Source organism: Streptomyces winkii, assembly GCF_032248595.1.
GTDB classification, from domain to species: Bacteria; Actinomycetota; Actinomycetes; order Streptomycetales; family Streptomycetaceae; genus Streptomyces; species Streptomyces winkii.
This window is the reverse complement of sequence record NZ_JASTTH010000001.1, coordinates 1-57,298: the sequence shown is the minus strand read 5'-3', so window position 1 is coordinate 57,298 and position 57,298 is coordinate 1. Positions and strand designations below refer to the sequence as shown.

The window sequence follows — 57,298 nt, the reverse complement described above, 5'->3', positions numbered from 1 at the left end:
GGCGACTTCTGGCCGACGAGGCGTTCGGCGAGGGTGCGGTAGTGGGCGTCGAAGCGTCCGGCGGCTCCGTCGCGCAGCAGCGCGCGCACCTCGTGGTCGGGGAGGCCGTCCTCGTTGCGCTCCAGCATCGGCACGTTGAGGACGAACAGCCGGTCCTGCTGAGCGCTCCGCCACCGCGTCCAGGGTTCGAGGAAGTCCGGCTTGCCCTCGATGTTGGACCACAGGTCGCCCGGCAGATACGTGTGACCGACCTTCAGTTCCGTACCGCCGAGCCAGCTTTGGAACCGGTCGATCCGGCTCACGCCGTCCGCTCCGGAGCGGAGGAACGCGCCGAGCGGAGCCAGCGGCGCGGCGGCGGAGAGCGTCGAGGCGTCCGCCTCCGGCCGTCCGGCACCGGGGCCGGGTGTGGGGGTGCTGTCGCTCGAAGCAACGCGCCGGATGAACGATTCCGTCCGGAAATCCGGCAGATCGACCGGCAGGACGCTGCAGGAGGCCAGGAGACCGGCGGCCACGACGACGCCGCAGACCCCTTTGTATCCACGGCGGTTGGGGCTCCGCATCGTTCCTCCTGATCTGCCGTCGGCCTTCGCGGCCGCGAAACACGCATTTCAGACCTCACCGTCCAGGACGGCGCGGTGCGGTCTGATAGCCCAATGGGGATATTTTCTCCCTGTTCGTCCCGTTCATGACGCAAGGACATACCCATGCCGCCGTTCGACACGGAAGTCCCCGTCCTCCTGCTCCGGCTCGACCCGAATCCGTTCCACCACGGAACGCTCGGCGCGATCCGGTCCCTCGGGCGTACGGGGATCGAGGTGCACGTCGCCGTGGCGGCAGCAGGACCGGTGGACCGCTCCCGGTTCGTACACCGCACGCATTCGCTTCCGGCGGGCGCCACTTCGGACGCGGAGTTCGAAGAGGCGCTGTGCCGGGTGTCGGACGTCATCGGCAGACCGGCCGTTCTCATCGCGCTCGACGACCGCGGAGCCATCGCGGTCGCGGCGCTCTCCGAGCGGCTCCGGGGGCGCTATCTGCTCCCGGACGCGGATCCCGGCATGCCGGGGCGCGTCGCCGACAAGGCCGAACTCGCCGCTCTGTGCGGGGAGGCCGGCGTCGCACACCCCCGTACCGTCTCACCGGACAGCGCCGCGGACGCGGCCCGCGAGGCGGCGCTCCTCGGCCTGCCCGTCGTGGCGAAGTGGAGCCGGCCGTGGCTTCTCCCGAAGGGCATGCGCAGCACCACGCTCCTGCGAACCCCGGCCGACGCCTGCGAACTGTACGAGCGCAGCGCGCAGGCCGGGAGCCCGCTCCTGCTCCAGCAGCGGCTGACGGGCGGCCGCGGCACCGACTGGTTCTTCCACGGCTACGCGGACGGGGACGGGAACTTCCTCGTGGGCGGCGCGGGACGCAAGGAGCGCTCCTGGCCACCGCGTACGGGTCTTACGGCCGTCGGCACCTGGCTCACCAACCACGAGGTCACGGACGCCGCGGCCCGCCTCGCCACGCACGTCGGCTACCGCGGCATCCTCGACCTCGACTTCCGGCTCGACCCGGCCACCGGCACCTACCACCTGCTCGACTTCAACCCCCGCCCCGGCGCGCAGTTCCGGCTCTTCACCGACGAGCGCGGACTGGACGTCGTACGGGCACAGCACCTGCATCTGACGGGGCGCGCGGTGCCCGCGCAGTGCGGCGGGCCGGGGCGGGTCTTCGTCGCGGAGAACTACGCCCTGCTCTCGGCGATCGTGGCCGGGCCGTCGAGCGCGCTGGCAGTGCGGGAGCGCTCCGAGCGGCGGCGGGAGCGGCGGGCCGAGCACGGTGGGCGGCCGCGCGAGCGGGGCTTCCGCGCGGTCGAGCGTGCCTGGTTCGCGGCCGACGACCTGCGGCCCTTCTTCGCCATGGCCGGCGCCTGGTTCGTCCGGGGCGCGTTCAAGATCTGGCGGCGCGTCAGGTCCCTCAGTTCGGCCGGGTCCTTCCGGTCCGTCAGGGCAGCGCAGCCGGCCGCGGCGCCGGTGCTGCCGTCCGCACCGCATTTCCGCACCACTCGTGATGAGCGATCAGTGAAAGATCAGAGAGAAGGAAACGCATGTACGACCTCGTAGTGGTGGGCGCAGGCCCCTACGGCCTCTCCATCGCCTCGCACGCCGCGGCCGCCGGACTCAACCTGCGCGTGCTGGGCCGCCCGATGGCCTCCTGGCGGGACAACATGCCCAAGGGCATGTTCCTCAAGTCCGAGCCGTGGTCCTCCAACCTCTCCGACCCGGCCGGCACGCACACGCTGGCCGCGTACTGCGCCGCGCGCGGCATCACCGTCGAGCACGGACGGCCGCTGCCGATCGGCACGTTCACCGAGTACGGGCAGTGGTTCGGCAGCCGGGCCGCGCCCGCGGCGGACGAGCAGACGGTGACGTCCGTCGTCCCGTGCGCACGCGGATTCCGCGTCGAGACGGCCGAGGGCGAGGTGCTGGTGACGCGCACCGTCGTCCTCGCCGTCGGCGTGATGCCGTTCGTGCACAAGCCCGGACCGCTGCGGAAGCTCCCCGCCGGGGTCATCTCGCACAGCAGCCACCACCGGGAGCTGAGCCGCTTCAGGAACAAGGACGTGACGGTGGTCGGCGCCGGACAGGCCGCGCTGGAGTCGGCGGCGCTGCTCGCCGAGGAGGGCGCGCACGTACGGGTCGTCGCTCGCGCCGACCGCATCAACTGGAACTCGCCGCCGCAGCCCCTCCAGCGCTCCCTGCTCAAGGCGCTGCGCGACCCGCACTGCGGGCTGGGCACGGGCTGGCCGAGCTGGGTCTACTCCGAGATGCCGTGGGCGGTGCGGAAGTTGCCCGCGGGACTGCGGCAGCACATCGCGCGTACGGCGCTGGGGCCGGCCGGCGCCTGGTGGCTGCGCGACCGGTTCGAGTTCGCCGTGCCGGTGCTGCTCAGCAGCCGGCTCAGCGCGGCGGAGCTGGTGGGCGACCAGGTGCGGCTGCGCCTGGAGTCCACCGACGGCGTCGTGCGCACGGTCGAGACGGACCATGTCGTGGCCGCGACGGGCTTCGCGCCGCGGCTCGCACGGCTGTCGATGCTGGACGAATCGGTGCGCGGCATCCTGCACCGCGTCGGCACGAGCGACGCTCCCGAACTGAACGCCAGGTTCGAGTCGTCACACCCGGGGCTCTTCTTCGCCGGGCTGCTCGCGACGCCGTCGTTCGGGCCCTCGATGCGCTTCGTGTACGGGGCGACCTTCGCCGCGAACCGTGTCGTGCAGGGTGTGCAGCGGCGGCTGGCCGAGCCGCGGCTCGCGACGGTGCCGCACGCCGCGCGCTCCCGTACCGTCGAACAGCACCGTCTGGACGGGCAGTTGGCGGGGCACGGCCCCGGGCAGGGCGGCGGCCGGGCGACCGGGCAGGGTCACGGGCGTGGAACCGGGCAGGGGCCGGGCCGGGGGCGTGCGCCCGTGCGGCGCTGACCCCGCATCACGAGCGCGACTCAACAATCGCGACTCACAAACCAGCGACTCACAAACCGACGACTCACAACCCGGCGACCCACAACCCGCACCTACGAACCGCGCAGCGCGCCGGCGGCCACCCGCAGATCGGAGACGAGGCCCTCACGTACGGCCTCCCGGTCCCGGTCGTCGGCGCGCAGCACCGCGGAGGGGTGGATCGTCGCCACCACTCGCTCGCTGCGTCCGTGCACGTCCTGCTCGATCAGGGCGCCGCGCTGCTTCGTCACGCGGAACGACGATCCGAACAACGCCTTGCCCGCCGTCGCACCGAGCACGACGATCACCTCCGGTGCGACCAGGGCGAGTTCGGCCGCGAGCCACGGGCCGCAGGCCGTCATCTCGCGCAGGTTCGGCGCCTTGTGGATGCGCCTCTTGCCGCGCCCGCCGGAGGCGTACTCCCACTTGAAGTGCTTGACCGCGTTGGTCACGTACGACTGCGCCGGATCGATCCCGGCCTCCTCAAGCGCCCGGTCGAGGACTCTGCCGGCCGGTCCGACGAAGGGCTCGCCGCGCCTGTCCTCCTGGTCGCCGGGCTGCTCGCCGAGGAGCAGCACTCGGGCTCCGGAGTCGCCCTCGCCGAACACGGTCTGCGTCGCGTCCCGGTGCAGGGGGCAGCCGCGGCACCGCGCGGCCGCCCTGCGCAGATCGTCGAGGCCCGCCTTGCCGCGCCTCCCCTCGGCGGGCAGGAACGGCTCGGCGGTGTAGTCGTCCTCGGGGCCGGTGCGCTCGGGGCGCTTGCGGGGTGGTGGGGGCATGCGGCCGCGGGTACCCGTCGGCGAACACCCCAGACGGGGCCGATGGGCCGACGGGGCACCGCAGGCCTCCACCGCGCGACGGGCCTCAGATGCGCATCGGCTGGGGCGACTCGCGCCGCTCCGGGTCCGGACCGTCGTACTCGCGAATGATCTCGTAGCGGGTGTTGCGCTCGACCGGCCTGAACCCGGCGTCGCGGATCAGGTCGAGCAGATCCTCGCGGGTGAGCTTGTCGGGGGTGCCGTAGTTGTCCGCGTCGTGAGTGATCTTGTATTCGACGACGGAGCCGTCCATGTCGTCCGCTCCGTGCTGGAGCGCGAGCTGAGCGGTCTGGACGCCGTGCATGACCCAGAAGACCTTCACGTGCGGCACGTTGTCGAACAGCAGGCGCGAGACCGCGAACGTCTTCAGCGCCTCCGCTCCCGAGGCCATCGTGGTGCGCGCCTGGAGCGTGTTGCGGACCTTGCCGTCCTGCATGTCGACGAAGTCGTGCTGGTAGCGCAGCGGGATGAAGACCTGGAACCCGCCGGTCTCGTCCTGGAGTTCACGCAGCCGCAGCACGTGGTCGACCCGGTGCCGGCGCTCCTCGATGTGCCCGTACAGCATCGTGCAGGGCGTCTTGAGGCCCTTCTGGTGGGCGAGGCGGTGGATGCGCGACCAGTCCTCCCAGTGAGTGGCGTGGTCGACGATGTGCTGCCGGACCTCCCAGTCGAAGATCTCGGCGCCGCCGCCGGTCAGCGACTCCAGACCGGACTCGATGAGGATGTCGAGGATCTCGCTCGCGTCCATCCCGGAGATCGTCTCGAAGTGATGGATCTCGGTGGCGGTGAACGCCTTGAGCGAGACGGTCTCGGGCAGCGCCTCCTTGAGGGCGCTGAGCGAACGCGGGTAGTAGCGCCAAGGGAGCGTCGGATGGAGGCCGTTGACGATGTGCAGCTCGGTGAGGTTCTCGCCCTCCATCGCCTTGGCGAGCTTCACGGCCTCCTCGATGCGCATCGTGTAGGCGTCCTTCTCCCCCGGCTTGCGCTGGAAGGAGCAGTACGCGCACGAGGCGGTGCACACGTTCGTCATGTTGAGATGGCGGTTGACGTTGAAGTGAACGACGTCGCCGTTCTTGCGAGTTCGCACCTCGTGGGCGAGGCCGCCGAGCCAGGCCAGATCGTCGCAGTCGTAGAGGGCGATGCCGTCCTCGCGCGTCAGCCGTACACCTGCGCGGACCTTCTCCTCCAGCTCGCGCTTGAGCCCAGAGTCCATGCCTCGCCCTCCTAAGATTTCTGCTTCGAGCGCCTTTCGGAGCCTACTCCCCGCATCCGGGACCCTCGGGACCGGTCGCGGGCGGACCTGCGGGACGGCTACCCGTCAGGCCTCGTGCGGCAGTTCGCCGACCCGGTTCTCCCACTTGGTGGAGAGCACGACCGTCGTACGCGTACGGGAGACGCCCTTGGTGCCGGAGAGCCGGCGGATGAGGGTCTCCAGCGCGTCCACGTCCGAGGCGCGGGCCTTGAGCATGAACGAGTCGTCGCCTGCGATGAACCAGCAGTCCTCGACCTCGCTCAGCTCGCTCAGCCGCCCCGCCACGTCCTCGTGGTCGGTGGCGTCGGTGAGCTGGATGCCGATGAGGGCGGTGACGCCCAGGCCCAGCGAGGGCGCGTCGACCGTCGCGCGGTAGCCGGTGATCACTCCGGCGGTCTCGAGGCGGTTGATGCGGTCGGTGACGCTCGGCCCGGAGAGGCCGACGAGCCGGCCCAGCTCGGCGTAGGAGGCCCTGCCGTTCTCACGCAGCGCCTGAATGAGCTGCCTGTCCACCGCGTCCATGGCTCCTGGTGCCTCCGTTGCCGATCTTGGGGTCTCCCCGCCGTAGGCAGGGGAAGGGTCCCTGCCCGGAGGCAGGGCTGAGTCTCCCGCCGAGACAGGGGAACCGTGGGCTCCGCGAATCTCCGGTAACGAATCTAAGGCATGGGGGCGGCTCGCCCTCAGACACCTCTCCTCAAGGGCGCCCGGTCACCGACGGGTCGGCCGCGCGAGGCCACGCGTAGGCTCGGTGGCGTGAGCGCTACGACCGGAACCAGCACGCCGCGCAGGCCCTGGATCGTCGGCGTCTCCGGCGCCTCGGGCACGCCGTACGCTGCCGCGGTGCTGCGTGCGCTGCTGCACGCCGGGGAGGCTGTCGACCTCGTCGTGAGCCGTGCCGCGCGGCTGACGATCCTCGACGAGACCGGGCACCCGTTCCGCGACGCGCACGCGCAGGAGGATCTGCACCGCTGGCTCTCCTCCGGAGCCGACGGCACTCCCGACGCCTTCGACCCGGACGTCTCGGCCGTGCGGCACTGGCCCGCCGGGGACCTCGCCGCGGGGCCGTCCTCCGGCTCGTATCCGGCGCGGGGGATGATCGTCGTCCCGGCGAGCACCGCGTGCGTGGCCGGGGTCGCGCTCGGCCTCTCCAAGGACCTGCTGCAACGGGCCGCGTCGGTGACGCTCAAGGAGCGGCGGCCGCTCGTCGTCGCCGTACGGGAGACACCGCTGCACGGGCAGACGCTCAGGCATCTCGTCACGCTCGACGACGCCGGCGCGGTGGTGCTCCCCGCGTCGCCCGCCTTCTACGCGGGCGGCAGCAGTGTGCAGCATCTCGTCGACTTCGTGGCGGGCCGTGCGCTGGACGCGGCGGGCGTGCCGCACAAGCTCTACCGGCGCTGGGAGGGCGAGTTGGGGGGCATGACCGCCGGGCCGTAGGTAAGCGGGGCGCGCGGGACGGGAGTTCCGGGTTCGCGGGAGATTCGCGAAAGGGTGTTCCGGCTCGCGGTTCTTGTGCCGCTTCGGCCGGTCCCGCGCCTTCGACTGGCGTCGTAGGCCCGTTGTGCGATTGGGTCGGCCCATGCGTTTCTTCCGTCGGCCGTCTGACTTCTGGCAGCCCGTGCCCCCGAGGGCGGTGCGGATCGCCGTCTCCGCCGTGACGTGTGCCGCGGTGCTCGCCGCCGCCGTGTCCGCGTGCAGTTCGACGGAGCGCCTCACGACCGGAATGAAGGTGCGCAACGCGGTAGTGAAGCTCGGCGACCAGCCCGCCGCCACCGTCATCGCGTCCGTGGACGGATCGCCGCGCCAGGCCCGCGAGTTCCTCAAGCAGGCCGAGCGGGACGGGAAGAAGCACGAGGCCTCGAAGCAGGCCGCGGAGAGGCTCGCGCGCGCCGAGCTGACCTTGTCGGCCGGGACGGGCGACGAGGAGGAGGAGACACCGCTGAAGGAGATGCCGGAGTCCGACGCCGCGAACGTCGCGGCCGCGCTGAACTTCGGCGGCAAGGACGTCGCGGCTGTCAAGTCCGTCGACGACAAGCTGTATCTGCGCGTCAGCCTGAAGGCCCTGGTCGAGCACACCTTGGGCAAGGGGGACGCGCACGAGAAGGCGTCGGAAATCGTCGGCCTCGCGGACGAACTCCCGGACACGCTGGGAGCGGCCACGGACGCGCTCGACGGCGAGTGGGTGCAGGCCGACCCGGACGCCTTCGACGACTTCGCGCGGGCGGCCGAGACGCTCGCGGAACGGCAGCTCGAAGAGGACCGCGAGAAGCGCGAAGAGAAGGAAGCGAAGAAGGACGAGCAGAAGAAGTCCGAGAAGTCGGGGAAGTCGGGGAAGGACGAGAAAGACAAGAAGGGCGAGGGCGGCAAGGACGACAAGGACGACGGAAAGTCCTCGAAGTCCGCAGACCGGAACGTATCGAATACATCGGGCGAAATGGCCCGGCAGGCCCGCGAGATCCGGGACGCGGTCACCATCGGCTCCGCCCTCGACGGCCAGTCGCAGCGCGAGTTCCTCAGCGAGGTGCAGGAGCTGCTGCGCGAGCACGCCGAGTTCGACGCGAAGGGCGAGCACGGCGGCGCGGAGCACGTACGCATGACACTGCCCGGACACGACGCGGCGAAGGACCTGGTCGCCGCGCTGCGGACGCTGGGCGCGGAGATCGACCCCTCGCGCGTGCCCGACGGCGACATCGCGGCCGATCTCTCGATCCGGCGCGGCCAGCTCACCTCGCTCACGCTCGACCTGGGCCAGTTCACCCGGGGCGACGCCCACCTGCCGCTGCGCCTGGAGTTCAGCGGCGGCGACGCCGTCGCCGTGACGGCGCCCGGCGGTACGAAGAAGATCGAGCCGCAGGACCTGATGGCCACGTGGGTCTATGGCGCTCTGGGCACGGAGAAGTTCTGACGCCATCCTGGAGATCCTGGCGTGCGGAACCAGGTGTGCCCTCTGCCGCGTTGTCAAGGTCGGAGGAGGCATCGGTTCCACTCACTGTCTCTCAGGGGGAGACTCGATGGCGTACGGATCAGGCTCTGACATCAACAGCACGAGCAGCGACAGGGCTCCACGGCGCGCGGGCGCCTGGCCCGCCGCCAAGCTGATCCTGCTCTGGACGGCTCTGCTGTGGGTGCTGGAGTTCTTCGACCAGGCGACGAACAACTCGCTGGACACCTTCGGCATCGTGCCCCGCAAGCAGGGCGAGCTCGTCGACGTGATCCCCGCGGCGTTCATGCACTTCGGCTTCGGCCACCTCATCGCGAATACGCTGCCGCTGCTGGTCCTGGGCTTCCTCGCGGCGCTGCGCGGCACCGGGCGCTTCCTGGTCGTCGCGTTCACGATCATCGTCGTCAGCGGGGTCGGTGTGTGGCTCGTCGCACCCGACGGCAGCAATACGGCGGGCGCGTCCGGCCTGATCTTCGGGCTCTTCGGATATCTCCTGGTGCGCGGCTTCGTGGACCGGCGCATCACGGATGTGGCGCTCGGCGGAGTCGTCGCCGTGCTCTACGGCTCGATCCTGTGGGGCGTGCTGCCCACCGCGAGCGGCATCTCGTGGCAGGGCCACCTCTTCGGGCTGATCGGCGGCGTGATGGCGGCCTTCATGACCTCCCCCGCCCGTACGGCGGGAGGCGGCAAGCCCGCCTGGCACTGAGCGCTCAGGCGTCTCAGACGCTCAGCCCGCGCACCGACAGGTCCAGCAGCGCGCACACGAACAGCGCGATGCCGATGAACCCGTTGACCGTGAAGAAGGCGCGGTTGAGCCGGGACAGATCGCCTGGCCTGACGATCGAGTGCTCGTAGACGAATGCGCCCGCGACGATCAGCAGGCCCAGCCAGTAGAAGACGCCCGCGCCGGTGAGCAGCCCGAACCACGCCAGCAGCGCCACCGTGACGACGTGGCTGCCGCGCGACCCGTACAGGGCCGCCGCGATGCCGAACCGCGCCGGCACGGAGCGCACCCCGTGCGCACGGTCCGCCGCGACGTCCTGGCAGCCGAAGATCAGGTCGAACCCGCCGATCCACACGCCGACGGCCAGCCCCAGCACCACCGCCTCCCACGACCAGGCGCCCGTCACCGCGATCCAGGCGCCGATGGGGCCGATCGCCTGGGCGACGCCGAGGATGGCGTGCGGAAAGTCCGTGAAGCGCTTCCCGTACGGATAGACCACCATCGGCACGACGGCGGCCGGCGCGAGCGCGAGACACAGCGGATTGAGCAGGGCGCACGCCCCGAGGAAGACCGCGACCGCGACGAGAGCGCCCGCCCAGGCCGAGCGCACGGAGAGCGCACCGGTGACGAGTTCGCGTCCGGCCGTGCGCGGATTGCGGGCGTCGATCTCGCGGTCGATGATCCGGTTTGCCGCCATGGCGAAGGTGCGCATCCCGACCATCGCGACGGTGACGAGCAGCAACTCCCGCCACCGGACGGCGCCGCCCTCGCGGAACATCGCCGTCAGCGCCGCGATGTAGGCGAACGGCAGCGCGAAGACGGAGTGCTCGATCATCACCAGGCGCAGGAACGCCCGTACGCCGCCGCGCGTGCCCGGCAGATCCCCCTCGGCGGCCTCGCCCGTCGCGGCGCCGCCGCTCACAGGCCGTACTCCTTCCAGCGCTCCGTGACGAGCCGTGCCACGTCGGGGTCGGACTCGATCTCGTGCGGCCATCCGCCGTCGCGGGTGTAGCCCTCCTCGGGCAGCTTCGCGGTCGCGTCGACGCCGGCCTTGCCGCCCCAGAACTGCTGGTACGAGGCGTGGTCGAGGTGGTCGACCGGCCCCTCGACGACCGTCAGGTCGCGGGAGTAGTCGACGTTCCCCAGCGCCCGCCACGCCACCTCGTGCAGATCGCGCACGTCGCACCCGGCGTCCACGACGACGATCAGCTTCTCCAGCGAGAGCATGTGCGCGCCCCAGATCGCATGCATGACCTTCTGCGCGTGCTTGGGGTACTTCTTCTCGATCGAGACGATCATGCAGTTGTGGAAGCCGCCGGACTCGGGCAGGTGGTAGTCCACGATGTCCGGCACGATGATCTTCAGCAGCGGCAGGAAGAAGCGCTCCGTGGCGCGCCCCAGCGGCCCGTCCTCCGTCGGCGGCCGGCCCACGACGATCGACTGGAACACGGGCCGCTTGCGCATCGTCACGCAGTCGATCGTCAGCGCCGGGAACTCCTCCTGCGGCGTGTAGAAGCCCGTGTGGTCGCCGAACGGGCCCTCGGGAAGCGTCTTTCCGGGCTCCAGCCGGCCCTCCAGCACCACCTCCGCGTTCGCGGGCACTTGCAGCGGCACCGTCTTGCAGTCGGTCATCTCCACGCGCTTGCCCTGCGTGAAGCCCGCGAAGAGGTACTCGTCGATGTCGCCGGGAAGCGGCGCCGTCGAGGCGTACGTCACAGCGGGCGGGCAGCCGAAGGCGATGGCGACGGGCAGTTCCTCGCCGCGCCTCGCGGCCACCTGGTAGTGGTTCCGGCTGTCCTTGTGGATCTGCCAGTGCATTCCGATCGTCCGCCGGTCGTGCCGCTGGAGCCGGTAGAGGCCGAGATTGCGGACGCCCGTCTCGGGGTGCTTCGTGTGCGTCAGACCGAGGTTGAAGAAGGAGCCGCCGTCCTCGGGCCAGGTGAACAGCGCGGGCAGCGTCTCCAGGTCGACGTCGTCGCCGTGCAGCACCACTTCCTGTACGGGCGCGTCCTTCACCTTCTTCGGCGGTACGTGCGCCATCGCGCCGAGCTTCCCGAACGCCTCCCGCATCCCGACGAAGCCCTGCGGCAGTTCGGGCTTGAGCAGGCCGCCGATCTTCTCGCTGATCTCGTCGTACGACGTGAGGCCGAGCGCCTTGAGCAGCCGGCGGTCCGTACCGAAGACGTTCATGGCGAGGGGCAGGGAGGAGCCCTTGACGTTCTCGAAGAGCAGCGCGGGGCCGCCGGACTTCTGCACCCGGTCGACGATCTCCCCGATCTCGAGGTACGGATCGACTTCGGCCTTGATCCGTTTCAGGTCCCGGTCGCGCTCCAGCGCCCGCAACAGCGAGCGGAGATCGTCGTATGCCATGCGCCCCAGTATCGGCCATGGGTCCCCGCGCTTCACGGGCCGCCCCCGGGGCCTCCCGGACACCGTTACGCTGGCTTACGTACGTACGGCGGAAGCACCGCGGTACGTACGGCGATACGCACACGAACGAAGCCGAACACGAACCGCGGCACCAGCCGCAACAGCAACCGCACGACTGCACCGAACCGCACTTCCGGCCCGCCGTGCCGAGTCAGCTCGCCTAGGGGGCGTCCCACATGCTCAGGTATCTGCCGTTCCTTCTCGTCCTGGCGGTGTGGATCTACGCCTTCATCGACTGTCTCAACACCCCTGAACAGGAAGTGCGGAAGCTGCCGAAGGTGGTGTGGGTGATCATCATCCTGCTCTTCGGGCAGGTGCTGCTCGGCCCGGTCGCATGGTTCGCCGTCGGACGGCCGCGCAGGAACGCCCCGTACGGCGCGACGCGTCCCGACGAGCGCCGCTGGGTCGCCCCGGACGACAACCCGGATTTCCTCAAGTCCCTCAACGGCAATGCGCAGCCCGGCGGTTCGCGTGCCGACGAGGTGACGGCCGAGGAGCAGAACGGCGCGGGCTCCGGCGACCTCCGCTCCGAGGGCACCGCATCGGGATCGGCCCCGGGCACGGAGAGCGCCGCGGACGCCGAGCCGGAGCCGCGCCCCGGTGCCGAGCCGCAGGAGGCCGAACTGCGCCGCCGCGAGGAGGAGTCGAGGCAGCGCGACGACGGCGCGGGCGGCCCGGACGAGACCCCGCCGAAGGGCTGAGCCACCCCGGCGGGGCGAGAAGGCCCTGGGCGGCAGCCCCGCGAGGGGTCGCTCAGCTCGACGGGCCCGGCGGCGCGGCTCAGCCGACGCCGGCGTACGAGTGCTTGCCGTTGAAGAAGATGTTCACGCCGTAGTAGTTGAACAGGAAGCACGCGAAGGCGATCAGCGCCAGATAGGCGGCCTTGCGGCCCTTCCAGCCCGCGGTCGCGCGCGCGTGCAGATAGCACGCGTAGGCGACCCACGTGATGAACGACCAGACCTCCTTGGGGTCCCAGCCCCAGTAGCGTCCCCATGCGTCGCCCGCCCAGATGGCGCCCGCGACGATGGTGAACGTCCAGAAGGGGAAGACGGCGGCGTTGATGCGGTAGGCGAACTTGTCGAGAGACGAGGACGACGGCAGCCGCTCCATCACGGACGTGGCGAAGCCGCCCGGGGTGCCGCCGCCCAGCAGCTTGGTCTCGTACCGGTCGCGGAAGAGGTAGAGCGCCGTCGAGACGAACCCGAGGTAGAACAGCGCACCGCAGGTGATCGCCAGCGACACATGGATCCACAGCCAGTACGAGTGCAGCGCCGGCACGAGCTGCTGGCTCTCGGTGTAGAGCACCGTCACGGCGAGCCCGAGGTCGAGCAGCACCGTGGTCACGAGCGGCAGCCCGATCCAGCGGACGTTCTTCTTCGCGACGAGGAAGGCGAGATAGGCGCCGACGGCGACCATGGAGAACGCCGTCGAGAACTCGTACATGTTGCCCCAGGGGGCGCGCTGCACGGACAGCGAGCGGGCGAGCACTCCGGCGACGTGCAGCAGGAACGCGAGCGTCGTGAGCGAGACCGCGATCCGGCCGTACAGATCGCCCTGCTCGTCGCCGGCCGCTGCCCCGGGGCCGTCCGGCAGTTCGCCGCGGCGGCCCGCGGACGAGCGCACGACGACCTTCGGGCGCGGACGGTCCAGCACGGACGTCGAGCCGCCGGCCGCGGCGGACTTGGCGGGCGCGGCCCCGGCGGACGCCGCGGGCTCGGGGGCCTCGCCGTCCTCCGCGCGTCCGGGGCTGAGCGCGGCGGCCGTGCGGGCCACCTTGCTGCGGCTGCCGAAGACCCACTCGGCGATGTGCGCGACGAACGCGAGTGCGTAGACGGCCATGGCCGAATAGATCAGGTAGTTGCTGATCTCGGCGAGATTCTCGTTCGTTCCGGCGGCGGCGATGTTCACTTGCGTTCTCCTCGTGGCGAGGTTCCGGCGCTGGCCCCGCTGTCCTCGGTGTCGTCGGTGTCCTGGCTGTCCTGGCCGTCCTGACTGTCCTGGCCCTTGTCGTCGGTCCGGAGCGCGTTCCCGCGCTCACCGGGCCCGTCGTCGTCCTCGGCGCGGTCCCCGTCCCCGTCCTCGTCCCGGTTCTCGTCCTCGACGGGCGGCGCCTCGCTCTGCACGGCGTACGCCAAGTCGCCCAGCTCCTCCGGGAGCCGGGCCGACTCGCTGCGCCCAAGCCCCGCCATCTCCACGACCGTTCGGCCGTCCGGGCCCGCGACCGCGCGCACCCACACGCGGCGCCGCTGGATGAACAGCGATCCCGCGAGACCCCCGATCGCGGCGAGCGCGCCGCCGAGTGCCCAGCCGCTGCCCACCTGGTGGACGACCTGGAACTGGGCCCACTGCCGCACGCCTTCGAACTTCAGCTCACCGCCGCCGTTCGGCAGTCTCATCGTCTCGCCGGGAAGGATCTTCTTCGCCAGCGGGCCGCCACCCGGCTTCTTGAACTGCTTCATGCGCTTGGTGTCGAGCTGGTACACGCTCTGCGCCGCGCCGTAGTCCAGCCCGAGGTCGCCGTGGTAGGCGGTGAGGAAGAGCACGGGGTACTTCAGGGACGGCGACTGCGAGAACATCGTGCGCGCGCCCGAGCCGCCGAAGGTCGGCACGAAGAAGCCCTGGAAGCCGAGTTGGTCCTTGCGGCCCTTCGCGTCCCGGTAGTCGGTGACCTTCACGACTCCGGACGAGGTGAGGTTGCCGTCCTGCGGCAGGAAGGCGACGGGGCCGCGGTAGGCGGTCCGGCCCTCGCCGTCCTTGACGGAGACGACGGGCGCGTAGCCGTTGCCGTTCAGGAAGATCTTCGAGTCGCCGATCTCCAGCGGGTGGTTGACCTTGATCGAGCCCTGCTTCTCGGTGCCGTCCGCGCCCTGCCAGTACGAGACGTCCGCCCGGTAGTCGCGTGCGGTGCCCTTCTGCGGGCCCGACTCCTCGTAAGTGGCGTGGAAGTCCTTCAGGTTGAAGCCGAAGGAGTCGAGGTCGTCCGGCTCGAAGAGGGAGCCCGACTTGAAGTCGTCGTACTGGGTGAGGGTGTTGGAGAACCCGTCGCCCTTGATGATCAGCTTGCCGCCGTCGGACTTCCACAGCTGCCCCGCGGCGAAGGCCAGCAGCAGCACGATCAGCGCGATGTGGAAGAGGAGGTTTCCGGCCTCCCGCAGATAGCCCTTCTCGGAGGCGACGGCGTCGCCGTGGCGGTCCGCACGGAAGCGCCGGCCGCGCAGCAACCTGTGGGCGCCGCCCAGCACTTGGTCCGGGGAGGCGTCGGTGTGCCAGGTCGTGTACGCGGGCATCCGGTCCAGGCGGCGCGGGGCGCGCGGCGGCCTGCCGCGCAGCTGGCCCACGAACTGCCAGGTGCGCGGGACGATGCAGCCGACCAGCGAGACGAAGAGCAGGATGTAGATCGCCGAGAACCACACCGACGTGTAGACGTCGAAGAGCTGAAGCTTCTCGTAGACGGGCGAGAGCACGTCGTGCTTCTTCTGGAACTCCTCGACCTTGACGCTGTCGACGTTGCTCTGCGGGATCACCGACCCCGGGATCGCCGCGAGCGAGAGCAGGAAGAGCAGGATCAGCGCGACCCGCATCGAGGTCAGCTGCCGCCAGAACCAGCGCGCCCAGCCGAGGACGCCGATCGACGGGACGTTGAGCTTCTCCTCGCCGGGCGCGGTGGAGAGCGAGGAGAGCTGGGACTCGGCCTCGCGCGCGAGGTGAGCCTCCTCGCGGGCGCCGCCCGGGGCCGCCTGGGCACCCACCGTCTCCTGGGCCTCCCGGCTCTGGCCGTCGGCGCCCCCGCCGGAGGAGCCGCCGCCGCGGGCCGTGCCCGCCCCGGGGCCGGTCTCGGTGCCGGTCTCGGTGCCGGTGTCCGTCGTACGCATCTCAGATTCCCACGGTGTAGTCGGACGACCAGACTTGAAGGTCGTACACGATCCGGTCCCAGACCCCGGTCACGAGCAGAAGGCCGACCGCGACGAGCATCACGCCGCCGATCCGCATCACCCACGCATAGTGCCGCTTCACCCAGCCGAAGGCACCCAGCGTGCGGCGGAAGGCGATCGCCGCGACGACGAACGGGACGCCGAGGCCCAGGCAGTAGGCGACGGTCAGCAGCGCGCCGCGTCCAGCGCTCGCCTCGCTGAAGGCGAGGGTCTGCACGGCGGCGAGGGTCGGCCCGATGCACGGCGTCCAGCCGATGCCGAAGAGCACGCCGAGCATCGGCGCGCCCGCGAGGCCCACCGACGGCCGCCGCTGGATGCGCAGTTCGCGCGAGGTGATGCGCGACAGCGGGCCGAGCGCCCCCATGAAGGCGAGCCCCAGCACGATCGTCAGGACGCCCAGCACCTTGGAGATGACCGCCCGGTGCTCCTGGAGCGTCGCGCCGAACCCCCCGAACAGGGCGCCACCGGAGACGAACACAGCCGTGAAGCCGAGCACGAACAGCCCTGCGCCCAGGAACATCCGGCCGCGCCGGGCCTGCGCCAGATCCGTACCGCTGACGCCCGTGACGTAGCTGAGGTAGCCGGGCACGAGCGGCAGCACGCACGGGGAGAAGAAGGAGACGAGGCCGCCCAGTACGGCCACGGGCACGGCCAGCAGCAGCGCTCCGCTGAGGACCGTGTGGTTCACCTCCGCCTGGCCCGCCGCGAGAGCGGTGCCGGCGGCGGAGGCCGCGGAAGAGGAGGCGGCGGCGAGCGCGCTCATGGGGGCGTCACTTCTCCGCCGTCAACGGGTCGAGCACGGAGCGCAGTTCCTTCTCGCTGAGCTCCTTCAGCGCCCGCACGGCGATCTTCCCGTCGCGGTCGAGGATGAGCGTGGAGGGGATGGCCTGCGGGGAGAGCGTGCCCTTGGGGAAGCGGAGGACGAGCTTGCCGCTCGGGTCGAAGAAGCTCGGGTAGCCGACGCCGTAGTTGCGCTCGAAGGCCTTGGCGTTGGCGCGGTCGAGGTCGCGCGTGTTGATCCCGACGAACTGCACGCCCTTGTCCTCGGTCTCCTGGGCGACCTTGGCGAGGTTCGGCGCCTCGGCGCGGCACGGGGCGCACCAGGAGCCCCAGACGTTGAGGACGACGATCTTCCCCTTGTAGTCGGAGAGTTCCAGGCGCTTGCCGTCGACACCTTTGCCCGAAATGTCGGGAGCCTTCTGCCGCTCCCCGCTCTTCACCTCGGTGATCTTCCCGGTGCCGCGGACGAACTTCGTGTCCCCCGACGACGATCCGCTCTCGTCGTCGCCGCACCCGGACAGCACCGACGCCCCCAGCGCGAGCAGAGCGATCAGCAGCGCGGGGCGGCGTCGGAAGGCGCGGGTCTCACTCATGTGAAAAGTTTCGCATGGGCTCCGGACCGATCTTCCACGCCCCCCTTGTGCCCGTTGCGTACAGGCCGTCCGCACTTGGCCGTCCGCACTTGTGGGCACCCGGCGGTCCGTACGTACAGGCACCGTGCGGGTACGGCCCGGGCGGAGCCGGGCGCGGCCGGTCTCAGGCTCCGCGTCCTCCCCCGCCCCTGGCGCCCTTGGCGCCCGCACGCAGGTGCGGCGGCACGAGGTCGCGCGCCGGTTCCGTATACCCGACGGAGACGATCTTCTCGCCGTTGAAGGTGAAGGTCGTGAGCGAGGCCAGGGTGCACTGCCGGCGGCGCGGGTCGTGCCACAGCCGACGGCGCTCGACGAAGCTGCGCAGCGTCCAGATCGGCAGCTGGTGCGAGACGCAGACGGCCTCGTGACCGCGAGCGGCGTCGCGCGCGGAGTCGAGGGCCGCCCGCATCCGCTGCACCTGGTGCACGTACGACTCGCCCCACGACGGCCGGAACGGGTTGAAGAGGTGTCGCCAGTTCGCGGGCCTGCGCAGCGCGCCGTCCCCCACCCCGACCGTCTTGCCCTGGAAGACGTTGTCGGCCTCGATCAGGCCCGCGTCGCTGGCGACGTCCAGGCCGTGCGCCTTGGCGATGGGCGCCGCCGTCTCCTGCGCGCGCTCCAGCGGCGAGGCGACGACGTAGGTGATGTCGCGCCCCGCGAGGTGCTCGGCGACCCGGTCGGCCATCCGGCGGCCCAGCTCGGAGAGGTGGTAGCCGGGAAGCCGCCCGTACAGGACGCCGCCCGGGTTCTCGACCTCGCCGTGGCGCATGACGTGCACGACCGTGACGGTGCCGTCGTCGGACTCCGGTCTCGCGGCCTGGGCGGCGGACTCCGCGCGGGGGCCGGACCCCGCTCCGTTCGCACCCGCGCCGTTCGCGCCCGTACGGTCCACGCCCGTACGGTCCGCCGCGCTCACGCGGTCGCCTCGGCGGCGGCGCGCGCGGCCGCCGGAAGCGCGTCCGCGACGCGTTCCAGCGCGCCGTCGTCGTGCGCGGTGGAGACGAACCACACCTCGAAGGCGGACGGCGGCAGATAGACACCCTGCTCCAGCATCGAGTGGAAGAGCGCCTTGAAGCGGAACGCCTCCTGGGCCTTCGCGCCCTGGTAGTCGGTGACCGGCTCGTCGGTGAAGAACACGGAGAACATGCTGCCCGCCGCCTGGACCCGGTGCGCGACGCCGGCCTTGCTCAGCGCCTCGGTGACCGCGCCGCGCAGCTGCTCGGACGCGGAGTCCACCGCCGCGTACGCCGCGTCGTCCAGCAGGCGCAGCTGCGCGACACCGGCCGCCGTGGCGACCGGGTTCCCGGAGAGCGTTCCGGCCTGGTAGACGGGCCCGGCCGGAGCGAGGTACTCCATCACCTCGCGCCTGCCGCCGAAGGCCGCGGCCGGAAAGCCGCCGCCCATGACCTTGCCGAACGTCATGAGATCGGGGGCGACTTGGTCGATCCCGTACCAGCCCTGCCTGCTGACGCGGAAGCCCGTCATCACCTCGTCGGAGACGAACAGCGCGCCGTACTCCCGGCAGATCTCCTTGAGTTGCGCGTTGAAGCCGGGCTCCGGCGGCACGACGCCCATGTTGCCCGGCGACGCCTCGGTGATGACGCATGCGATCTCGTCCGGCTGCGCGGCGAACGCGGCCCGCACGGCGTCGACATCGTTGTACGGCAGCACGATCGTCTCGGCGGCCTGCGCGCCCGTCACGCCCGGGGTGTCCGGCAGGCCGAACGTCGCGACGCCCGAACCGGCCGACGCGAGCAGCGCGTCCACGTGGCCGTGGTAACAGCCCGCGAACTTCACGACCTTGGCGCGGCCCGTGAAGCCGCGCGCCAGCCGGATCGCGGACATCGTCGCCTCCGTGCCGGAGGAGACCAGCCTCACCTGCTCGACCGGCGCGACGCGGTCCACGATCTCCTCGGCCAGGGCCACTTCGTCCTCGCCGGGGGTTCCGAACGACGTGCCGCGGCCCACCGCGTCCTGAACGGCCGCGATCACCTCTGGATGGGAATGGCCCAGAATCATCGGTCCCCACGAGCAGACGAGATCGACGTACTCCCGTCCGTCCGCGTCGATGAGGTACGGACCGGCACCGGAGACCATGAAACGGGGCGTACCGCCCACGGCTTGGAACGCACGGACCGGAGAGTTCACGCCTCCCGGCGTCACGGCGGCGGCACGGTCGAAGAGCGACTGCGATACTGGGGCCTCGTACGAGTAAGTCACAAGGCCATGGTGTCAGAGCGTTCCGGTCGCGCTGCGTCGTCGTCACGCAGGTGGGTATGCGACACGTGGGAGCCCGCGAGGTACCGGACCGGTAACGCGGGAATTACCCCGGTGCTGCGGGCGTTTCACGCTCCGCAGGACGGGGAGGTCTCTGAACACGGTGATCGGGTTGCGCGGCGGCGGCCGCGAGTGGTCGGGTGGTGACATGCAGCGCGGTGGTGGACTGGGAGAGGGTACCGGGGACCTCGGTCCGGAGCGCGCGAGGGGACGCCACCGTAGAGACGCGGCGGAAAGAGACATGGGGAGCAGCAAGGGTGGCGGCCGAGTGGGGGTGACCTACAAGTACTTCGGCGCCCCGGACGGCGCGACGGCGGCCCGGGTCCCTGTCTCCATGCGCCCCGAGGAGCTCGGCGGGGACGAGCTGGGCCACGGCATGTTCAGCAAGATCAAGCCGGAGACGATGGCCGCGATGGTCCTCACGGGCATCGAGGGCATACCGCTGCACCGGGTCCCGCCGCTCGAACTCGTGGTGCTGCACCCGGATTACGCCGTCGTGAAGCTGCCGATGACGGTCGTCGACCCGCTGCGCGGGATCGGTGAGGAGTCGGTCGGCGCGGCGGCCTTCATCTGGTCCACGGTCCCCGACAGGGCGGGCCCGCAGGACGCGTTCAACGTGTACCAACTCCTGCACGAATGGCAGGACTTCTCCGATCGCCTGCACATGGCGGGCCACCAGCCGTACTGCCTGGTGTGGCCCTGAGTCTCAGGGCCACAGGCCGTTCCTGAGCGCGATTCCCCCGGCCCCCGGGCCTCAGGGCTCCCTGGCCGTGAGATAGCGCTGCACCGTCGGCCCGAGCCAGCCCACGATCTCGTCGTGCGTCAGCTCCGCCGCGGGCGGCAGCTTCAGTACGTACCGGCTCACGGCCATTCCGAGGATCTGCGACGCGAGCAACGCGGCCCGCACCGGGGCCTGTCGGGGGTCGGGGCACACGGCGGCGACCGTGGGCAGGACCTGGTCGCGGAAGACGGAGTGCACCCGCTCGGCGCCCGCGGGGTTGGTGACGCCGACGCGCACCATGGCGTTGAGCGTCCCGTCCCCCTCCCAGCGGGCCAGGAAGTGGCGCACGAGCCGGGTGCCGATCTCGTCGGCGGGGACGGACGTCAACTCCGGCAGCCGCAGGTCGATTTCGGAGGCGGCGGCGAACAGGCCCTCCTTGTTGCCGTAGTAGCGCATGACCATCGACGGGTCGATCCCGGCGTCGCGCGCTATGGCGCGGATCGTCGCCCGCTCGTATCCGTCCGTGGCGAAGCGCTCGCGAGCGGCGCGCAGGATCGCGGCGCGCGTCGAATCGGAGCGGCGCGGCGGCCGCCCGGCCGTGGCCAGTCGGGCCGAGACGGCGAGGTTCGTCGCCGCACCGGCGTCGGCCTCGGCCTTGGCGGCCTCGTCTCTCGTGGGCCGTTCTCCCGTGGCCCCGTCTCCCGCGGCCTCGTCTCCCGTGGGGCCGGCCGCCCGATCGTTTCCCATGCCAACGACTGTATGCCAACGCCCGTTGACGCACCAGGTCCTGGCCGGAAGGCCGCCGGACGGCACGGCTCAAGTGACGGGCGACAGCGAGGGGATGACGATGTCCCGGTGTACGGAGCGGATGTGCGCCTCGACCGCCTCCCCGGCGCGCTGGACCTCGCCCGCCGCGACGGCGTCGTAGATCGCGTGGTGCTCCGAGCGCAGCCGGGCCGCGAGGATCTCCCAGTCCTCGACGCGGTTGAAGACGGTGAGCAGCGTCTGCCGCACCGCGTTGCGTACGGCCGCGGTCAGGTCGGCCACCAGACGGTTGCCCGCCGCCTCCGCGATCGCCACATGGAAGTCGGTGTCGCGGTCGTTGAACACCTCGCGCGGGAGGCCCGGCGCGTCCATGCGGTCGAGCTGTTCGCGCATCCGCGCCAGGCCCTCCGTCTCCGCGCGCTCGGCGGCGAGCCTCGCGCTGGAGCGTTCCAGGACGGCACGCGCCTCGACAACGTCGTCAAGCTGGAAGTGGGCGAGCGCGATATGCAGCCGCAGGAACTGGGTGAGCCCGGCACCGGGCATCGCCGCGATCACGTTCCCCGAGTCCGGCCCCGTGCCGACCCGGGGCCGCAGCGCCCCCTGGGCCTCCAGCACCCGGAGCGCCTCGCGGATCGCCGCCCTGCTCACTCCGAGCATCTCGCTCAACTCGCGCTCCGGCGGTAACCGGTCGCCCACCCTGAGCCGTCCGTCCAGGATCAGCTGCTCGATCCTGGTGAGCACGAGTTCGTACGTACGTGAACGGGCCACGGGTTCCCAGTCGTCAGGCCCGGCCATGAAACCCCTCCGATGTCGGCGACGCAGGTCCGCTCGCCCAAGCTGCGCAGCCGGGAACGGCACGGTCGCGGCGAGCGTAACCCAACCACCTGTGCCTTGGTCGGACCAAGCCGTTTGAGTCATGTGCACGCACTGGACAGGGAGTTGGGCTCTTCATAGTGTGTGGCAGCTTCTGTGCATGGTCTGACCAAATCCGTACGGGGATGCCCTTGTATCAGCCCGCTATATCTCCGCTCTCCGGCGGCCTGGCGCTGTCGGCCCTCGTGGCCGCCGTACCGCTGCTCACCCTGTTCCTGCTGCTCGGCGGGGCCCGGGTCAAGGCGCACTGGGCAGGCCTCGCCTCTCTGGCCGTCGCGGTGGGCGTGGCCGTCGCCGTGTACGGAATGCCCTTGAAACTGGCGGCACTTGCGGCCAGTGAGGGCGCCGTCTTCGGCCTCTTCCCCATCGGCTGGATCCTGGTCACGGCCATCTGGCTGTACCAACTGACCGTCGTCAGCGGCACGTTCGAGGATCTGCGGCAGTCGCTGCGGCTGATCAGCGACGACCCCCGCGTCCTTGCCGTGGTGCTCGCGTTCTGCTTCGGCGCCCTGCTGGAGGCGCTCGCCGGCTTCGGCGCGCCCGTGGCCATCACCGGGATCATGCTCATAGCGCTGGGCTTCCCGCCGTTCCGCGCGGCGGTCACGGTGCTCGTCGCCAACACGGCCCCCGTCGCCTTCGGCGCCATGGCCATCCCCGTCATCACCGCGGGCGAGCTCACCAAGATCCCGTACACCGAGATCGGCTCGTACGTCGGGCGTCAGGTGCCGGTGCTGGCGCTGATCGTGCCGCTGCTGCTGACGGTGCTGGTGGACGGGTTCCGCGGGCTGCGCCAGATATGGCCGGTCGCGCTCGTGTGCGGGGTGACCTTCGCGCTGGTCCAGTTCCTCAGCTCCAACTACATATCCGTGGAGCTGACCGACATCATCACCTCCCTCGCGAGCCTGGTGGCGGCCGTCGTCTTCATGCGGTTCTGGCAGCCGCGCGGCAGCGAGGAGGCGCGGGCCGAACTCCTCCGCGAGGGCGGCGCGTCGGGTGCCGCGGGGCCCGGCGGGCGGCAGCACGGCGGCCACGGCCCGGGCGGCCAGCGGGTGCACGCGGCCGGCGGACAGCACGGACACGGACAGCACGGGCAGCACGGCCAGCACGGCCGCCTCGGGCAACACGGCCCGCACGGGCATCACTCGGCGCGGCCGGAGATCGGAGGCAGGCGCCTGGCCGGGGCCTTCGCCCCGTACGTCATCGTCATCTCGGTGTTCTCCGTGGCCCAACTGTGGACGCCGGTCAAGCAGTTCCTGGGCAGCACGGACATCGCCGTCCCCTGGCCCGGCCTGGACGGAAAGCTGCTCACGGTCAGCGGCAACGAGGTCGACGCCACCGTCTACAACCTGGCCTGGCTCTCGTCGCCCGGCACGCTACTGCTGCTCTCCGGTCTGCTGACCGCGCTCGTCCTGCGTATCGAACCGCAGGTGGCGCTGCGGGAGCTCGGGGCGACGCTGTTCAAGCTGCGCACGGCGCTCTTCACCGTCGCCACGGTGCTCGCGCTCGCCTACGCCATGAACCTGTCGGGACAGACCATCACCATCGGCACCTGGATAGCCGGGAGCGGGAGCGCGCTCGCGCTGCTCTCGCCGGTGCTCGGCTGGTTCGGAACGGCGGTCACGGGGTCGGACACGTCGTCGACGTCGCTGTTCGCCACCTTGCAGTTCACCGCCGCCAAGGGGGCGGGCATCGATCCGTCGCTGCTCGTCGCGGGCAACACCTCGGGCGGCGTCGTCGGCAAGATGATCAGCCCTCAGAACCTCACCATCGCGGCCACCGCCGTCGGTTGCGCCAGCCAGGAGTCCGAACTGCTCCGCGCGACGCTCAAGTGGAGCCTCGGACTGCTGCTGGTTCTCTGCGTGTTGATCTATGCACAGTCCGGAATCCTGGCCTGGACGCTGCCCTAGACCCTTTGACATCCTTTGACCCCCATGACCTTTGGCCCGTGGCCGCGCCGTGAGGAAGACGACCGAAGAAGTGGACCGCTTGTCCCAGCACACGTCATCCGATCCCAGCAGGCCCGCGTTCAACCGTGAGGCGGCGCGCAGCACGCGCCAGGCCCTGGGGATGCGGGCCGAGGACGTGGCGGCCACCATGCTCAGCGCGTACGGGGTACAGGTCACCCCGCTGACCGTGCTCAGCTGGGAGTCCGGCGACCAGACCCCGGGAGAACGGGAGTTGACGGCCCTGGCGGGCGTTCTGTGGTGCTCGGTCGGCGACCTGATGGGCTCCCTCAGCAGCGTGCACCAGCACCGGCTCGCCCGCGGCGTCTCGACGTTCGACATGGCGCTGCGGCTGGGTCTCGCGCCGAACGAGTACGAGCAGATGGAGCGCAGCGGCCGCTGGCGGCTGACCGGCCTCCAGGCCGAACTCCTCGGCGACGCCCTGGCGTTGCCGCTCCGCGCGCGTCTCGACATCACCGGCGAGGCCCCCGAGCTGAACGAGCTGCTTCTGCGCGCGGTGACGACCCGCTGGCAGCCGTACGTCCAGCCCGTGTGCAAGCTGCTCGACCTGCCCAGGGCGCGGGTCAGCGGAATCCTGCACCACCTGCACTCCGAGTATCAGGACATGGTCGGCACCGTGGACTGGGGCGGCGGGACGATCTCCATGGAGCCCGGCGAGGAGGGCCGCGCCTTCCTCGAGCGCCTGGTGGACGTGTTCTGCGCGCGGTTGGACGACTGAGCAGTACGCCGCCGCTCCCCTTCAGCGCCTCGGCCGGTTGCCGGGGCGGTTGCCTGATCGGCTCAACGGACTTGTTCTCTCGGCGACTTGACGCGTCGGCCCAGCCCTGGGCACCGGTCGGCAAGGGGCGGGTTCACCGCCGCTGACGGACCGTCCGGCACGTGCCAACACCCGTAGGCCAACAGGCGTTGACACCGCCTCAGAGCCCTCCTACCGTTGTGCCAACGGGCGTTGACCAACGTGCGTTGGCATCCGCAATCCGGGGAGGATCCCATGGCACGCAGCGGCACTCACGGCACGGCATCCACCGGCGCGGGCGTCTCCCACGCCTCGTACTCCACGGACGTGATCGTCGTCGGCGCCGGGCCCACCGGTCTGATGACCGCGGGGGATCTCGCCGAGGCCGGGCACGGCGTCACCCTCGTCGAGCGGCGCGACGAGACGATCAGCAACCTCACCCGGGCTCTCGTCGTGCACGCCCGCACGCTGGAGCAGCTGGACGCCCGGGGGCTCGCCGAAGAGCTGATCGGCACCGGCGCCCGGATGGAGTCGCTCGGGCTCTTCAGGCGCGCGGTGCTCCACCCTTCGACACTGCCGAGCCGCTTCCCGTATGTGCTGGTCACGGGCCAGTTCGAGGTCGAGCGGCTGCTGGAGCGGCGTGCCCGCAAGGCGGGCGTGACGTTCCGGTACGGCACGGAGGTCCTCGAACTGAGGCAGGACGGCTCCGGCGTGGAGGTGGACGTCACCGCGGCGCAGAGGCCCGGCCAGCCGGACGGTGGCGGCGCCGACGGCGGTGGCGCGGAGGGGAGTTCGGGCGCGACGTCGGGAGAGATCAGTACGCTGCGCGCCTCCTATCTCGTCGGCACCGACGGCGTGCGCAGCACCATCCGTGACCTTCTCGGGCTGCCCTTCCCGGGCAAGTCCGTCATCCGCTCGATCGTGCTGGCGGACGTACGGCTGTCCGATCCGCCCGCCGCGCCCTTCCAAGTCAACGCGCAGGACGACGCGTTCGCGCTGGTCGCGAGCTTCGGCGACGGCTGGTACAGGGTGATGGGCTGGAACCGCCACCGGCAGCTGCCCGACAGCCGGCCCGCCGGGCTCGAAGAGGTCAGGGAGTTCACGGTCCAGGCGCTCGGCTCGGACTTCGGCATGCACGATCCCCGCTGGATCTCCCGCTTCCACAGCGACGAACGGCAGGCGCCGCGCTACCGGGTGGGCCGCGTCTTCCTCGCGGGCGACGCCGCCCACGTCCACTCGCCCGCGGGCGGGATGGGCATGAACACCGGCCTCCAGGACGCCGCCAACCTCACCTGGAAGCTCTCCGCGGTGCTGCGCGGCCGCTCCCCCGCGTCCCTGCTGGAGACATACGAGAGCGAGCGGCATCGCGTGGGGAAGCTCGTACTGCGCATGAGCGGCACGATCATCCGGCTCGCCCTCGCCCGCTCCACGGCGGGCCGCGCGCTGCGCGCCGTGATCACCGAAGTCGTCAATCGCGTACGCCCGTTGGGGCGCCGTGCCATACGGATGGTCTCCGGGGTCGGCATCTCCTACCCGGCGCCGCGCGGCTCCCATCCCCTCACCGGGAAGCGGGCGCCCGATCTGCCGCTGGCCTCGGGGCGGCTCTACGAGGCCCTGCGCGAGGGCGCGTTCGTCCTCGTCTCCCCCGTCGGCACACCGGCCCCGGACACGGGCGAGGAGGCCGACGACCGTACGGTTCACGCTCGTTCGGATGCCGTCGGCAGCCGCACCTTGCTGATACGTCCCGACGGCTATATCGCCTGGGCGAGCGACGGGCCCGACCCGCAGGGCCTCCGCCAGGCGCTCGCCGAGTGGACGGGGTCGCCCGCGGTGCGGGCGCCGGCCGCGGCATAGCCGAGCCGCCCGCCGCCCGCCCGACGACGAGCATCCGCGGGCCCCTGCCCGGCCAGGGCGCCTGCGGCGGCTGTCCGTGCCGCTCTCGCGTAGCCTGCGGACATGCTCGTCGCGCGCTCGATCGCCCTCTTCGCCCTCGCGGCCCTGATGGAGATCGGCGGAGCGTGGCTCGTCTGGCAGGGGGTGCGGGAGCACCGCGGCTGGGCCTGGATCGGCGCGGGCGTGATCGCTCTGGGGACCTACGGCTTCGTCGCCACGCTCCAGCCCGACGCCCACTTCGGCCGCATCCTCGCCGCGTACGGGGGCGTATTCGTCGCGGGCTCCCTGGCCTGGGGCATGGTGATGGACGGCTTCCGCCCCGACCGGTGGGACGTCACGGGGGCGTTGATCTGCCTCACCGGCGTCGCGGTGATCATGTACGCACCGCGCGGCGGGTGACCGGCCGAAGCCGGTAGGGGCCCCAACTCGACGTGCCTCCCGGGGAGTCCACTCCGAGGCGGTCCGGTCCGGGGCGGTCCGGTCCGGGGCGGCCGGTTCTCCGAACCCGGCGCTCCCCGGCCACCTGACGCCCCTCCGATACGACGTAGCCTTTGGGCCATGAGCAACCGCACTGCCGTCATCAGCGGCGCCAGCAGTGGCATCGGCGCCGCCACCGCTCGCCGGCTCGCCGCCGCCGGCTACCGGGTCGTGCTCGCAGCCCGGCGCCAGGACCGAATCGACGCTCTGGCACAGGAGTTGACCGGCGAGGGCCACGACGCGGTGGCCTACCCGCTCGACGTCACGGACCGTGCCGCGGTCGACGCCTTCGCCGCCGGTCTGGAGCGCTGCGACATCCTCGTCAACAACGCGGGCGGCGCCCTCGGCACCGACCCCGTCGCCACCGCCGACCCGGCCGACTGGCGCCGCATGTACGAGGTCAACGTCATCGGCGTACTGCACCTCACCCAGGCCCTGTTGCCCGCCCTGGCACAGTCTCCGTCCGGAGAGGGCACCGTCGTGGTCGTCTCCTCGACCGCGGGTCACGCGACATACGAGGGCGGGGGAGGCTACGTCGCCGCCAAGCACGGTTCCCACGTGCTGGCAGAGACCCTGCGCCTGGAGCTGTGCGGGGAGCCCGTCCGCATCATCGAGATCGCCCCGGGCATGGTGAAGACCGAGGAGTTCGCCCTCACGCGCTTCCGCGGCGACGCCGAGCGCGCCGCCAAGGTCTACGAAGGCGTGGCCGAGCCGCTGACGGCGGAGGACGTGGCGGACACCATCGCCTGGACGGTGACCCGTCCCCCGCACGTCAACGTGGATCTGCTGGTCCTACGTCCGCGCGCCCAGGCCTCCAACACCAAGGTCCACCGCGAACGCTGACGTCACCGGCCGCCGTGGACGCGGGACGGCCGGTGACCGTCGAGCCCGGCGCGGGCCGCCCGCCGCCCGAGCCGGGTGCCCGGTGCGCGGCGGCCCGACGCCGGAGCCGGGTGCCCGGTGCCCCGTCAGCCCTTCACGCAGACGACCTGCTTCAGCTTCGCCACGACCTCGACGAGATCCCGCTGCTGGTCGATGACCTGCTCGATCGGCTTGTAGGCCCCGGGAATCTCGTCCACGACCCCCGAGTCCTTGCGGCACTCCACGCCCCGCGTCTGCTCCTCCAGGTCCCGCGCGGAGAACCGCTTGCGCGCCGCGTTCCGGCTCATCCTCCGCCCGGCGCCGTGCGAAGCCGACTGGAACGAGGCCGAGTTGCCCAGGCCCCGCACGATGTACGAGCCCGTCCCCATCGAGCCGGGGATGATCCCGTAGTCCCCTTCACCGGCGCGGATGGCGCCCTTCCGCGTCACCAGCAGGTCCACGCCCTCGTACCGCTCCTCTGCCACGTAGTTGTGGTGGCAGGAGATCACCGGATCGAAGCGGGGCTTCGCCTTCTTGAACTCCTTGCGGACGACGTCCGTGAGCAGCGCCATCATCACGGCACGGTTGTGCTGCGCGTACTCCTGCGCCCAGAACAGATCGTGCCGGTACGCCGCCATCTGCGGGGTGTCCGCGACGAAGACGGCGAGATCGCGGTCGACGAGGCCCTGGTTGTGCGGGAGCTTCTGCGCCACACCGATGTGGAAGTCGGCCAGTTCCTTGCCGATGTTCCGCGAGCCGGAGTGCAGCATCAGCCACACCGCGCCGTCCGTATCGGTGCACAGTTCGACGAAGTGGTTGCCGGATCCGAGCGTCCCCATCTGCTTGGTGGCCCGTTCCTGACGGAACTTGACCGCTTCGGCGATCCCGTCGAAACGCTCCCAGAAGTGGGACCATCCCGCGGCCGGGTAGCCGTGCAGCCTGCCCGGATCGACCGGGTCGTCGTGCATCCCGCGCCCCACCGGAATGGCCTGCTCGATCTTGGAACGGAGCCTGGAGAGATCACCCGGCAGATCGCCGGCCGTCAGCGACGTCTTCACGGCGGACATGCCGCAGCCGATGTCGACGCCGACGGCCGCCGGACACACGGCGCCGTTCATCGCGATCACCGACCCGACCGTGGCGCCCTTGCCGTAGTGCACGTCCGGCATGACCGCGAGCCCCTCGATCCACGGCAGCGTCGAGACGTTGCGCAGCTGCTGCATGGCGGCGTCCTCGACGGTGGCAGGGTCGGCCCACATGCGGATCGGAACCCGGGCGCCCGGCACCTCGGTGTAGGGCATCTCACTCAACTCCCCCATGGACAGAACAGAAAAAGGCGCACCAAATCCGCGAAACAAAAAAGCTGGACTTCGCGCAACATAACCACCCCACGGCCGGACGGCCCCGCCGTGCGTGCGGTAGACATTGTCTTCCGTGGCCCCGTCACGGCGGCAACACGTTTTCGACCGCACCACAGCAGTACCGAGCAGGAGGCAGATCAGTGCAGCGGAGGGCAAGGACGTACGTCACCGGCGCAGCGCTGGCCGGCCTGCTCTCCGTTGGGCTCACCGCCTGTACCGGGACGTCCGATGAGGGCGCCGGCCAGGACACGAAGCCCGGCGCCTCCTCCTCCGCGGCGCCTCCCGCCGAGCCCGGCAAGTACCGCACGCTCCCCGAGCCCTGCGGAGCGGTCGGCGTGGAGACCCTCAAGAAGCTGCTCCCCGGGGCCGAGGCGGCCGAGAGCGCCGGTACGAGCGGCGAGACCGGCAAGGACGCCGGCTCCGATCCGGACGCCTCCCCGTACAAGGGCGACGCCATCGCCACCTACGACACCGACCGCCGCGCCGGCTGCCGCTGGAAGAGCGCGACCAGCCTCGCCACCCGCCACCTCGCCGTCGACCTGGAACGTGTCGTCTCGTACGACCCGGCCGTGAGCGACGACAAGCAGGCACAACTGCTGTACGACGAGCGCGCCGGCCAGGCCGAGATCCCGACCGAGGACGACAGCAGCCCGCCGCCCGAAGACGAAGGCGCCGACGGCGACGACGGCGACGACGGCTCCGCGAGCGGCAGCGACAAGGGCGCCGGCGACGGCGGCGACTCCAAGGGCGGGGAGGACCAGGGCGGCGACCCCGGGAGTGAGAAATCCGACAGCGGCTCCAAGTCGCCCGGTGATTCGGGCAATGAGCCCGAATCGTCCCCTTCTCCGTCCGCGGACGAGGACTTGTCCCCTCGTATGCTCGACGACATCGGCGACAACGCCTACATCGACGACCAACTGGACACCGCGGACTCGGGTGTCCACCGCGACATCACGCTCGTCTTCCGCAGCGCGAACGTGATCGCGACCGTCAAGTACGACCAGTGGCTCACCGACAAGCGGCGCACTCCCGACAGCGCCGAGTTGCAGGAGTTGGCCCGCAGCGTGGCCGAGGAGCTCGCAGCGGACTTCGACGACAACTGACGCAGACAGACTGGAAGCGAAGGAATCATGCCCCGTAAAGCTCAGCGAACCCCACAGCGACGCTCACCGCGTCTCGCCCGGACGCTCGCCTGCGCGGCAGTCGCAGTTCCCGCACTGCTGGTGGCGGGCTGCTCCTCCGACTCCGGTGGCGGGGAGGGCGCTTCGGCCTCCTCCGACAAGGGCGGAGGCGAACAGAGCGCGGCTCCCGTGAAGTTCAAGGAGCTGCCGGACGCCTGCAAGGCCCTCTCCCGGGACACGGTCAAGAAGCTGACCCCGAAGACGGAGAACCCCTCGGGCAAGCGGATCGGCTCCGGCAACACGCAGGACTCCGGCAGCTGCCTGTGGAGCGGCCTGGACAAGTTCGACTACCGGCAGCTGACGGTCTCCCTCAAGCGCTTCGAGTCCGACACCTCGCGCGGCTCCGGCGACAAGCTGGCGGGCGCGTTCCTGAAGCAGCAGGCGGACGCGATCAAGTCCGACAAGGCCAACAAGGAGCTCAAGTCGGCCTCGGCCGGCGGGATCGGCGAGGAAGCGACCTCCCTCGGCTACAAGGTGGAGAAGAAGGACGGCAAGAAGTCGGAGGACTTCCGCGAGCACCGTCTCGTCGCGCGCAGCGCCAACGTCGTCGTGACCGTGGACTATGCCGGCGCCGGCTTCGAGAGCGGCAAGACGCCCAGTGCGGACGACCTGAGGAAGAACGCCGAGACGGCGGCCAAGGAAGCGGTCGCGTCCCTCAAGTGACGCCGCGCCCCGTCGCACACCCGTGCGGCGGGGACTTGACGCATGTGCCAGTCTGGTGCGCCGCGCCGGTTTCCAAGGGTGGGGGACAACTCCAGTGCAGGCCGTACAACTGACTCGTACACACCGCATATTGGTCGCGGTGGTCGTCATCGGTGCCGTGACGATCGCGGCCATCGGGTTCGCCGGTTCCTTCGCCGCCGTGCGCGACCTCGCCGAACGCAAGGGCTTCGGCGCCTTCGCGCCGTTCTTCCCGATCGGCATCGACGCCGGCATCGTCGTGCTGCTCGCGCTGGATCTGCTGCTCACCTGGATCCGCATCCCGTTCCCGCTGCTGCGCCAGACGGCATGGCTGCTGACCGCGGCCACCATCGCCTTCAACGGCGCGGCCGCGTGGCCGGACGCGCTGGGCGTCGGGATGCACGCGGTGATCCCCGTCCTCTTCGTCGTCTCGGTCGAGGCCGCGCGGCACGCGATCGGACGCATCGCGGACATCACCGCCGACAAGCACATGGAGGGCGTACGCGTCTCGCGCTGGCTGCTCGCCTTCCCCTCCACCTTCAAGCTGTGGCGGCGCATGAAGCTGTGGGAGCTGCGCAGCTACGACGAGGTCATCCGCATGGAACAGGAGCGGCTCGTCTACGAGGCCAGGCTGCACGCCCACTACGGCCGCGGCTGGCGGCGCAAGGCTCCCGTGGAGTCGCTGATGCCGCTCAAGCTCGCGCGGTACGGCGTGCCGCTCGCGGAGACCGGGCCCTCAGGCCTCGCGGCGGCCGGCATCGAGGCGCCCGCCACGCTCACGCGCACGAAGGGCCCGGCGGCCGCGGCCGGGGAGCGGCGGCAGCGCCCCGCGCTCACGGCCGGCGCACAGGAGCCGGAGTCCGCGGGCACGCCCGGAGAGCACCAACAGCGGGCCGGTGAGGGCGAGTTCGAGCAGTACGGCGAGCAGGGGGAGCACCCCCGGTACGAGGAGTACGGCGCTTACGGGGAGTACGCGGCAAACGGGGAACAGGCGCAGTACGGGCAGCAGCCCGGAGCGCCCGGACAGCCGTCCCAGTACGGGCAGTTCGGCGCTCCCGAACCGCAGCGGACCGAGCCTCGGCAGCCCCGGACGCAGCCCCAGCCCCAGCCCGGGTCGCCGGGTCAGGCGGAGCCGGGCGCCGACGGCGCCGCCCCCGTACAGCCCCGGCGAACCGCCCAGTCCCCGCAGGCCGATACGGTCTCCGCCTCCGCCCGTACGCCCGAACCCGCGGCCCGTGGCTCCGAGCCTCCCCCCGAATACAGCTACGCCGCCGAGACCCAGCCGTCCGGCCCCCAGGTGACCGTTCCGGTCGGGCCCGGCCGCCGCCGCGCCCTCGGCAACTCCAACGCGCCCGGCGGCGGAACCGGCCCGGCCTACCTCCCGCCCCAACGGGCCCAGGAACAGCAGCTGTTCATGGAGCCCGAGGCGCCGGGCGGCGGGGCGAACGGCGAGGAGTACGACTTCGCGCCCGAGCGGGAGCCCGCCCCTCCGGTCCGTCCCCCTGGGCCTGACGGCCCGGGTGGTGCCTCCGGCTCCGGTGACGCGGAGCCCGTGGGCATACCGGACGGCGTCGCCCGCGAGGAGTTCTACTTCTCCGTCTACCGCCAGTTCGCCGCCTCACAGGCCAGCTTCCCGAACGCGCGCCAGCTCTCCCGCGCCCTCCACGAACTGCACGGTGTGACCGACGCGGACGGCTCCCTGCTCAGCGAGGCGTATCTGCGCAACTACATCCGGGAGTTCAGGGAGCGCTACAACACCGAGATGGGGCTCGCGGGCTAGCGCCGGGCCACCGGGCACGAGCAGCGCCCGCAACCTGCCCGGCGCCATGAACCGGCCTCAGCGCGCGTTCACGCACCCAGCAGCTTGCGCACCCTGTCCGTCCCCACCGCCAGCAGCAGCGTCGGCAGCCTCGGACCCGTCTCGCTGCCCACGAGCAGCTTGTAGACCAGCGCGAAGAACGACCGCTGGGCCACTTTCAGTTCGGGCGTCGGCTTGGCGTCCGGCGCGATTCCGGCCTGCACCTTCGGCACGCCGTACACGAGCTGCGTCAGGCCTTCCAGGGACCAGTGGTCGTCCAGCCCGTTCAGCAGCAGGCGCAGCGACTCGCGCTGCTCGTCGTCCAGCGACTCCAGCAGCGCCGTGTCCGGCTCGTCCCGTACGCGCGTGCGCTGCTCCGCGGGGACCTGCGTGGTGATCCAGCGCTGGGCACGGTCCAGGCGCGGGCGCACCTCGTCGAGGGCGCGCACCGGGCGCTCCGGGTCGAGCTCGCTGAGGATGCGCAGCGTCTGCTCGTCGTTGCCCGCGGTCACGTCGACCACGGACGCGAGCGTGCGGTACGGCAGCGGACGCGGCGTCGAGGGCAGCGGCCCGGCGGCCGTCGAGGAGGCCCGCATGTGCGCGGCGGCGTCCGCGGGCTGTGCGTCGCCCGCGGCGAGCTTGCGCTCCAGCGCGTCCCACTCGTCGTAGGTGCGCTGGATCTCCTGGTCGAAGGCGACCTTGAAGGACTGGTTCGGCCGGCGCCGTGCGTACAGCCAGCGCAGCAGCGGAGCCTCCATGATCTCCAGCGCGTCGGCGGGCGTGGGCACGCCGCCCTTCGAGGACGACATCTTGGCCATGCCGCTGATCCCGACGAACGCGTACATCGGCCCGATGGGCTGCTCGGCGCCGAAGATCTCCTTCACGAGCCGGCCGCCGACGACGAAGGACGAGCCTGGCGACTGGTGGTCGACGCCGCTCGGCTCGAAGACCACGCCCTCGTAGGCCCAGCGCATCGGCCAGTCGACCTTCCACACGAGCTTGCCGTGGTCGAACTCGCGCAGCGCCACCGTCTCGGTGTGCCCACAGCTGCCGCAGACGTAGGTGAGTTCGGTGGTCTGGTCGTCGTAGGCCGTCACCTTGGTCGTATCGCGCTCGCAGGCCGTGCAGTACGGCTTGTACGGGTAGTACGCGCCCGTCCCCGCACCCGAGCCGTCGTCCTCGGCGGCGGCGCCCGAGCCCTCCTCGGCCTCGATCTCGGCGGCGTCCGGCTCGCCCTGCTTCTGCTTCTGCTGCTTCTTGCCGCCGGGCTGCGACGCCTTGCCCTTGTCCTTGTCGAGCGTCCGGTAGCGGTCCAGCACGGCGTCGATGCGCTCGCGTTCGCGCATCGCGAAAAGGATCTGCTCGCGGTACGCACCGGAGGTGTACATCTCCGTCTGGCTGATGCCGCGGTACTCGACGCCCAGCTCCGCGAGGGAGGCCTCCATCGCCGACCTGAAGTGCTCGCCCCAGCTGCCGTACGGGCTGCCGGGAGGCGCGGGCACCGAGGTCAGCGGCTTGCCGATGTGCTCGTCCCACGACGAGTCCACGCCCGCGACGCCCACGGGCACCTTGCGGAACCGGTCGTAGTCGTCCCAGGAGATGATGTGCTCGCACGGGACACCGCGCCGCTTGATCTCGTCCGCGACCAGGTGCGGCACCATCACCTCGCGCAGATTGCCGAGGTGGATCGGCCCGGAGGGCGAGAGGCCGGAGGCGCAGACCACTGGTTTCCCCGGCGCGCGACGCTCCGCCTCGGCGACGACGTCATCGGCGATACGGGAGACCCAGTCGGTCTCGGTGGTGGTCTGACCCACGTCCGGCACTTCCTTCTCTCTGCTCCGGCATGCCTGCGCGGCCCATTCTCCCACTGCGCGACGGCCCGTTTCCGCGTGGGATACTCGGGGTTGCCCCCGGCCACCCACGTACGGAACGGCTCGCACTCATGCCCTCGGTCCCGTCGCTCGCCGCCACGCTCCACAAGCGCCTCGCGGAGGCTCTCTCGGCAGCCCTGCCGGAGAACACTCCCGCGGAGTGGATCGACCCCATGCTGCGTCCCAGCGACAGGGCGGACTTCCAGGCCAACGGAATGCTGGCGCTCGCCAAGCGCCTGAAGACGAACCCGCGCGAGCTGGCCTCCCAGATCGTGGAGAGCCTGCCGCCCAACGAGGAGATCGGCTCCGTCGAGGTCTCGGGCCCCGGCTTCATCAACATCGGCGTCTCCGACGCGGCGGTCCTGCGCAATCTCGCGGCCCGCGCCGACGACGAGCGGCTGGGCGTGCCGTACGCCGAGCAGCCGGGCACCACGGTGATCGACTACTCGCAGCCGAACGTGGCGAAGGAGATGCACGTCGGCCACCTGCGCTCGACGGTCATCGGCGACGCCGTGACCCAGATCCTGGAGTACCGGGGCGAGAAGGTGATCCGGCGCCACCACATCGGCGACTGGGGAACCCAGTTCGGCATGCTCATCCAGTATCTGGTCGAGCATCCGCACGAGTTGGACCACGAGTCGGACGCCGCCGACGCGAAGGACCAGGGAGAGGCCGCCATGGCGCGCCTCAACCGCCTCTACAAGTCCGCCTATTCGGTCTTCGAGTCGGACGAGGAGTTCAAGGCGCGCGCACGCGACCGGGTCGTGGCGCTCCAGTCGGGCGACGAGGAGTCCCTCGACCTGTGGCACAAGATCGTCGACGAGTCGAAGACGTACTTCCACGGTGTCTACGAGGTGCTCGACGTCGAGATCCGGGACGAGGACATCGTCGGCGAGAGCGCCTACAACGACGCTCTCCAGGCCGTGGTGAAGGACCTGGAGTCCTCCGGTGTGGCCGTGCGCTCCGAGGGCGCCCTGTGCGTCTTCTTCGACGACGTCAAGGGCCCCGACGGCACCCCGACGCCCCTGATCGTGCAGAAGTCCAACGGCGGCTTCGGCTACGCCGCCACCGACCTCGCCGCCATCCGCGACCGCATCGGCAACCTCGGCGCCGACACGATCCTCTATGTCGTGGACGCCCGCCAGGCCCTGCACTTCCGCATGGTCTTCGAGACCGCCGGGCGCGCCGGCTGGCTCCCCGACGGGGCGGCCCGGCAGCTCGCGTTCGGCACGGTCCTGGGCAAGGACGGCAAGCCGTTCAAGACCCGCGAGGGCGGGTCGGTGCGGCTGGTGGACCTGCTGGAGGAGGCGCAGCAGCGCGCGGCCGTCGTCGTACGGGAGAAGGCGCAGGACCTCACGGAGGACGAGATCCGGGAGCGGGCCGCCCAGGTCGGCGTCGGCGCGGTCAAGTACGCGGACCTGTCCAACTCCATGACACGCGACTACGTCTTCGACCTCGACCGGATGGTCTCGCTCCAGGGCGACACCAGCGTCTACCTCCAGTACGCCTACGCGCGCATCCAGTCGATCTTCCGCAAGGCGGGCGACCTGAAGCCGCAGGTGCACCCGACGCTGGAGCTGGAGCCCGCGGAGCGTGCGCTCGCCCTGCACCTGGACGAGTTCGGCGACACCCTCGCCGGTGTGGCCGAGACCTACGAGCCGCACAAACTGGCCGCGTACCTGTACGAACTGGCCACGCTCTACAGCCCGTTCTATGAGAACTGCCCGGTGCTGAAGGCGGAGACGCCCCAACTCGTCCAGAACAGGCTGTTCTTGTGCGACCTCACGGCCCGCACGCTCCGCCAGGGCATGACGCTCCTCGGCATCCGTACACCCGAGCGTCTCTGACACCCGGCGCGCGGGCGCGGGCGCGGGTCAGGAGAGCCAGTCCGCGTACCGGGTGGGGGCGAGGCGGGCGTCCTGGTCAGTGAGGACGTCGTTCTTGACGGCGGCGAACATGCCGGCGGTGGGGTCGGTGACGACGGTGCGCCGGTCGCCCTTGCTGGACAGGGTGATCCGGCCCAGCTCGTCCAGCGGGAAGACCTCGGGGCCGGCGACGTTGCGGATGCCGTTCAGCGGCGATCCCGAGGCGACCTCCGCCACGGCGTCGGCCACGTCCTCCGAGGCGATCGGCTGGATCGGCGTCGCGGGCAGCCGGACGGTGTCGCCGTCGGCGGTCCAGGACAGCACGGCGTTCATGAACTCCATGAACTGCGTCACCCGGACGATCGAGTACGGGATCGGACCGGCCGCGAGGATCTCCTCCTGGCGCACCTTGGCCCGGTAGTAGTCCAGCTCCGGCACCATGTCCGCGCCGACGATCGAGAGGATGACGAAGTGGCCGACGCCGTGCCCGCGGGCGGCGGCCAGCAGGTTGTCCATCGAGGTCTGGAAGAAGGCCAGGGAGGCCTCGTCGAAGGTCGGGGAGTTCGCCAGGTTGACGGCGACGTCGGCTCCCTCCATCGCCTCGTCCAGCCCCTGGCCGCTGATGATGTCGACCCCGGTGGACTGCGAGTGCGGCACCGCCTCGTGCCCGGCGGCGTTCAGCTTCGTCACGACCTGCGACCCGATCAGCCCGGTACCGCCGATGACTGCGAACTTCATGACGCGCCTTTCGTAGGGGGGTTGTGCGCAATAGGGCACATAGAACACTATTCGGGCATACCTCGGCGTGTGCCGAGGGCGCCGCTCGCGTCAGAGCGCGAACTCCGTGCCGCGCGGGGGCGCCGTCCCCCACACGGGTAAAGACCGGCGGGCCCGTCAGCCCGCAAGTAGCATCCAGCGCCGGGGGACATCCGCTGACGCCGCATCAGGAGGACGACCATGCGCTCGGAACCGACCAGACGGACCGCCGCCCTGTACGGCCTGGCCACCACTGCCGCTGTCGTCGGATTCGACCCCTCGGCCCGCGCCTGGGCCACGGAACGCACCGCGCCGCGCACCCCGGCCGACGGCGGCTTCGACCATGTGCCGCCGCTCGACGGTGAGTTGCTCACCGACGACGCCGCCCTCGACGCCGCCTCCGAGGACTTCGGTCACATGGTTCACCGGCGCCCCGCTGCGGTCCTGCGGCCCGGCTCCGTCGACGACGTCGTGGTGATGGTCCGCTTCTGCCGCAAGCACCGCATCCCCGTGGCACCGCGCGGCCAGGGCCACGCGACGTACGGGCAGGCGCAGACCGAGGGCGGCCTGGTGATCGAGACGGCGCCGCTGAAGCACATCGGCCCGGTCAGCAGGGGCACGGTGACGGTCGGCGCGGGCGCCCGCTGGAGCGTTGTCGCCAAGTCCACGCTGCGGCACGGCCTCACGCCGCCGGTCTTCACCGACTACCTCGAACTCTCCGTCGGCGGCACGCTGTCCGTCGGCGGTCTCGGCGGCCAGACCCACCAGCAGGGCGCCCAGACCGACACCGTCACCGAGCTCCAAGTGGTCACCGGCGCGGGCGAGTTGGTCCGCTGCTCGGCCACGCGGCACGCCGACCTCTTCGACGCCGTACGGGCGGGCCTGGGCCAGTGCGCCATCGTCGTGGGCGCCACGCTCCGCCTGGTGCGCGCGCCCAGGACCGTGCGCCACTTCCAACTCCCGTACACGCGGCTGTCGGTGTTCCTGGAGGACGAGCGGCGGCTGACGGCCGAGCGCCGCTTCGACTACGTCGAGGGCCTCGTCCTCCCCGACGACTCCGGGAACTTCGACGTCCACGTGCTGGAGGCCGTCGCCTACGGCCCGCCTTCGGGTCCCGAGCCGGACGACGAGGAGCTGCTGGCCGGGCTGCGCTTCGAGAGCGCCGGGATGACGGCCGACACCCTCGACTACTTCACCTTCCTCGACCGCCTCGCGCCCTCCGTGGCCGACCAGAAGGAGCAGGGCCTGTGGGACGACCCGCATCCCTGGCTCAACCTGCTCCTTCCCTCCGCGTCCGTCGAGCGCCTGGCCTCCGGCATCCTCGACGCCCTCAGGCCGGAGGACGTCGGCACGAGCGGCGTGGTGCTGCTCTACCCGCTGCGCCGCGACGTGCTGCACACTCCGCTGCTGCGGATGCCGGACGACCCGGTTCCGTATCTGCTGGCCGTGCTGCGGACCGGCCCGCCCGACGACCCGGCGACCGTCGACCGGCTGCTCGCCGCCAACCGCGCGGCGTACGAGACGGTGCGGGACGCGGGCGGCAAGCAGTATCCGGTGGGCTCCATCCCCTTCCGGCGCTCCGACTGGCGGGACCACTTCGGCCGCGCCTTCCCGGCCCTGGCGGCGGCCCGCCGGCGCTACGACCCGGCGGGCATCCTCGCCCCGGGCCAGGGCATCTTCTGAACGCGGGCCGGGAGCGGCCCCGGCCCCTCCCGGTGAAACAGGGGCGGGCCGCTGCGCCCGCCCCTCCCCTGTTACCGGCAGTCGCAGGGACCTTCAATACGCAACCATCGCTCTGATAACTTCAACCCGCCTGCAACGAAAGGCTGTTGACGAACGGATAGCGTCGCGGTCAGGGACCCGCGCGCACCGGCAGCCGTCCAGGCAGCGGCAGAAGAGGAAGCACAGCGATGACCGGATCCGGCGGACGGCCCACCCAGATCGACACCAGCAGGGCGCACTCGGCCCGTATGTACGACTACTACCTCGGCGGCAAGGACTGGTATCCCGTCGATCAGGAGGCGGCGGAGAAGGTGAAGGAGGTCTTCCCCTTCATCGTGACCGGCGCGCGCGCCAACCGTGACTTCATGCACCGCGCGACGCGCACCCTCGCCTCCGAGTACGGCGTCCGGCAGTTCATCGACATAGGCACCGGCATCCCCACCGAGCCCAACCTCCACCAGGTCGCGCAGGGAATCGCACCGGACGCGCGCGTGGTCTACGCGGACAACGACCCGACGGTGCTGGAGTACACCGACGCCCTGACGCTCAGCAGCCCGCAGGGCCGTACCGCCTACGTACACGCGGACCTGCGCCACGACTCCGTGCTGGACGACCCCAAGCTCCGCGCGACGGTCGACCTGGAGAAGCCCGTCGCGCTGTCGATGCTCGCGGTGACGCACTTCCTCCCGGACGAGGACAGGCCGTTCGAGATCGTGCGGGGAATGGTCGAGCGCCTCGCCTCCGGCAGCTTCCTGGTGCTCTCCCACGCGACCCCCGACTTCAACCCGGCGGCCGAGAAGGCCGTCGAGGTCTACCGGAAGAGCGGCACCCCGGCGCAGATACGCACCAAGTCGGTGATCGAGGGCTTCTTCGAGGGCACGGAACTGATCGAGCCCGGCCTGACGACCACCCACCGCTGGCGCCCCGACGGGGAGTCGGGCATCACCGACGAGGACGCCTTCTTCTACGCGGGCATCGGACGGAAGCCCTGAGCGCCTGAGACGCCGCACCCGCCGCGGCGGGTGCGGCCTGTCACGGGCGCCGTGCGGGCCCGTACGGGCGCCCTACAGCCGCCCCGCGACCTCCGTCGCCCAGTACGTGAGGATCAGGTTCGCGCCCGCCCGCTTGAAGCTCGTCAGCGTCTCCATGATCGCGCGGTCCCGGTCGATCCAGCCGTGCTGCGCGGCGGCCTCGACCATCGCGTACTCACCGGAGATCTGGTAGACGCCGACGGGCACTTCGGCCCGCTCGGCGAAGTCGCGGAGGATGTCCAGATACGGCAGCCCCGGCTTGACCATCACCATGTCCGCGCCCTCGGCGACGTCGAGGGAGAGCTCGCGCAGCGCCTCACGCGCGTTGGCCGGGTTCACCTGGTACGTGTTGCGGTCGCCCTTGAGCGAGGAGCCGACGGCCTCGCGGAACGGCCCGTAGAACGCCGACGCGTACTTCACGGTGTAGGCGAAGAGGGACACGTCCTGGTGGCCCGACTCGTCGAGTACGCGGCGCACATGGCCGATCTGGCCGTCCATCATCCCGCTGGGGCCCAGCACATGGGAGCCGGCCTCGGCCTGGACGCGGGCCATCTCCGCGTACCGCTCCAGCGTCGCGTCGTTGTCGACCCGGCCCTGCGCGTCCAGGACGCCGCAGTGGCCGTGGTCCGTCGTCTCGTCCAGGCACAGGTCCGACATGATCACGATGTCGTCGCCGACCTCTGCCCGTACGTCCCGCAGCGCGACCTGGAGGATGCCTTCGGGATCGGTCCCGGCGCTGCCGACGGCGTCCTTGTCCGACTCCTTCGGCACGCCGAAGATCATGATTCCGCCGACGCCCGCGCGCACGGCCTCGTGCGCCGCCTTCTTCAGCGTCTCCCGGGTGTGCTGCACGACTCCCGGCATGGACGAGACGGGCACGGGCTCGCTGATGCCGTCGCGTACGAAGACGGGAAGGATCAGATCCGACGGGTGCAGCCGCTGCTCGGTGACCATCCGCCGCATGGCCGGAGTCGTACGGAGCCGGCGCGGCCGCACTGTGGGGAAGCCGCCCGGGACGGCCCCGGAACCGGCACCACCGGAAACATGCGCACTCACGACGATCGAGCCCTCCTCCTGGCCGGGCGCTTCTCGCTCGGCCTCTTCACGACGTCACCGGCGGCGACGGCCTCCGCGCGGCGCTCCGCTCCGAAGTCCGCGAGCGCCTCGGCGAGTTTGTGCACCGACGGCTCCGGCGACATGACGTCCACCCGCAGCCCGTGCTCCTCCGCGGTCTTCGCCGTGGCGGGGCCGATGCAGGCGATGACGGTGACGTTGTGCGGCTTGCCGGCGATGCCGACGAGGTTCCGCACCGTGGACGACGAGGTGAACAGCACCGCGTCGAAGCCGCCGCCCTTGATGGCCTCCCGGGTCTCGGCCGGGGGCGGCGAGGCGCGCACCGTGCGGTAGGCCGTCACGTCGTCGACCTCCCAGCCCAGCTCGATGAGCCCCGCCACGAGCGTCTCGGTGGCGATGTCGGCCCGCGGCAGGAACACGCGGTCGATGGGGTCGAAGACCGGGTCGTAGGGCGGCCAGTCGTCCAGCAGCCCGGCGGCCGACTGCTCTCCGCTGGGCACGAGGTCGGGCTTCACACCGAACTCGACGAGCGCCTTCGCGGTCTGCTCGCCCACCGCCGCGACCTTGATGCCCGCGAACGCGCGCGCGTCCAGCCCGTACTCCTCGAACTTCTCGCGGACGGCCTTCACGGCGTTCACCGAGGTGAAGGCGATCCACTCGTACCGCCCGGTGACCAGGCCCTTGACGGCCCGCTCCATCTGCTGCGGCGTGCGCGGCGGTTCGACGGCGATGGTCGGCACCTCGGCCGGCACGGCGCCGTAGCTGCGCAGCTGGTCGGAGAGCGACTCCGCCTGTTCCTTCGTACGCGGCACCAGCACCTGCCAGCCGAAGAGCGGCTTGGACTCGAACCACGCGAGGCGATGGCGTTCCGCGGCGCCGCTGCGCTCCCCGACCACGGCTATCACCGGCTGTCCGGCCTCCGGCGACGGCAGCACCTTCGCCGACTTGAGGACCTGGCCGATGGTGCCGAGCGTGGCGCTCCAGGTGCGCTGCCGGGTGGTGGTGCCGGCGGCGGTGACCGTCAGCGGCGTCTCCGGCTTGCGACCGCCCGCGACGAGCTCACCCGCGACGGAGACGACGGAGTCCAGCTTCGTGGAGACGACGACGGTCGCGTCGCTCGCGCCGACCTCCGTCCAGCATCTGTCGTCGGCCGTCGCCGCGTCGATGAACCGGACGTCGGTGCCCGCCGCGTCGCGCAGCGGGATCCCGGCGTACGCGGGCACGCCCACGGCGGTGGCGATACCGGGCACGACCTCGAACGGGATGCCCTCGCCGGCGCACGCGAGCATCTCGCGCGCCGCGTCCGCGTCGAGGCCGGGATCGCCCGTCACCGCTCTGACGACCCGCTTGCCCGACCGTGCGGCCGCCATGGCAAGATCTGCTGCACCGCTCGCGGTCGCGGCAGCTGATGCCCCGTCAGCTTTCGTGTCCTGCTGCGCCCCGTCTTCCACCCGAAGCGGAGTGTCCACTCCTGCCCGCGCGTGCCCGCGGACGACGTCGTACACCTGCGGGTCGGCCACGAGCACGTCGGCCTGCGCGAGCGCCTCGACGGCGCGCAGCGTCAGCAGACCCGGGTCCCCGGGCCCGGCACCGAGGAAGGTGACGTGTCCGTGCGCACCGTAGAGGTGCTGAGTTGTCGAGTTGTGGGCAGTGGTGGGGCTCAAAGTGCTCGCTCCCCCATCAGACCGGCCGCGCCCTTGGCGAGCATCTCGTCGGCTAGCTCACGACCCATGTTCTCCGGGGTCGCCGTGCTCTCCGCGGACGCCGGTACGGGACCGGTGGTGGACAGCTGCACCAGCGTCTCGCCGTCGATGGTTCCGACGACGCCGCGCAGGCGCATTTCGGTGACAACCTGCCCGTCGCCAAGCAGGTCGGCGAGCGCACCCACGGGTGCGCTACAGCCGGCCTCCAAAGCGGCGAGCAGGGTTCGCTCGGCGGTCACGGCGGCCCGCGTGTGCGGGTCGTCGAGCTCGGCGAGCTGGGTGGCCAGGTGTACGTCGGCCGACGCGCACTCGACGGCGAGGGCCCCCTGGCCGGGAGCGGGCAGCACGGCGTCGGGACTGAGCAGTTCGGTGACCTCGTCGAGGCGTCCGGTGCGTTCCATCCCGGCTGCTGCGAGCACCACGGCGTCGAGTTCGCCTGAGCGCACATACCCGATGCGCGTGTCGATATTCCCCCGGATCGGCACCGTGTCTACCTGCGTGCCGAGACTGCGGGCCCAGGCGGCGAGTTGAGACATGCGGCGCGGAGAGCCCGTACCGATGCGGGCCGGCCTGCCGGTGCTCCGCACGCTCGCCGCGAGCGCTTCGAAGCGGAGCCCGTCGCGGGCGATCAGCACGTCGCGCGGGTCGGCGCGGCGGGGCACGGCCGCCAGGGTCAGCTCCCCGGGCTGCGCGGTGGGCAGGTCCTTCAGCGAGTGGACGGCGAAGTCGATCCGGCCGTCCAGCAGCGCGTCGCGGAGCGCCGTGACGAAGACGCCGGTGCCGCCGATCTGCGCGAGGTGCTCCCGGCTGGTGTCCCCGTACGTCGTGATCTCGACCAGCTCCACGGGCCGGCCGGTCACCCGGCGCACCTGCTCCGCCACGAGCCCCGACTGGGCCATGGCGAGCTTGCTGCGCCGGGTGCCCAACCGGAGGGCGTTCGCTGGGCTGTTGCTCATGTGCTCACCTCGTCGCGCCCGGCCGCGCTCGCGCCCGGGACGCCTGCTTCGTCGGTCTGCTCGCTCCTTGGGGGCGCCTCCCAGGCCGAAGGCTCCGGGGGAGGGCCTCCGCCGGGGCGTTCCGGGGACTGGGCGGGCTCCGGGACGCCTGTGGGCACGGGGCTGCTGACGGCGGCGACCGTCTGGGGGTCGAGGTCGAAGAGTTCACGCAGGGCGTCGGCGTATCCCGCGCCGCCCGGCTCACCGGCCAGCTCCTTCACCCGTACCGTCGGCGCGTGCAGCAGCTTCTCCACGACGCGCCGCACGGTCTGCGTGATCTCCGCGCGCTGCTTGTCGTCCAGGCCCTGGAGCCGGCCCTCCAGCCGGGCCATCTCGGAGGCCACGACGTCGGCCGCCATCGTGCGCAGGGCGACGACGGTCGGGGTGATCGTCGCGGCGCGCTGCGCCGCACCGAACGCGGAGACCTCTTCGCTGACGATGCCCCGTACGGCGTCGACGTCCGCGGCGAGCGGCGCGTCCGCGGCCACTTCGGCCAGCGACTCGATGTCCACGAGACGGGCGCGCTCGACGGTGTGCACGGCGGCGTCGATGTCGCGGGGCATGGCCAGGTCGAGCAGCGCCATCCCGTCGTCCGCGGCGGCGGAGGCGCCTGCGGACGCTTCGGCACGCCTCTCCAGCGCCTCGCGCACGGCTTCGGCCGTGAGTACGAGCCCGGTGGCGCCGGTGCAGGAGACCACGATGTCCGCGCGGGGCAGCTCCGCTGCCAGCCCGTCGATCGGCAGCGCGTGCGCGCGCGGCCCGTGCCCGGCGCTCAGCGCGGCGGCCGGTGCCGCGCCCGCGGCGAGCCCGGGAGCGAGCCCGGAGGCCAGCCGCTCGGCACGGTCCAAGGTCCTGTTGGCGATCACCAGTTCGGCCACACCGGCCCGCGCGAGGGTCGTCGCGGCCAGGGACGACATCGATCCCGCCCCGATGACCAGCGCACGCTTGCCACGCACCCACTGCCCGACGGGCGCGGGCCGCGCGAGCTGTTCGAGGCCGAAGGTGACCAGCGACTGCCCGGCCTTGTCGATGCCCGTCTCGCTGTGCGCGCGCTTGCCGGTGCGCAGCGCCTGCTGGAAGAGGTCGTTCAGCAGCCGCCCGGCCGTGTGCTGCTCCTGGGCGACCGCGAGCGCGTCCTTGATCTGGCCGAGGATCTGCCCCTCGCCGACGACCATCGAGTCGAGGCCGCACGCCACCGAGAAGAGGTGGTGCACGGCGCGGTCCTCGTAGTGCACGTACAGGTGCGGAGTCAGCTCGTCCAGGCCGACGCCGCTGTGCTGCGCGAGCAGCGTCGACAGCTCGCCGACGCCGGCGTGGAACTTGTCCACGTCGGCGTACAGCTCGATGCGGTTGCAGGTGGAGAGCACGGCCGCCTCCGCCGCGGGCTCGGCGCTCACGGCGTCCTGAAGCAGCTTGCCGCGCACACCGGGTGCGAGCACGGCCCGCTCCAGCACGCTGACCGGTGCGCTGCGGTGGCTCAGACCGACGACCAGCAGGCTCATGCGGGCATCACGGCGGGGCGGTCCCCGTCAGATCCGGGCTCGGGGCGCTTGGCGACGGCGGCGGCGGGCGGAGCCGCCGGCGGGGCGGTCTCCTCTTCCTCGGGGGCCTCCTCGCCCGCCTTGCGCTGCTCGTGGAAGGCCAGGATCTGAAGCTCGATGGAGAGGTCGACCTTGCGTACGTCCACTCCCTCGGGAACGGAGAGCACGGTCGGTGCGAAGTTGAGGATCGAGGTGATCCCGGCGGCGACGAGCCTGTCGCACACCTGCTGCGCGGAGCCCGCGGGGGTGGCGATCACGCCGATCGAGACGCCGCTCTCGTCGACGATCTGCTCGAGATCGTCCGTGTGCTGGACCTCTATGCCCGCGACGGGCTTCCCGGTCAGCGAGGGATCGGCGTCTATCAGGGCGGCCACGCGGAATCCGCGGGAGGCGAAGCCTCCGTAGTTGGCGAGCGCGGCGCCGAGGTTACCGATACCGACGATCACGACGGGCCAGTCCTGCGTCAGACCCAGCTCGCGCGAGATCTGGTAGACGAGGTATTCGACGTCGTAGCCGACGCCGCGGGTGCCGTAGGAGCCGAGGTAGGAGAAGTCCTTACGCAGCTTCGCAGAATTGACCCCGGCCGCCGCGGCCAGTTCCTCGGAGGAGACCGTGGGCACGGAGCGCTCCGAGAGCGCGGTCAGGGCCCGCAGATACAGCGGAAGCCGGGCGACGGTGGCCTCGGGGATCCCTCGGCTCCGGGTCGTCGCCGGTCGGTGATTTCGGCCAGTTGCCACGGTGCTCCTGCCGGTTGCGCGAAGCGGTGAGCGATCCCGCGCGAACTGCTCGTCGTGAACGCTCCATCTCGACCAGGCTATGCCTTTGTGAACGCGTGCACAAAGATGGAGTCCGATTTGTCCGGTCAACGTGACCGGTGCCACATGCGACAGCCCCGACACACGTCACTCCTCACGTCCCGGCGCCCGGGACAGACTCTCCAACGGCACGGCCCAACTGCCGTACCGCGCACGGCGACCCGCACTCCGGGCGGTCATCCGCGGGCCCCACCGGGCACCGCACGGGCACCGCGGGACTCCGCCGCCCTCCCGGCGTCCGGCTAGCTCTTCAGCGCCTTGCGCAGCCGGTCAGGGTCCACGCGCCAGAAGTCGTGCTGCGCGCCGTCCACCAGTACAACCGGGATCTGCTCCCAGTACTTCCGGTACAGCTCCTGGTCCTCGTTGATGCTCTTCTCCTCCCAGGCCGCTCCGGTCTCGGCGCACACCCGCACGATCACGTCCCGTGCGATGTCGCACAGATGGCATCCGGGCTTCCCGATCAGGGTGACAGTGCTCATCCCGCCATTGTCACGCTTCTCCGCCACCACACGTCACCTCCGTGACGCTTCACATCCGGGACGGGGGCCGCCGGTTGCGCACCGCGGCGGCCGTCCGTGCAGGCCGGAGGGCATGACGGGGGCCCGGAGCGTGAGGCCGTCGCGCGTGGTTGCGCTTAGCAGCCGTACGCAACCGGCCCGTCCCGAATATGTCCCGTAGGGCCCACAGTTGGACATCGCGGCGTAACAGGCATGCCGCGCCGAGTGGCTATCCTCGGTGCCATGCCCTCCCGTCCCTCCGCCCGTCACGCCTGGTCCTGGATCGCACGCCGCGGCCGTTCCGCGACGGCGCGCAGCGTGCTCGCCGGCGAGGCGTCCGCCGACGCCGCCCGCAAGCAGGAGCTGGAGCAGCGCCGCGAGGAAGAGCTCCAGCAGGGCGTCTCCGACATCGCACGGGCACAGGACCGCCAAGACCAGCAGGACCAGCAGGACCGACGAGGGGAACAAGAGGAGGCGGAGGCCGAGTTCCCGGTCGCGGGCGACGTCCGCGCCGCCGCGTTCTTCGACCTCGACAACACGGTCATGCAGGGCGCCGCGCTCTTCCACTTCGGCCGGGGCCTGTACAAGCGCGACTTCTTCGAGAAGCGCGAACTGGCCCGTTTCGCCTGGCAGCAGGCCTGGTTCCGGATGGCGGGCAACGAGAACGCGGGCCACATGGCGGACGTACGGTCCAGCGCCCTGTCGATCGTCCAGGGCCACCGCGTCTCCGAACTCACCGCCATCGGCGAGGAGATCTACGACGAGTACATGGCCGGCCGCATCTGGCCCGGCACCCGTGCGCTCGCCCAGGCCCACCTCGACGCGGGCCAGAAGGTCTGGCTCGTCACAGCGGCGCCCGTGGAGACGGCCACGATCATCGCCAGACGCCTCGGGCTGACCGGCGCGCTCGGCACCGTCGCGGAGTCCGTCGACGGCGTCTACACGGGGCGGCTGGTGGGCGAGCCGCTGCACGGCCCCGCCAAGGCCGAGGCCGTACGGGCGCTCGCCGTCGCGGAGGACCTGGAGCTGGAGAGGTGCGCCGCGTACAGCGACTCGGCCAACGACATTCCGATGCTCTCGCTCGTCGGATATCCGTATGCGATCAATCCTGACAGCCGGCTCCGCGAGCACGCCCGCGAAATGGGCTGGCGGCTGCGCGACTACCGGACGGGCCGGAAGGCCGCCAAGGTCGGCATCCCGGCGGCTGCGGGCGTCGGCGCGGTGGCCGGCGGAGCCGCCGCGGCCGTCGCTCTGCAACGCCGCCGCCGATAGCCCCCGGCCCGCGCGGACGCATGCCCGCACACCCCGACACGCCGGACCGGCGCACTGTGCGCGGTAGTTGAACGCGGCATTTTCGCCGGCCCCGGCAGCGTCCCTCCGGCCAGTGACGCTTCGGACGAGCGAGCACAAGTCGTAACTCTAACGACAAGTTGTGACCAGCAAACGACCGTTGAGCCGATCACGCTCCGTGCAAATCCTGACATCATCGCGTAACAGATCAGACCGAATCGGCGATTTCAGCAACTACGCGTAGCCCTGTCTGTACGAAGCGTTATTCTCCTCAGACGCAATCGGTACCCACACGTCCCTTCCGGGTCGAACGGTCCCGTACTGCACGTGATGGAAGCTCTGCCTCTGGGAGTCCCGTGTACCCACACGTCGGGGTTGACGCCTCGGGCCTGGCTACGCTGCGCAGCACGGTCGTTGCGGCACTCGGCCGGCTACGCGCTCTTGTCCCCCGCGCGTACGCCCCCGCCCTCGCATCAGCCGTGCCCGTCCCCGCCGGCCACCGCTACGCCATGGCGCACCGCGCCGCGACCAGCACCGCCCTCGGCGCCGCGGCGGCCGTCCCGGCCGCCACCGCCTCGTCCTCCGGCAACGTCGGCAGACGCACCCGCAGCCCGTCCTCCGGGAGTTCGGGGGCGTCCGCTACGGGCACCGCCGCGACGGGCACGTCCGCCGCCCGGCGCGCACGTCCCGCCGCGTCGGACACCGACAGCCGCCGGATGATGGATCTCGTCGAGCGGGCGCAGTCCGGCGACGCGGAGGCCTTCGGCCGCCTCTACGACCAGTACAGCGACACGGTGTACCGGTACATCTACTACCGCGTGGGCGGCAAGGCGACGGCCGAGGACCTCACAAGTGAGACGTTCCTGCGGGCACTTCGGCGCATCGGCACCTTCACCTGGCAGGGCCGGGACTTCGGGGCGTGGCTCGTCACCATCGCGCGCAACCTCGTCGCCGACCACTTCAAGTCGAGCCGCTTCCGCCTGGAGGTGACCACCGGGGAGATGCTCGACGCCAACGAGGTCGAGCGCAGCCCCGAGGAGTCGGTCCTGGAGTCGCTCTCCAACGCCGCCCTTCTCGAAGCCGTACGCAGGCTCAACCCCCAGCAGCAGGAGTGCGTGACGCTCCGCTTCCTCCAGGGCCTCTCCGTCGCCGAGACGGCCCGCGCCATGGGCAAGAACGAGGGCGCCATCAAGACCCTCCAGTACAGAGCGGTCCGCACACTCGCGAGGCTCCTCCCCCAGGACGCTCGCTGAACTGCCCCCACAGCGGCCCTAGTTCACCGGCTTTGCCGGGTCTGTCCTTCACCGCAGCGTGATGCTGCGCATGCATGCGGTCACATCATCGTGAGTCCGTAACCCGAGTGGCTTGCCGCTCGTTGTCGGGGTGCAGTCTCCCCGCACCTGGCACGCAAGGGTTCACTCACACGTAAGAGTGAACATGAGCGTTGTGCCGTACAGCCTTCCATCCGTGGTGGGGAGTGGACCGTGCTGACGAGAGGAGGTGCCGCCCGTGATCGGTTCCGTGACCGCGAGCAAGCGGGCTGCCGCCTTCGCCCAGGCCCTGGACGAGCACGAGCTCGACGAGGCGGCGGCGACCGACCGGACGGCGGAGAGCGGACGCCGCGGCGCCGCTCCACCCGCCCCCGTACGTCCGTCCGCGGCCGGTGACGGCGAGGCGACCGCCCCGGGCGGGGCACAGAGCTCGTCCGAGGAGGAGGGGGAGACCGAGCCGGCGTTGATGCTCGGCCTGGCGGAGAGACTCCGCTCGGTCCCCAGACCCGCGGTGGCGCCCGACGTCAAGATCGTCCAACGGGCGCAGCTGATCGCCGCCATGGAGGCGGAGTTCGCCTCGCCCGAGGCCCGCGCCCGCCAGGTCCCCGCGCAGCGCGACAGGCGACGGGAGGGGCGGGCCGCGCCGGACGGACAGCGGGACGGGCGAGGCGCGAGGAAAGGCGCCCATCGCGCCCCCGCCATGGGGCCGTTGAGCAGGCTCCGTCCCAACTCCCGCCTCGGCAAGGGACTTGCGGCAGGCGGGCTCGGCGTGGGCGTCGCCGCATCCGCGCTCGGCGGGGTCGCCGCCGCGAGCAGCGAGGCCCTTCCGGGCGACTCGCTCTACGGCCTCAAGCGGGGCATGGAAGACCTGCGCCTCGACTTCGCCGACGACGAGACGGACCGCGGCCAGGTGTATCTGGACCGCGCCTCGACGCGGCTGCGAGAGGCCCGCCGCCTGATGGAACGGGCCCGCGGCGGCGCCGAGTTGGACGACGAGTCGGTCGGCGAGGTCCGCCGTGCCCTCGCCGGAATGCGCTACGACGCCAACGAGGGCCACCGCCTGCTGAGCGCGGCGTACGAGAGGGACGGCAGCATCGCACCGATGCGCTCGCTCTCCTCCTTCAGCTCCGGCCACCGCGAGAGCTGGGCGAAGCTGCGGGAGCACCTTCCGGAGCAGCTCTCCGACGTCCGCGACGACGTGAGTTCCGTCTTCGACTCGATGGACAGCGACATCACCCCGATCGCGGGCCTCATCTCCGAGTCGGGCAAGGACTCCTCGCGCGAGCACCGGTCAGGCGACGAGAGCCGCCACGGGCAGGACCGTACGTCTCCCCGGCCCCCGTCCTCCTCCGCCTCGGCGGACACGGACGACCGTGAGGGCGGCGACAGCGGCGAGCCCTCGCCGTCCGGTTCGGATTCGCGTACGGGCGAACTCATCGGCGGCGGCGGCCTTCTGGACCCGTCCCGCGATCCGCACGGGAATCCCTCGCACCCCGGCGCCGGCGGAGACGGTCAGTCGCAGCCGGAGTCGGATGTCACACTGCCGCCCATCGTGCCGGACGTGCTTCCGGGGCTGAAGAAGCTCTCGGAAGAGGGGAAGTAGCCGGCGGGCGAAGCAGCGGGCGCCGCCCCTCGCCGGTCACCGGGCCATGCGAAGTCCGGGAGCCGGGAGGGGCGTTGCGCTGTGCCGTGGCAAGTACGACATGCCCCGCGGCCGGCGCCGGAGCCGAACACGCCCTGAACGGCGCCCAGTTGAAGAGTCCCACCGACGCCACGACCCGGACGGGAACGCCTAGAAGAACACCGACCGCCGCCGCACCAGCAGCTTGTAGAGCGTGTGCTGGATGGTCTCCCGTATCTGGTCCGTCAGGTTGAACATCAGCATGGGGTCGTCGGCCGACCCTTCCGGATAGCCGTCCGTCGGAATGGGCTCACCGAACTGGATCGTCCACTTCGTCGGCAGCGGCACGGCACCGAGCGGCCCGAGCCACGGGAACGTCGGCGTCACCGGGAAGTACGGAAAGCCCAGCAGCCGCGCGAGAGTCTTGGCGTTGCCCACCATCGGGTAGATCTCCTCGGCGCCGACGATCGAGCACGGCACGATCGGCGCTCCCGCGCGCAGCGCGGTCGACACGAAACCGCCGCGCCCGAACCGCTGAAGCCTGTAGCGCTCCGAGAACGGCTTGCCCAGCCCCTTGAACCCCTCGGGCATGACGCCGACCGCCTCGCCCCTGGCCAGCAGCTCGGCCGCGTCCTCCGAACATGCAAGCGTGTGGCCCGCCTTGCGGGCGAGCGCGTTGACGACCGGCAGCATGAACACGAGATCCGCCGCGAGCAGCCGCAGATGCCGGTTGGCCGGATGGTTGTCGTGCACCGCGACCTGCATCATCAGCCCGTCGAGCGGCAGGGTGCCCGAGTGGTTGGAGACGATGAGCGCCGAGCCCTCGTCGGGGATGTTCTCGACGCCCCGCACCTCGACCCGGAAGTACTTCTCGTACACGGGGCGCAGCAGCGACATCAGCACCTGGTCGGTCAACTCGGCGTCGTAGCCGAAGTCGTCGACCTCGTACTCACCGGTGACGCGCCTGCGGAGGAACGCCAGCGCCTGTGCGGCCCTGCGCTCCCAGCTGCCGTCAGCCGCTCCGGCGCCGGCTCCCTCGGTACCGGAGCCGGTACCTCCGCCTCCGGTCCCGGCGTCGCCTCCGGCAGTCGATCCGCCGCCGCCCGCCTGTGCCCCGGGTTGCTGCCGAGCCCCGCGGCGCGCGTGCCTCTCGTGCGCACCGCGCCGCTCGGGCCCGTCGTCGGGAGACCCGAACGGGATGACCTTCGCATCAGCCACGCCGGCCGACCTCCTCGTCCTGTCCCTCGTCCTCATGCGGAGGCACGACCACCGCGGCCACTCTGTCGACCGTACGGGCCAGCGCCTCCGGTGGAAGCAGCCCCGGACCTCGGCTCCGCGCGAACGCGGCCAGGGTCTCGCCCGTGGTGAACCGCGGCTCGAACCCGAGGACTTCGCGCATCTGGGACGTCCGCACGACGCGTCCGTGCGTCAGCAGCCGCACCTGCTCAGGCGAGAAGTCCGTGGCGCCGACCGACTGAAGGAGCGACCTGCCCCAGCGGATCGCGGGCAGCAGCATCGGAACGGTCGGCCGGCCGAGCCGGCGTGCGCACTGTGACAGCAGCAGGGTGCCGTCCCCCGCGATGTTGAACGTGCCCGCGTTGAGCGTCCCCCGGCGGGGCTCACGTGCGGCGAGGCGCAGCACCTCGACGGCGTCGTCCTCGTGCACGAACTGGAGCCGCGGATCGTAGCCGAGCACCGTCGGCAGCACGGGCAGCGCGAAGTACCCGGCGAGCGGCGAGTCCACGGACGGACCCAGCACATGCGCGAACCGCAGCACGGTGACCGAGACATCGGGACGGCGCCGGGCGAAGCCCCGTACGTATCCCTCGACTTCGACCGCGTCCTTCGCGAAGCCGCCGCCGGGCAGCGACTTGGCGGGCGTCGACTCGTCGAAGACCGCCGGGTCGCGGGGCGCTCCGCCGTACACGCTCGTCGTCGACTTCACCACCAGCCGGCGCACCGACGGAGCCTTCTGGCACGCGCCCAACAGCTGCATCGTGCCTATGACGTTGACTTCCTTGACGGAGCTGCGGCTGCCGCTCCCCGGCACCGCGGGCGGAGATCCGTGCACATCCATGTGGACGACGGTGTCCACGCCGTGCTGCGCCAGCACCCCGGCGATGTCCGGCTGCCGGATGTCCGCCAGGACGAACTCGGCGCCGCCCAGGTGGTGCACGGGGTCCACGATGTCGACGCCCACGACGCGGTCCACGTCGGGTTCGCGCTGGACACGGCGCACGAAGCGGCCACCGAGCTGCCGGGCGACCCCGGTGACGAGCACGACCCTGCCCAAGATCCCTCCCCTGGCGCCTGCTTGCGGTCTGTGCCGCACGTAGCGAGGTTCCGCGGACCCCGCGGCTCAGCTTGCCGCAGATTCCGTTCCTCGCCTGTCCGCGCACGCGCGCGCGAAACGCCGACGCCCATACCGAAACGAAACCGCCGCCCCGCCGCACCGCACACGTGGTGCGGGCAGCAGAACGGCGGTCACCGGCGAACCCGGCGCTCGCTCACTTCTTGTTACGACGCTGAACTCGCGTCCTCTTGAGGAGCTTGCGGTGCTTCTTCTTGGCCATCCGCTTGCGCCGCTTCTTGATTACTGAGCCCACGACAACCCTCGCTCACAAATCATCTCCGCCGACGCGGAGAGAACTGTCTTCACTCGGCGCGGGGCGTCCGAGCCCACACGACCTACATGGGGTTCAGCCTACCCGCCACCGCGCGCGGCTCGTAATCCGAGGGTCGCCGCGGAACGCCGTCAGGCCGTTTCCACCCCCACATAGGATTCCTGGAGGTATTCATGGACGGCTTGCTCTGGGACCCGGAAGGACCTGCCCACCCGGATCGCCGGCAGATGACCGCTGTGCACCAGCCGGTACACGGTCATCTTGGACACTCGCATCACCGAGGCGACTTCCGCCACGGTCAGAAAGTTGACCTCGTTGAGAGGTCCCTTGCCAGCAGCCATGTCACACCTGAACCTTCCGCACATGTCGGTCACCGGCTTCCCCTTCCGGCGACTCCCGCTCGCATGCGCGCTCCTCCCCAGATTAGGGGCGGGTGATGCAAGTGGGGAAGAGGAGTAGCGTTCGGCCTCCTACTGTGACAGACACGCTCGATTGAGTACATAGTGCGCCAGCGGACGGTAGCTGTCGGACCGCGCAGCGTCATCGACCGGCACGGCGACCGACACCCTCCCCTCGGCCTGACCCACGAACGGCGCCGGATCATCCGTATCTGCGGGCCCGATGGCCTCAATACCCAACTGACCTGCCGCGCAGACCCATCCGTGGTCCCCGATGACGAGGCCGGGCAGGGGTCCGCCGTCCGTCATCGCCCCGGCGAGAACGGTCCGCAGCGGCAATGGCGAGTGCGTGTGCACGCCCGGCGCATCGACCGCCGGGTGCACGCCGGGTTCATGTATCAGTGCAACCCCGCGTGCGTAGCCGAGGGTGAGAGTGCGTACGCCGAACCGGGTCGTTATGTCGACACGTCGGCCCTCCGCTGATGTGAGAAGAGTGCATCCCGCCGACGAGAGAGCTGAGGCCAATGATGCGTAGAAGCCCAGCAGCCTCCCCGGGTGTCCCGTCCCCAGCAGAACGGGAACTCGCCGCTCAGCCGCGCTGCGCAGCCGGTCGGCGAACGCGTCGAGCGCCGCGACAGTACGATCCGGATCGATGGTGTCGCGTCCCGAGACGGTAGTGGGGTCACCCGACACCCCGCAGGATTTGGCCATAAGTGCGAGCAACGCCGGTACGGGCCAGTCGTGTTCGGGTTCGAGTCCGATCAGCGCGCGCGGGTCGCGTGCCGCGAAGAGCCGGTAGCGCCGGAGGCTCTTCTCACGGCTGGTGGCGATCGTGCCGGCGAGCCCGGAGGCGATCAGATGCTCGCGCAACGCACGCGGGCCGGGCGGTCCTTCGCCCGACCCGGACCCGGGTAACTGGCCCTCTCCGCCGCCGGGTTCGGCTCCGGCGGCGGGTTCCGCTCGATCGCTGCTCAGCACACCGCCCATGCTCGCGGCTGCGTGCCGTACCGGACCGTCCGACGCCTCGCGACCACCTGACGAATCCTTGTACGAGTTGTACGAGGGAAGGGTGCGCGCGGCCTGGTCCTACATCCCGCCGCGACCGGCTGTCACGGCATCAGCCCGTGCGCCGGGAAGACAGCCTTCCTCGTGGCATGCACCGCGCGGTCGAGCGCGTCGGCAGGGTCGTAACCCGTCTCCGACCAGACGCGGCACGCCGGTTCGCGGCCGTCCGTCATCCGCTGCGGCGCCGCCGGGCTGCCCGTACGAGCGAACACCAACTGCCGCCAGGAGTCGGGCACTTCGGTCTCGGGCGGCACGGGCGCGCCCGCGGCGATCGCCACGAGATGTGTCCACGTGCGCGGCACGACGTCGAAGACCGCGTATCCGCCGCCGCCGAGCGCCACCCAACGTCCGTCCGCGTACTCGTGCGCCCAGCCGTGGAGCGCCTCCGCTGCCGCCCGCTGCGCGTCGACGCTCACGGCGAGATGGGCCAGGGGGTCCTCGAAGTGCGTGTCGGCGCCGTGCTGGGTGACGAGCGCCTGCGGCCGGAACTCGGCGAGGAGTTCGGGCACCACTCCGTGAAGAGCCCGCAGCCAACCCTCGTCTCCGGTGCCGGCGGGCAACGCGACGTTGACCGCTCCGCCCTCGGCGTCGGGGCCGCCGTTCTCCTCGGCCCAGCCGGTGCCGGGGAAGAGCATCCGCGGATGCTCGTGCAGCGAAATCGTGAGCACGCGCGGGTCGTTCCAGAACGCGTCCTGGACGCCGTCGCCGTGGTGCACGTCCACGTCGACGTACGCGACGCGCTCCGCCCCCTGCTCCAGGAGACGCGCGACGGCGAGCGCCGCGTCGTTGTAGATGCAGAAACCTGAGGCGGACGCGTGCATCGCATGGTGCAGGCCGCCGGCGAAGTTGATCCCGTGCTTCACGTCGCCGCGCCAGACCGCGTCGGCGGCCGCCACCGACTGCCCGGCGATCAACGCCGAAGCCTCGTGCATGCCCGCGAACGCCGGATCGTCCGGCGTCCCCAGCCCGAACTCGCCCGTCGCGGACCCCGGGTCCGCGGAGACGCGGCGCACGGCATCGATGTAGTCCTGTCTGTGTACGAGCCGCAGCGTCGAATCCCCGGCCGGCTTCGCGGCGGCGACCTTGAGGCCGCTCTCGGAATCCAGCCCGAGCGCCTCGACCAGCCGCATCGTCAGCGCCAGCCGGACCGGATCCATCGGGTGCCCCGGGCCGAAGTCATAGCCTGTGACTGCCTCGTCCCACATCAACTGTGCGCCGCCACTCATCCCGCCACCGTACCGGCAGGGTCGTCGGCCGGTTCGCAGAGGCCACCCGATGACGTCACGCGAGCAGCGCGGGCAGCTCCTCCATGCGGGAGAAGTGTGCGGTGGCACCGGCGAGCCTCTCGCGAGGAGTCATCGCCGCGAATCCATAGACGTCCATGCCCGCGGCGAGCGCGGCTCGCACCCCCAGCGGGCTGTCCTCGACGACCACACAACGCTCAGCCGGCACGCCCGCCTTCTCCGCCGCGAGCAGGAAGAGATCGGGCTCGGGCTTGCCCTGCCGGACATCGTCCGCGCTGAAGATGCTCTCCTCACCGAAGTGTCCGTACAGAGCCGTCTTACGAAGGGCCACGCGGATCCGCTCATGACTTCCGGAGGAAGCGACGCAGTACGGCATCCCGTCCGCATCCAGCTTCGACAGCACTTCGTGCACACCCTCGACGGCCCTCAACTCGCTCCGGAACGCGGCGAATACGCGCCCGTGGAACGTCTCGTCGAAGTCATCGGGCAGCCGCCGCCCCGAACGCTCCAGCACGAGATCGTGAATCCGGTGCACAGCCGCACCCATGTAATCCCGGATCGACTCCTCGTACGTGGTCGGGTGCCCCAACTCGGTCAAGTAGTCGGCGAGGACGCGATTGGAAATCGGCTCACTGTCCACCAGCACACCGTCGTTGTCGAAGACGACCAAGTCGTAGCTGCCCATGCGGCAACTGTACGGGCACATGAAGAGGCCCCGTGGGTGTGGGGTGTTGAACCTCCCACATTCCCAACGGGGCCTCTCCTAATGATTGTTCGGCGGTGTCCTACTCTCCCACACGCTCCCGCATGCAGTACCATCGGCGCAGTAAGGCTTAGCTTCCGGGTTCGGAAAGTAACCGGGCGTTTCCCTCACGCTATGACCACCGAAACACACCCCCACACCGGGGGGAAACTTGTGTGTGCTGTTGTGTCAGCGCTCTATCCACTTATCAGCCGGCCGGGCGGCTGGTTGTGGCCGGGGTTGTTGTTTCAGATACCGGACAGTGGACGCGAAACAAATACGTGTGTGGTCAAGCCCTCGGCTTATTAGTACCAGTCAACTCCAACCCTCACGGGTCTTCCATATCTGGCCTATCAACCCGGTCATCTCCCGGGAGCCTTAACCCCACACAGGGGGTGGGAGTCCTCATCTCGAAGCAGGCTTCCCGCTTAGATGCTTTCAGCGGTTATCCCTCCCGAACGTAGCCAACCAGCGATGCTCTTGGCAGAACAACTGGCACACCAGAGGTCCGTCCGTCCCGGTCCTCTCGTACTAGGGACAGCCCTTCTCAAGACTCCTACGCGCGCAGCGGATAGGGACCGAACTGTCTCACGACGTTCTA

Annotated in this window: 51 protein-coding genes and 2 rRNA genes (1 of these 53 cut by a window edge); 21 read left to right on the top strand and 32 right to left on the bottom strand. The window is 71.0% G+C overall.

What is annotated here, in order from left to right:
• Window positions 1-560, bottom strand: partial view of a glycoside hydrolase family 26 protein gene (locus tag QQM67_RS00265; protein WP_314171365.1) — the 5' end (the start) only. The gene continues 775 nt to the left of window position 1, outside the view; the window shows 560 of its 1,335 coding nt (coding positions 1-560); the start codon lies at window positions 558-560; its stop codon lies off the left edge, out of view.
• A 144-nt stretch (window positions 561-704) separates the two neighbouring features.
• Here QQM67_RS00265 and QQM67_RS00260 point away from each other — a divergent pair, with 144 nt between their 5' ends.
• Both QQM67_RS00260 and QQM67_RS00255 read left to right on the top strand, forming a co-directional pair.
• The gene (locus tag QQM67_RS00260; protein WP_314171364.1) at window positions 705-2,102 is read left to right on the top strand and encodes a carboxylate--amine ligase; all 1,398 of its coding nucleotides are present in this window, start codon (window positions 705-707) and stop codon (window positions 2,100-2,102) included.
• A complete protein-coding gene (locus QQM67_RS00255) occupies window positions 2,087-3,457 on the top strand; it encodes an NAD(P)-binding domain-containing protein (RefSeq protein WP_314171363.1) in 1,371 nt (456 codons plus the stop codon). The genes QQM67_RS00260 and QQM67_RS00255 overlap by 16 nt, the downstream gene beginning before the upstream one ends.
• Window positions 3,458-3,549: 92 nt before the next feature.
• On the opposite strand, the gene QQM67_RS00250 is transcribed toward QQM67_RS00255, so the two are convergent.
• From QQM67_RS00250 to QQM67_RS00240, 3 genes are all read right to left on the bottom strand, one after another.
• Window positions 3,550-4,254, bottom strand: coding sequence for a UdgX family uracil-DNA binding protein (locus tag QQM67_RS00250; RefSeq protein ID WP_314171362.1), 705 nt, complete (start codon window positions 4,252-4,254; stop codon window positions 3,550-3,552).
• A gap of 85 nt (window positions 4,255-4,339) precedes the next feature.
• Complete coding sequence (gene mqnE, locus QQM67_RS00245; protein ID WP_314171361.1) at window positions 4,340-5,506, bottom strand: aminofutalosine synthase MqnE; 1,167 nt, start codon at window positions 5,504-5,506, stop codon at window positions 4,340-4,342.
• 105 nt (window positions 5,507-5,611) lie between these two features.
• On the bottom strand, window positions 5,612-6,067 hold the full coding sequence (locus QQM67_RS00240) for an Lrp/AsnC family transcriptional regulator (RefSeq protein ID WP_314171360.1): 456 nt from the start codon (window positions 6,065-6,067) through the stop codon (window positions 5,612-5,614).
• A gap of 231 nt (window positions 6,068-6,298) precedes the next feature.
• Between QQM67_RS00240 and QQM67_RS00235 the strand changes: the two genes are divergently transcribed.
• The 3 genes from QQM67_RS00235 (at window position 6,299) to QQM67_RS00225 (ending at window position 9,192) form a co-directional block, all read left to right on the top strand.
• Window positions 6,299-6,982, top strand: a complete 684-nt coding sequence (locus QQM67_RS00235; protein ID WP_314171359.1) for a UbiX family flavin prenyltransferase — start codon at window positions 6,299-6,301, stop codon at window positions 6,980-6,982.
• A gap of 142 nt (window positions 6,983-7,124) precedes the next feature.
• Complete coding sequence (locus QQM67_RS00230; RefSeq protein WP_314171358.1) at window positions 7,125-8,450, top strand: hypothetical protein; 1,326 nt, start codon at window positions 7,125-7,127, stop codon at window positions 8,448-8,450.
• 106 nt (window positions 8,451-8,556) lie between these two features.
• The gene (locus tag QQM67_RS00225; RefSeq protein ID WP_314171357.1) at window positions 8,557-9,192 is read left to right on the top strand and encodes a rhomboid family intramembrane serine protease; all 636 of its coding nucleotides are present in this window, start codon (window positions 8,557-8,559) and stop codon (window positions 9,190-9,192) included.
• A 13-nt stretch (window positions 9,193-9,205) separates the two neighbouring features.
• Here QQM67_RS00225 and mqnP read toward each other — a convergent pair whose 3' ends face one another.
• Both mqnP and QQM67_RS00215 read right to left on the bottom strand, forming a co-directional pair.
• The gene (gene mqnP, locus QQM67_RS00220) at window positions 9,206-10,132 is read right to left on the bottom strand and encodes a menaquinone biosynthesis prenyltransferase MqnP (protein ID WP_399064666.1); all 927 of its coding nucleotides are present in this window, start codon (window positions 10,130-10,132) and stop codon (window positions 9,206-9,208) included.
• Window positions 10,129-11,580 (bottom strand): menaquinone biosynthesis decarboxylase, encoded by a 1,452-nt coding sequence (locus tag QQM67_RS00215; RefSeq protein ID WP_314171356.1) that lies wholly within the window; start codon window positions 11,578-11,580, stop codon window positions 10,129-10,131. Before QQM67_RS00215 ends, mqnP begins: the two co-directional genes overlap by 4 nt.
• 236 nt (window positions 11,581-11,816) lie before the next feature.
• On the opposite strand from QQM67_RS00215, the gene QQM67_RS30555 reads away from it, so the two are divergent.
• The gene (locus tag QQM67_RS30555) at window positions 11,817-12,341 is read left to right on the top strand and encodes a PLDc N-terminal domain-containing protein (protein ID WP_399064663.1); all 525 of its coding nucleotides are present in this window, start codon (window positions 11,817-11,819) and stop codon (window positions 12,339-12,341) included.
• 79 nt (window positions 12,342-12,420) lie between these two features.
• On the opposite strand, the gene ccsB is transcribed toward QQM67_RS30555, so the two are convergent.
• From ccsB to hemL, 6 genes are all read right to left on the bottom strand, one after another.
• Entirely contained in the window at window positions 12,421-13,548 is a 1,128-nt protein-coding gene (ccsB, locus tag QQM67_RS00205) for a c-type cytochrome biogenesis protein CcsB (protein WP_314171355.1), read from the bottom strand.
• Window positions 13,545-15,512, bottom strand: coding sequence for a cytochrome c biogenesis protein ResB (locus QQM67_RS00200; protein WP_314171354.1), 1,968 nt, complete (start codon window positions 15,510-15,512; stop codon window positions 13,545-13,547). The genes ccsB and QQM67_RS00200 overlap by 4 nt, the downstream gene beginning before the upstream one ends.
• A 1-nt stretch (window position 15,513) precedes the next feature.
• Window positions 15,514-16,335, bottom strand: a complete 822-nt coding sequence (locus QQM67_RS00195; protein ID WP_314171353.1) for a cytochrome c biogenesis CcdA family protein — start codon at window positions 16,333-16,335, stop codon at window positions 15,514-15,516.
• A 7-nt stretch (window positions 16,336-16,342) separates the two neighbouring features.
• Entirely contained in the window at window positions 16,343-16,945 is a 603-nt protein-coding gene (locus QQM67_RS00190; RefSeq protein WP_314171352.1) for a TlpA family protein disulfide reductase, read from the bottom strand.
• Between the two features lie 163 nt (window positions 16,946-17,108).
• A complete protein-coding gene (locus tag QQM67_RS00185; RefSeq protein WP_314172181.1) occupies window positions 17,109-17,753 on the bottom strand; it encodes a histidine phosphatase family protein in 645 nt (214 codons plus the stop codon).
• A 143-nt stretch (window positions 17,754-17,896) separates the two neighbouring features.
• Window positions 17,897-19,204, bottom strand: a complete 1,308-nt coding sequence (gene hemL, locus QQM67_RS00180) for a glutamate-1-semialdehyde 2,1-aminomutase (RefSeq protein ID WP_314171351.1) — start codon at window positions 19,202-19,204, stop codon at window positions 17,897-17,899.
• Between the two features lie 205 nt (window positions 19,205-19,409).
• Between hemL and QQM67_RS00175 the strand changes: the two genes are divergently transcribed.
• Complete coding sequence (locus tag QQM67_RS00175; protein ID WP_314172180.1) at window positions 19,410-19,964, top strand: hypothetical protein; 555 nt, start codon at window positions 19,410-19,412, stop codon at window positions 19,962-19,964.
• 51 nt (window positions 19,965-20,015) lie between these two features.
• On the opposite strand, the gene QQM67_RS00170 is transcribed toward QQM67_RS00175, so the two are convergent.
• Window positions 20,016-20,729, bottom strand: coding sequence for a TetR/AcrR family transcriptional regulator (locus tag QQM67_RS00170; protein WP_399064657.1), 714 nt, complete (start codon window positions 20,727-20,729; stop codon window positions 20,016-20,018).
• 69 nt (window positions 20,730-20,798) lie between these two features.
• Window positions 20,799-21,542, bottom strand: a complete 744-nt coding sequence (locus QQM67_RS00165; RefSeq protein WP_314171350.1) for a FadR/GntR family transcriptional regulator — start codon at window positions 21,540-21,542, stop codon at window positions 20,799-20,801.
• A gap of 209 nt (window positions 21,543-21,751) precedes the next feature.
• Between QQM67_RS00165 and QQM67_RS00160 the strand changes: the two genes are divergently transcribed.
• From QQM67_RS00160 to QQM67_RS00140, 5 genes are all read left to right on the top strand, one after another.
• Entirely contained in the window at window positions 21,752-23,527 is a 1,776-nt protein-coding gene (locus tag QQM67_RS00160; RefSeq protein WP_314172178.1) for an L-lactate permease, read from the top strand.
• Between the two features lie 79 nt (window positions 23,528-23,606).
• On the top strand, window positions 23,607-24,302 hold the full coding sequence (locus QQM67_RS00155) for a helix-turn-helix domain-containing protein (protein ID WP_314171349.1): 696 nt from the start codon (window positions 23,607-23,609) through the stop codon (window positions 24,300-24,302).
• 273 nt (window positions 24,303-24,575) lie between these two features.
• A complete protein-coding gene (locus tag QQM67_RS00150) occupies window positions 24,576-26,174 on the top strand; it encodes an FAD-dependent oxidoreductase (RefSeq protein ID WP_314171348.1) in 1,599 nt (532 codons plus the stop codon).
• 102 nt (window positions 26,175-26,276) lie between these two features.
• The gene (locus tag QQM67_RS00145; RefSeq protein ID WP_314171347.1) at window positions 26,277-26,612 is read left to right on the top strand and encodes a YnfA family protein; all 336 of its coding nucleotides are present in this window, start codon (window positions 26,277-26,279) and stop codon (window positions 26,610-26,612) included.
• Between the two features lie 159 nt (window positions 26,613-26,771).
• Window positions 26,772-27,533: an SDR family oxidoreductase gene (locus QQM67_RS00140; RefSeq protein ID WP_314171346.1), complete on the top strand. Its 762-nt coding sequence runs from the start codon at window positions 26,772-26,774 to the stop codon at window positions 27,531-27,533.
• A 125-nt stretch (window positions 27,534-27,658) separates the two neighbouring features.
• On the opposite strand, the gene QQM67_RS00135 is transcribed toward QQM67_RS00140, so the two are convergent.
• Window positions 27,659-28,852 (bottom strand): RtcB family protein, encoded by a 1,194-nt coding sequence (locus tag QQM67_RS00135; RefSeq protein WP_314171345.1) that lies wholly within the window; start codon window positions 28,850-28,852, stop codon window positions 27,659-27,661.
• Between the two features lie 200 nt (window positions 28,853-29,052).
• Here QQM67_RS00135 and QQM67_RS00130 point away from each other — a divergent pair, with 200 nt between their 5' ends.
• The 3 genes from QQM67_RS00130 to QQM67_RS00120 all read left to right on the top strand — a co-directional run bounded on the left by QQM67_RS00130 (window position 29,053) and on the right by QQM67_RS00120 (window position 32,554).
• Entirely contained in the window at window positions 29,053-30,015 is a 963-nt protein-coding gene (locus tag QQM67_RS00130) for a hypothetical protein (RefSeq protein WP_314171344.1), read from the top strand.
• Between the two features lie 27 nt (window positions 30,016-30,042).
• Window positions 30,043-30,756, top strand: coding sequence for a DUF3558 family protein (locus QQM67_RS00125; protein ID WP_314171343.1), 714 nt, complete (start codon window positions 30,043-30,045; stop codon window positions 30,754-30,756).
• 94 nt (window positions 30,757-30,850) lie between these two features.
• On the top strand, window positions 30,851-32,554 hold the full coding sequence (locus QQM67_RS00120) for a DUF2637 domain-containing protein (RefSeq protein WP_449657445.1): 1,704 nt from the start codon (window positions 30,851-30,853) through the stop codon (window positions 32,552-32,554).
• A gap of 68 nt (window positions 32,555-32,622) precedes the next feature.
• Here QQM67_RS00120 and lysS read toward each other — a convergent pair whose 3' ends face one another.
• Entirely contained in the window at window positions 32,623-34,386 is a 1,764-nt protein-coding gene (gene lysS, locus QQM67_RS00115; RefSeq protein WP_314171342.1) for a lysine--tRNA ligase, read from the bottom strand.
• 128 nt (window positions 34,387-34,514) lie between these two features.
• Between lysS and argS the strand changes: the two genes are divergently transcribed.
• Window positions 34,515-36,290 carry an arginine--tRNA ligase gene (gene argS, locus QQM67_RS00110; RefSeq protein ID WP_314171341.1) on the top strand — a complete coding sequence of 592 codons (1,776 nt, stop codon included), beginning with the start codon at window positions 34,515-34,517 and terminating at the stop codon, window positions 36,288-36,290.
• A gap of 27 nt (window positions 36,291-36,317) precedes the next feature.
• Here the strand turns inward: argS and QQM67_RS00105 are convergent, their stop codons facing one another.
• Window positions 36,318-37,046, bottom strand: a complete 729-nt coding sequence (locus tag QQM67_RS00105) for an SDR family oxidoreductase (protein ID WP_314171340.1) — start codon at window positions 37,044-37,046, stop codon at window positions 36,318-36,320.
• A 219-nt stretch (window positions 37,047-37,265) separates the two neighbouring features.
• Between QQM67_RS00105 and QQM67_RS00100 the strand changes: the two genes are divergently transcribed.
• Complete coding sequence (locus tag QQM67_RS00100) at window positions 37,266-38,747, top strand: FAD-binding protein (RefSeq protein WP_314171339.1); 1,482 nt, start codon at window positions 37,266-37,268, stop codon at window positions 38,745-38,747.
• A gap of 227 nt (window positions 38,748-38,974) precedes the next feature.
• Window positions 38,975-39,778, top strand: a complete 804-nt coding sequence (locus tag QQM67_RS00095; RefSeq protein WP_314171338.1) for an SAM-dependent methyltransferase — start codon at window positions 38,975-38,977, stop codon at window positions 39,776-39,778.
• 72 nt (window positions 39,779-39,850) lie between these two features.
• Here QQM67_RS00095 and hemB read toward each other — a convergent pair whose 3' ends face one another.
• The 6 genes from hemB to QQM67_RS00065 form a co-directional block, all read right to left on the bottom strand.
• Entirely contained in the window at window positions 39,851-40,873 is a 1,023-nt protein-coding gene (gene hemB / locus QQM67_RS00090) for a porphobilinogen synthase (RefSeq protein WP_399064646.1), read from the bottom strand.
• Window positions 40,870-42,555 (bottom strand): bifunctional uroporphyrinogen-III C-methyltransferase/uroporphyrinogen-III synthase, encoded by a 1,686-nt coding sequence (locus tag QQM67_RS00085; RefSeq protein ID WP_314171337.1) that lies wholly within the window; start codon window positions 42,553-42,555, stop codon window positions 40,870-40,872. Before QQM67_RS00085 ends, hemB begins: the two co-directional genes overlap by 4 nt.
• Complete coding sequence (gene hemC, locus QQM67_RS00080) at window positions 42,552-43,550, bottom strand: hydroxymethylbilane synthase (RefSeq protein ID WP_314171336.1); 999 nt, start codon at window positions 43,548-43,550, stop codon at window positions 42,552-42,554. The genes QQM67_RS00085 and hemC overlap by 4 nt, the downstream gene beginning before the upstream one ends.
• The gene (locus tag QQM67_RS00075) at window positions 43,547-45,091 is read right to left on the bottom strand and encodes a glutamyl-tRNA reductase (RefSeq protein WP_314171335.1); all 1,545 of its coding nucleotides are present in this window, start codon (window positions 45,089-45,091) and stop codon (window positions 43,547-43,549) included. Before QQM67_RS00075 ends, hemC begins: the two co-directional genes overlap by 4 nt.
• Window positions 45,088-45,867 carry a redox-sensing transcriptional repressor Rex gene (locus QQM67_RS00070; RefSeq protein WP_314171334.1) on the bottom strand — a complete coding sequence of 260 codons (780 nt, stop codon included), beginning with the start codon at window positions 45,865-45,867 and terminating at the stop codon, window positions 45,088-45,090. The genes QQM67_RS00075 and QQM67_RS00070 overlap by 4 nt, the downstream gene beginning before the upstream one ends.
• Before the next feature lie 320 nt (window positions 45,868-46,187).
• Window positions 46,188-46,424: a glutaredoxin family protein gene (locus QQM67_RS00065; RefSeq protein WP_314171333.1), complete on the bottom strand. Its 237-nt coding sequence runs from the start codon at window positions 46,422-46,424 to the stop codon at window positions 46,188-46,190.
• Between the two features lie 261 nt (window positions 46,425-46,685).
• Here QQM67_RS00065 and QQM67_RS00060 point away from each other — a divergent pair, with 261 nt between their 5' ends.
• From QQM67_RS00060 to QQM67_RS00050, 3 genes are all read left to right on the top strand, one after another.
• Window positions 46,686-47,714: an HAD family hydrolase gene (locus QQM67_RS00060; RefSeq protein ID WP_314171332.1), complete on the top strand. Its 1,029-nt coding sequence runs from the start codon at window positions 46,686-46,688 to the stop codon at window positions 47,712-47,714.
• Window positions 47,715-48,088: 374 nt separating this feature from the next.
• A complete protein-coding gene (locus QQM67_RS00055) occupies window positions 48,089-48,985 on the top strand; it encodes an ECF subfamily RNA polymerase sigma factor, BldN family (protein ID WP_314171331.1) in 897 nt (298 codons plus the stop codon).
• A 256-nt stretch (window positions 48,986-49,241) separates the two neighbouring features.
• Window positions 49,242-50,606, top strand: coding sequence for a DUF5667 domain-containing protein (locus QQM67_RS00050; protein WP_314171330.1), 1,365 nt, complete (start codon window positions 49,242-49,244; stop codon window positions 50,604-50,606).
• A gap of 189 nt (window positions 50,607-50,795) precedes the next feature.
• On the opposite strand, the gene QQM67_RS00045 is transcribed toward QQM67_RS00050, so the two are convergent.
• From QQM67_RS00045 to QQM67_RS00005, 9 genes are all read right to left on the bottom strand, one after another.
• Window positions 50,796-51,842, bottom strand: coding sequence for a lysophospholipid acyltransferase family protein (locus QQM67_RS00045; RefSeq protein WP_314171329.1), 1,047 nt, complete (start codon window positions 51,840-51,842; stop codon window positions 50,796-50,798).
• Window positions 51,835-52,917 (bottom strand): NAD-dependent epimerase/dehydratase family protein, encoded by a 1,083-nt coding sequence (locus QQM67_RS00040; protein ID WP_314171328.1) that lies wholly within the window; start codon window positions 52,915-52,917, stop codon window positions 51,835-51,837. Before QQM67_RS00040 ends, QQM67_RS00045 begins: the two co-directional genes overlap by 8 nt.
• A 214-nt stretch (window positions 52,918-53,131) precedes the next feature.
• Window positions 53,132-53,230, bottom strand: a complete 99-nt coding sequence (locus tag QQM67_RS00035; protein WP_003948845.1) for a 30S ribosomal protein bS22 — start codon at window positions 53,228-53,230, stop codon at window positions 53,132-53,134.
• A gap of 149 nt (window positions 53,231-53,379) precedes the next feature.
• Window positions 53,380-53,589 carry a helix-turn-helix domain-containing protein gene (locus QQM67_RS00030; protein ID WP_158677109.1) on the bottom strand — a complete coding sequence of 70 codons (210 nt, stop codon included), beginning with the start codon at window positions 53,587-53,589 and terminating at the stop codon, window positions 53,380-53,382.
• Window positions 53,590-53,718: 129 nt separating this feature from the next.
• A complete protein-coding gene (locus QQM67_RS00025; protein WP_314171327.1) occupies window positions 53,719-54,516 on the bottom strand; it encodes a phosphatase in 798 nt (265 codons plus the stop codon).
• Between the two features lie 239 nt (window positions 54,517-54,755).
• Window positions 54,756-55,937, bottom strand: a complete 1,182-nt coding sequence (locus tag QQM67_RS00020) for an acetoin utilization protein AcuC (protein WP_314171326.1) — start codon at window positions 55,935-55,937, stop codon at window positions 54,756-54,758.
• Window positions 55,938-55,992: 55 nt separating this feature from the next.
• Window positions 55,993-56,640 carry an HAD family hydrolase gene (locus QQM67_RS00015; RefSeq protein WP_314171325.1) on the bottom strand — a complete coding sequence of 216 codons (648 nt, stop codon included), beginning with the start codon at window positions 56,638-56,640 and terminating at the stop codon, window positions 55,993-55,995.
• 87 nt (window positions 56,641-56,727) lie between these two features.
• A 5S ribosomal RNA gene (gene rrf / locus QQM67_RS00010) occupies window positions 56,728-56,844 on the bottom strand.
• 138 nt (window positions 56,845-56,982) lie between these two features.
• Window positions 56,983-57,298 (bottom strand): 23S ribosomal RNA (locus tag QQM67_RS00005); the annotation flags it as partial.

Coding starts and splice junctions, on each gene's coding strand:
- QQM67_RS00260 (WP_314171364.1), top strand. CDS start 705: ATGCCGCCGTTCGACACGGAAGTCCCCGTCCTCCTGCTCCGGCTCGAC.
- QQM67_RS00255 (WP_314171363.1), top strand. CDS start 2,087: ATGTACGACCTCGTAGTGGTGGGCGCAGGCCCCTACGGCCTCTCCATC.
- QQM67_RS00250 (WP_314171362.1), bottom strand. CDS start 4,254: ATGCCCCCACCACCCCGCAAGCGCCCCGAGCGCACCGGCCCCGAGGAC.
- mqnE (WP_314171361.1), bottom strand. CDS start 5,506: ATGGACTCTGGGCTCAAGCGCGAGCTGGAGGAGAAGGTCCGCGCAGGT.
- QQM67_RS00240 (WP_314171360.1), bottom strand. CDS start 6,067: ATGGACGCGGTGGACAGGCAGCTCATTCAGGCGCTGCGTGAGAACGGC.
- QQM67_RS00230 (WP_314171358.1), top strand. CDS start 7,125: ATGCGTTTCTTCCGTCGGCCGTCTGACTTCTGGCAGCCCGTGCCCCCG.
- QQM67_RS00225 (WP_314171357.1), top strand. CDS start 8,557: ATGGCGTACGGATCAGGCTCTGACATCAACAGCACGAGCAGCGACAGG.
- QQM67_RS00215 (WP_314171356.1), bottom strand. CDS start 11,580: ATGGCATACGACGATCTCCGCTCGCTGTTGCGGGCGCTGGAGCGCGAC.
- QQM67_RS30555 (WP_399064663.1), top strand. CDS start 11,817: ATGCTCAGGTATCTGCCGTTCCTTCTCGTCCTGGCGGTGTGGATCTAC.
- QQM67_RS00200 (WP_314171354.1), bottom strand. CDS start 15,512: ATGCGTACGACGGACACCGGCACCGAGACCGGCACCGAGACCGGCCCC.
- QQM67_RS00195 (WP_314171353.1), bottom strand. CDS start 16,335: ATGAGCGCGCTCGCCGCCGCCTCCTCTTCCGCGGCCTCCGCCGCCGGC.
- QQM67_RS00190 (WP_314171352.1), bottom strand. CDS start 16,945: ATGAGTGAGACCCGCGCCTTCCGACGCCGCCCCGCGCTGCTGATCGCT.
- QQM67_RS00185 (WP_314172181.1), bottom strand. CDS start 17,753: ATGCGCCACGGCGAGGTCGAGAACCCGGGCGGCGTCCTGTACGGGCGG.
- QQM67_RS00175 (WP_314172180.1), top strand. CDS start 19,410: ATGCAGCGCGGTGGTGGACTGGGAGAGGGTACCGGGGACCTCGGTCCG.
- QQM67_RS00170 (WP_399064657.1), bottom strand. CDS start 20,729: ATGGGAAACGATCGGGCGGCCGGCCCCACGGGAGACGAGGCCGCGGGA.
- QQM67_RS00165 (WP_314171350.1), bottom strand. CDS start 21,542: ATGGCCGGGCCTGACGACTGGGAACCCGTGGCCCGTTCACGTACGTAC.
- QQM67_RS00150 (WP_314171348.1), top strand. CDS start 24,576: ATGGCACGCAGCGGCACTCACGGCACGGCATCCACCGGCGCGGGCGTC.
- QQM67_RS00145 (WP_314171347.1), top strand. CDS start 26,277: ATGCTCGTCGCGCGCTCGATCGCCCTCTTCGCCCTCGCGGCCCTGATG.
- QQM67_RS00140 (WP_314171346.1), top strand. CDS start 26,772: ATGAGCAACCGCACTGCCGTCATCAGCGGCGCCAGCAGTGGCATCGGC.
- QQM67_RS00135 (WP_314171345.1), bottom strand. CDS start 28,852: ATGCCCTACACCGAGGTGCCGGGCGCCCGGGTTCCGATCCGCATGTGG.
- QQM67_RS00125 (WP_314171343.1), top strand. CDS start 30,043: ATGCCCCGTAAAGCTCAGCGAACCCCACAGCGACGCTCACCGCGTCTC.
- argS (WP_314171341.1), top strand. CDS start 34,515: ATGCCCTCGGTCCCGTCGCTCGCCGCCACGCTCCACAAGCGCCTCGCG.
- QQM67_RS00105 (WP_314171340.1), bottom strand. CDS start 37,046: ATGAAGTTCGCAGTCATCGGCGGTACCGGGCTGATCGGGTCGCAGGTC.
- QQM67_RS00100 (WP_314171339.1), top strand. CDS start 37,266: ATGCGCTCGGAACCGACCAGACGGACCGCCGCCCTGTACGGCCTGGCC.
- QQM67_RS00095 (WP_314171338.1), top strand. CDS start 38,975: ATGACCGGATCCGGCGGACGGCCCACCCAGATCGACACCAGCAGGGCG.
- hemC (WP_314171336.1), bottom strand. CDS start 43,550: ATGAGCAACAGCCCAGCGAACGCCCTCCGGTTGGGCACCCGGCGCAGC.
- QQM67_RS00075 (WP_314171335.1), bottom strand. CDS start 45,091: ATGAGCCTGCTGGTCGTCGGTCTGAGCCACCGCAGCGCACCGGTCAGC.
- QQM67_RS00065 (WP_314171333.1), bottom strand. CDS start 46,424: ATGAGCACTGTCACCCTGATCGGGAAGCCCGGATGCCATCTGTGCGAC.
- QQM67_RS00060 (WP_314171332.1), top strand. CDS start 46,686: ATGCCCTCCCGTCCCTCCGCCCGTCACGCCTGGTCCTGGATCGCACGC.
- QQM67_RS00030 (WP_158677109.1), bottom strand. CDS start 53,589: ATGGCTGCTGGCAAGGGACCTCTCAACGAGGTCAACTTTCTGACCGTG.
- QQM67_RS00020 (WP_314171326.1), bottom strand. CDS start 55,937: ATGAGTGGCGGCGCACAGTTGATGTGGGACGAGGCAGTCACAGGCTAT.
- QQM67_RS00015 (WP_314171325.1), bottom strand. CDS start 56,640: ATGGGCAGCTACGACTTGGTCGTCTTCGACAACGACGGTGTGCTGGTG.